The organism is Desulfurispora sp. (assembly GCF_052744395.1).
This window is the reverse complement of the sequence record NZ_JBRAJI010000005.1, coordinates 1-57,671: the sequence shown is the minus strand read 5'-3', so window position 1 is coordinate 57,671 and position 57,671 is coordinate 1. Positions and strand designations below refer to the sequence as shown.

General features: G+C 55.3%; 50 protein-coding genes (1 of these 50 running past the window's edge). 6 read left to right on the top strand and 44 right to left on the bottom strand.

Annotated elements, in window-relative coordinates:
* The 5 genes from ACUVTU_RS02365 to ACUVTU_RS02345 all read right to left on the bottom strand — a co-directional run.
* Positions 1-225, bottom strand: partial view of a 4Fe-4S dicluster domain-containing protein gene (locus tag ACUVTU_RS02365; protein WP_445888361.1) — the 5' portion only. 306 nt of this gene lie to the left of the window's left edge; 225 of the gene's 531 nt are visible here — the first part of the coding sequence; it begins with the start codon at positions 223-225; the stop codon falls past the left edge of the window.
* Positions 226-586: 361 nt separating this feature from the next.
* Complete coding sequence (gene pssA, locus ACUVTU_RS02360) at positions 587-1,108, bottom strand: CDP-diacylglycerol--serine O-phosphatidyltransferase (protein ID WP_445888360.1); 522 nt, start codon at positions 1,106-1,108, stop codon at positions 587-589.
* Positions 1,105-1,746 (bottom strand): phosphatidylserine decarboxylase family protein, encoded by a 642-nt coding sequence (locus ACUVTU_RS02355; protein ID WP_445888359.1) that lies wholly within the window; start codon positions 1,744-1,746, stop codon positions 1,105-1,107. Before ACUVTU_RS02355 ends, pssA begins: the two co-directional genes overlap by 4 nt.
* An 80-nt stretch (positions 1,747-1,826) precedes the next feature.
* A complete protein-coding gene (locus ACUVTU_RS02350) occupies positions 1,827-4,583 on the bottom strand; it encodes a helicase C-terminal domain-containing protein (protein WP_445888358.1) in 2,757 nt (918 codons plus the stop codon).
* A gap of 82 nt (positions 4,584-4,665) precedes the next feature.
* The gene (locus ACUVTU_RS02345) at positions 4,666-5,031 is read right to left on the bottom strand and encodes a hypothetical protein (RefSeq protein ID WP_445888357.1); all 366 of its coding nucleotides are present in this window, start codon (positions 5,029-5,031) and stop codon (positions 4,666-4,668) included.
* A 103-nt stretch (positions 5,032-5,134) separates the two neighbouring features.
* On the opposite strand from ACUVTU_RS02345, the gene ACUVTU_RS02340 reads away from it, so the two are divergent.
* A complete protein-coding gene (locus ACUVTU_RS02340) occupies positions 5,135-5,377 on the top strand; it encodes a hypothetical protein (RefSeq protein WP_445888356.1) in 243 nt (80 codons plus the stop codon).
* 45 nt (positions 5,378-5,422) lie between these two features.
* Here ACUVTU_RS02340 and ACUVTU_RS02335 read toward each other — a convergent pair whose 3' ends face one another.
* Both ACUVTU_RS02335 and ACUVTU_RS02330 read right to left on the bottom strand, forming a co-directional pair.
* Positions 5,423-6,031, bottom strand: a complete 609-nt coding sequence (locus ACUVTU_RS02335; protein ID WP_445888355.1) for a hypothetical protein — start codon at positions 6,029-6,031, stop codon at positions 5,423-5,425.
* Positions 6,032-6,157: 126 nt separating this feature from the next.
* Positions 6,158-6,331: a hypothetical protein gene (locus ACUVTU_RS02330; RefSeq protein WP_018085907.1), complete on the bottom strand. Its 174-nt coding sequence runs from the start codon at positions 6,329-6,331 to the stop codon at positions 6,158-6,160.
* 121 nt (positions 6,332-6,452) lie between these two features.
* Here ACUVTU_RS02330 and ACUVTU_RS02325 point away from each other — a divergent pair, with 121 nt between their 5' ends.
* Complete coding sequence (locus ACUVTU_RS02325; protein ID WP_445888354.1) at positions 6,453-7,172, top strand: hypothetical protein; 720 nt, start codon at positions 6,453-6,455, stop codon at positions 7,170-7,172.
* On the opposite strand, the gene ACUVTU_RS02320 is transcribed toward ACUVTU_RS02325, so the two are convergent.
* The 16 genes from ACUVTU_RS02320 to ACUVTU_RS02245 form a co-directional block, all read right to left on the bottom strand.
* Positions 7,169-7,423: a hypothetical protein gene (locus tag ACUVTU_RS02320; RefSeq protein ID WP_445888353.1), complete on the bottom strand. Its 255-nt coding sequence runs from the start codon at positions 7,421-7,423 to the stop codon at positions 7,169-7,171. The two genes, ACUVTU_RS02325 and ACUVTU_RS02320, sit on opposite strands and share 4 nt — an antisense overlap.
* Before the next feature lie 79 nt (positions 7,424-7,502).
* Entirely contained in the window at positions 7,503-8,189 is a 687-nt protein-coding gene (locus tag ACUVTU_RS02315; RefSeq protein ID WP_445888352.1) for a metal-dependent hydrolase, read from the bottom strand.
* Positions 8,190-8,227: 38 nt separating this feature from the next.
* The gene (meaB, locus tag ACUVTU_RS02310; RefSeq protein WP_445888351.1) at positions 8,228-9,241 is read right to left on the bottom strand and encodes a methylmalonyl Co-A mutase-associated GTPase MeaB; all 1,014 of its coding nucleotides are present in this window, start codon (positions 9,239-9,241) and stop codon (positions 8,228-8,230) included.
* A gap of 473 nt (positions 9,242-9,714) precedes the next feature.
* Entirely contained in the window at positions 9,715-10,638 is a 924-nt protein-coding gene (gene trxB, locus ACUVTU_RS02305) for a thioredoxin-disulfide reductase (RefSeq protein WP_445888350.1), read from the bottom strand.
* Between the two features lie 80 nt (positions 10,639-10,718).
* The gene (locus ACUVTU_RS02300; RefSeq protein ID WP_445888349.1) at positions 10,719-12,407 is read right to left on the bottom strand and encodes a sigma-54 interaction domain-containing protein; all 1,689 of its coding nucleotides are present in this window, start codon (positions 12,405-12,407) and stop codon (positions 10,719-10,721) included.
* Positions 12,408-12,482: 75 nt separating this feature from the next.
* Positions 12,483-13,193, bottom strand: a complete 711-nt coding sequence (locus ACUVTU_RS02295; RefSeq protein WP_445888348.1) for an ABC transporter ATP-binding protein — start codon at positions 13,191-13,193, stop codon at positions 12,483-12,485.
* The gene (locus tag ACUVTU_RS02290) at positions 13,190-13,963 is read right to left on the bottom strand and encodes an ABC transporter ATP-binding protein (RefSeq protein WP_445888347.1); all 774 of its coding nucleotides are present in this window, start codon (positions 13,961-13,963) and stop codon (positions 13,190-13,192) included. The genes ACUVTU_RS02295 and ACUVTU_RS02290 overlap by 4 nt, the downstream gene beginning before the upstream one ends.
* A gap of 26 nt (positions 13,964-13,989) precedes the next feature.
* Positions 13,990-14,895: a branched-chain amino acid ABC transporter permease gene (locus ACUVTU_RS02285; RefSeq protein WP_445888392.1), complete on the bottom strand. Its 906-nt coding sequence runs from the start codon at positions 14,893-14,895 to the stop codon at positions 13,990-13,992.
* Between the two features lie 9 nt (positions 14,896-14,904).
* Positions 14,905-15,777: a branched-chain amino acid ABC transporter permease gene (locus ACUVTU_RS02280; protein ID WP_445888346.1), complete on the bottom strand. Its 873-nt coding sequence runs from the start codon at positions 15,775-15,777 to the stop codon at positions 14,905-14,907.
* Positions 15,778-15,883: 106 nt separating this feature from the next.
* Positions 15,884-17,089: an ABC transporter substrate-binding protein gene (locus ACUVTU_RS02275; protein WP_445888345.1), complete on the bottom strand. Its 1,206-nt coding sequence runs from the start codon at positions 17,087-17,089 to the stop codon at positions 15,884-15,886.
* 333 nt (positions 17,090-17,422) lie between these two features.
* Complete coding sequence (locus tag ACUVTU_RS02270) at positions 17,423-18,136, bottom strand: ABC transporter ATP-binding protein (RefSeq protein ID WP_445888344.1); 714 nt, start codon at positions 18,134-18,136, stop codon at positions 17,423-17,425.
* Complete coding sequence (locus ACUVTU_RS02265) at positions 18,133-18,906, bottom strand: ABC transporter ATP-binding protein (protein ID WP_445888343.1); 774 nt, start codon at positions 18,904-18,906, stop codon at positions 18,133-18,135. The genes ACUVTU_RS02270 and ACUVTU_RS02265 overlap by 4 nt, the downstream gene beginning before the upstream one ends.
* The gene (locus tag ACUVTU_RS02260; RefSeq protein WP_445888342.1) at positions 18,893-19,906 is read right to left on the bottom strand and encodes a branched-chain amino acid ABC transporter permease; all 1,014 of its coding nucleotides are present in this window, start codon (positions 19,904-19,906) and stop codon (positions 18,893-18,895) included. Before ACUVTU_RS02260 ends, ACUVTU_RS02265 begins: the two co-directional genes overlap by 14 nt.
* A 15-nt stretch (positions 19,907-19,921) precedes the next feature.
* A complete protein-coding gene (locus ACUVTU_RS02255; protein WP_445888341.1) occupies positions 19,922-20,806 on the bottom strand; it encodes a branched-chain amino acid ABC transporter permease in 885 nt (294 codons plus the stop codon).
* Between the two features lie 75 nt (positions 20,807-20,881).
* Positions 20,882-22,057, bottom strand: coding sequence for an ABC transporter substrate-binding protein (locus ACUVTU_RS02250; protein WP_445888340.1), 1,176 nt, complete (start codon positions 22,055-22,057; stop codon positions 20,882-20,884).
* 290 nt (positions 22,058-22,347) lie between these two features.
* Complete coding sequence (locus ACUVTU_RS02245) at positions 22,348-22,950, bottom strand: TatD family nuclease-associated radical SAM protein (protein WP_445888339.1); 603 nt, start codon at positions 22,948-22,950, stop codon at positions 22,348-22,350.
* 128 nt (positions 22,951-23,078) lie between these two features.
* On the opposite strand from ACUVTU_RS02245, the gene ACUVTU_RS02240 reads away from it, so the two are divergent.
* Positions 23,079-23,465 carry a TIGR04086 family membrane protein gene (locus ACUVTU_RS02240; protein WP_445888338.1) on the top strand — a complete coding sequence of 129 codons (387 nt, stop codon included), beginning with the start codon at positions 23,079-23,081 and terminating at the stop codon, positions 23,463-23,465.
* Here the strand turns inward: ACUVTU_RS02240 and ACUVTU_RS02235 are convergent.
* From ACUVTU_RS02235 to nuoE, 6 genes are all read right to left on the bottom strand, one after another.
* Positions 23,462-24,613, bottom strand: coding sequence for a SpoIIE family protein phosphatase (locus ACUVTU_RS02235; protein ID WP_445888337.1), 1,152 nt, complete (start codon positions 24,611-24,613; stop codon positions 23,462-23,464). The two genes, ACUVTU_RS02240 and ACUVTU_RS02235, sit on opposite strands and share 4 nt — an antisense overlap.
* A gap of 5 nt (positions 24,614-24,618) precedes the next feature.
* A complete protein-coding gene (locus ACUVTU_RS02230) occupies positions 24,619-26,352 on the bottom strand; it encodes a [Fe-Fe] hydrogenase large subunit C-terminal domain-containing protein (RefSeq protein ID WP_445888336.1) in 1,734 nt (577 codons plus the stop codon).
* An 18-nt stretch (positions 26,353-26,370) separates the two neighbouring features.
* On the bottom strand, positions 26,371-26,625 hold the full coding sequence (locus ACUVTU_RS02225) for a (2Fe-2S) ferredoxin domain-containing protein (protein ID WP_445888335.1): 255 nt from the start codon (positions 26,623-26,625) through the stop codon (positions 26,371-26,373).
* A 174-nt stretch (positions 26,626-26,799) separates the two neighbouring features.
* Positions 26,800-28,812, bottom strand: coding sequence for an NADH-dependent [FeFe] hydrogenase, group A6 (locus tag ACUVTU_RS02220; protein WP_445888334.1), 2,013 nt, complete (start codon positions 28,810-28,812; stop codon positions 26,800-26,802).
* 29 nt (positions 28,813-28,841) lie between these two features.
* On the bottom strand, positions 28,842-30,719 hold the full coding sequence (locus ACUVTU_RS02215; protein WP_445888333.1) for an NADH-ubiquinone oxidoreductase-F iron-sulfur binding region domain-containing protein: 1,878 nt from the start codon (positions 30,717-30,719) through the stop codon (positions 28,842-28,844).
* Between the two features lie 20 nt (positions 30,720-30,739).
* Positions 30,740-31,228: an NADH-quinone oxidoreductase subunit NuoE gene (gene nuoE / locus ACUVTU_RS02210; RefSeq protein WP_445888332.1), complete on the bottom strand. Its 489-nt coding sequence runs from the start codon at positions 31,226-31,228 to the stop codon at positions 30,740-30,742.
* A gap of 835 nt (positions 31,229-32,063) precedes the next feature.
* Here nuoE and ACUVTU_RS02205 point away from each other — a divergent pair.
* Genes ACUVTU_RS02205 through ACUVTU_RS02195 form a run of 3 tightly spaced genes read left to right on the top strand, consistent with a single transcriptional unit; the run spans position 32,064 to position 36,522 of the window.
* Positions 32,064-32,582: a 4Fe-4S dicluster domain-containing protein gene (locus tag ACUVTU_RS02205; RefSeq protein WP_445888331.1), complete on the top strand. Its 519-nt coding sequence runs from the start codon at positions 32,064-32,066 to the stop codon at positions 32,580-32,582.
* Between the two features lie 23 nt (positions 32,583-32,605).
* Positions 32,606-33,457 (top strand): CoB--CoM heterodisulfide reductase iron-sulfur subunit B family protein, encoded by an 852-nt coding sequence (locus tag ACUVTU_RS02200; RefSeq protein WP_445888330.1) that lies wholly within the window; start codon positions 32,606-32,608, stop codon positions 33,455-33,457.
* Positions 33,458-33,480: 23 nt separating this feature from the next.
* The gene (locus ACUVTU_RS02195; protein ID WP_445888329.1) at positions 33,481-36,522 is read left to right on the top strand and encodes an FAD-dependent oxidoreductase; all 3,042 of its coding nucleotides are present in this window, start codon (positions 33,481-33,483) and stop codon (positions 36,520-36,522) included.
* Between the two features lie 210 nt (positions 36,523-36,732).
* Here the strand turns inward: ACUVTU_RS02195 and ACUVTU_RS02190 are convergent, their stop codons facing one another.
* The 15 genes from ACUVTU_RS02190 to acsB all read right to left on the bottom strand — a co-directional run.
* Positions 36,733-37,659, bottom strand: coding sequence for a methylenetetrahydrofolate reductase (locus tag ACUVTU_RS02190; protein ID WP_445888391.1), 927 nt, complete (start codon positions 37,657-37,659; stop codon positions 36,733-36,735).
* 5 nt (positions 37,660-37,664) lie between these two features.
* Positions 37,665-38,333, bottom strand: a complete 669-nt coding sequence (locus ACUVTU_RS02185; RefSeq protein ID WP_445888328.1) for a methylenetetrahydrofolate reductase C-terminal domain-containing protein — start codon at positions 38,331-38,333, stop codon at positions 37,665-37,667.
* On the bottom strand, positions 38,330-38,776 hold the full coding sequence (locus ACUVTU_RS02180) for a hydrogenase iron-sulfur subunit (protein ID WP_445888327.1): 447 nt from the start codon (positions 38,774-38,776) through the stop codon (positions 38,330-38,332). Before ACUVTU_RS02180 ends, ACUVTU_RS02185 begins: the two co-directional genes overlap by 4 nt.
* Before the next feature lies 1 nt (position 38,777).
* Positions 38,778-43,214, bottom strand: a complete 4,437-nt coding sequence (locus ACUVTU_RS02175; RefSeq protein ID WP_445888326.1) for an NAD(P)-binding protein — start codon at positions 43,212-43,214, stop codon at positions 38,778-38,780.
* Positions 43,215-43,365: 151 nt separating this feature from the next.
* Positions 43,366-44,583: a (Fe-S)-binding protein gene (locus tag ACUVTU_RS02170; RefSeq protein WP_445888325.1), complete on the bottom strand. Its 1,218-nt coding sequence runs from the start codon at positions 44,581-44,583 to the stop codon at positions 43,366-43,368.
* Between the two features lie 150 nt (positions 44,584-44,733).
* On the bottom strand, positions 44,734-45,576 hold the full coding sequence (locus tag ACUVTU_RS02165; RefSeq protein WP_445888324.1) for an FAD/NAD(P)-binding protein: 843 nt from the start codon (positions 45,574-45,576) through the stop codon (positions 44,734-44,736).
* The gene (locus ACUVTU_RS02160; protein WP_445888323.1) at positions 45,576-46,595 is read right to left on the bottom strand and encodes a 4Fe-4S dicluster domain-containing protein; all 1,020 of its coding nucleotides are present in this window, start codon (positions 46,593-46,595) and stop codon (positions 45,576-45,578) included. The genes ACUVTU_RS02165 and ACUVTU_RS02160 overlap by 1 nt, the downstream gene beginning before the upstream one ends.
* Positions 46,596-46,605: 10 nt before the next feature.
* Positions 46,606-47,559 (bottom strand): Coenzyme F420 hydrogenase/dehydrogenase, beta subunit C-terminal domain, encoded by a 954-nt coding sequence (locus tag ACUVTU_RS02155; RefSeq protein ID WP_445888322.1) that lies wholly within the window; start codon positions 47,557-47,559, stop codon positions 46,606-46,608.
* A complete protein-coding gene (locus ACUVTU_RS02150) occupies positions 47,547-47,987 on the bottom strand; it encodes a hydrogenase iron-sulfur subunit (RefSeq protein WP_445888321.1) in 441 nt (146 codons plus the stop codon). Before ACUVTU_RS02150 ends, ACUVTU_RS02155 begins: the two co-directional genes overlap by 13 nt.
* Before the next feature lie 21 nt (positions 47,988-48,008).
* Positions 48,009-51,005: an FAD-dependent oxidoreductase gene (locus ACUVTU_RS02145; RefSeq protein WP_445888320.1), complete on the bottom strand. Its 2,997-nt coding sequence runs from the start codon at positions 51,003-51,005 to the stop codon at positions 48,009-48,011.
* A 526-nt stretch (positions 51,006-51,531) separates the two neighbouring features.
* On the bottom strand, positions 51,532-52,326 hold the full coding sequence (locus ACUVTU_RS02140) for a methyltetrahydrofolate cobalamin methyltransferase (protein ID WP_445888319.1): 795 nt from the start codon (positions 52,324-52,326) through the stop codon (positions 51,532-51,534).
* A 104-nt stretch (positions 52,327-52,430) separates the two neighbouring features.
* Entirely contained in the window at positions 52,431-53,372 is a 942-nt protein-coding gene (locus tag ACUVTU_RS02135) for an acetyl-CoA decarbonylase/synthase complex subunit delta (protein ID WP_445888318.1), read from the bottom strand.
* Between the two features lie 33 nt (positions 53,373-53,405).
* Positions 53,406-54,164: an ATP-binding protein gene (locus ACUVTU_RS02130; RefSeq protein ID WP_445888317.1), complete on the bottom strand. Its 759-nt coding sequence runs from the start codon at positions 54,162-54,164 to the stop codon at positions 53,406-53,408.
* 80 nt (positions 54,165-54,244) lie between these two features.
* Positions 54,245-55,582: an acetyl-CoA decarbonylase/synthase complex subunit gamma gene (gene acsC, locus ACUVTU_RS02125; RefSeq protein ID WP_445888316.1), complete on the bottom strand. Its 1,338-nt coding sequence runs from the start codon at positions 55,580-55,582 to the stop codon at positions 54,245-54,247.
* A gap of 172 nt (positions 55,583-55,754) precedes the next feature.
* The coding region (gene acsB / locus ACUVTU_RS02120; protein WP_445888315.1) for an acetyl-CoA decarbonylase/synthase complex subunit alpha/beta at positions 55,755-57,671 on the bottom strand (1,917 nt) is incomplete at its 5' end.

The following is a 57,671-nucleotide window of genomic DNA, read 5'->3' as shown; positions in this document are numbered from 1 at the left end:
CACCTCAATCTGACGCGGGCAGCGCACACTGCAGGTAGAACAAAAGGCACAGAGCCAGATGGACTGGGCCCTTAAGAGTTCTTCTTCCTGCCCCAGCTGCACCAGGCGCATGACCCGGTTGGGCACAATGTCCATGAAGGGGGCAATGGGACATCCGGCCGTACACTTGCCGCACTGATAACACTTCTCCACGGCCTGCCCGCTGGCTTCCCTGAGCCGGGACACAAATCGCCGTCTCTCCGGCCAGTTCGCGGTCAAATTTTCTGCCGTTGACATCGAAAGCACACCTCGTCCTTCATTCTATTTCGCCAATAGCTAATTCATTTCTACAAGCAGAATAATTATCCTTTTTATTAGCAGAAAAAGATCTGTCCAGTATCATCGAAAAATGTAAAAAGGGAGTGCTTTAGCGCACTCCCTGCTCCGGGAATTATGCATTTTTTATTTCCACACTTTCAGGAACAATGCCCTGAGAAAAGACGGTAAACGGAAAAAGTAGACCCGCAAGTCCATTCACCCCCACACAGTGCTCTCCCCTTTATTCTATTCAGGAGGGAAACAAAGTGTGCCTGGGGCGAAGACAAATTTAAAATTTCGGTATTTTTATTTTACTCACCATCAGCCAGGAAAGCAACAGCAGAAAGGCCAGCATCATATTGAGATGCAGGGTAACATAGGGAGACAAACTGATCAGGGCCAGCAGAGCTGCCAGAGAACCGGCAATGGTAATAGGTACGCCCAGAAAATAAGTTTTAATATTTAACACATTAAACCGGGCCAGGCGCAGGGCCCCGCACAGGACAAACAGCAAGACCCCCAGGAGGCCGGGCCAGCCCAGTTCACCCAGCCCCAGCCCGTAGAACAGCATGGCCGGAGCAACTCCGAAAGAAACCAGGTCGGCCAGCGAATCCAACTCTTTGCCAAACTCCGAGGCAATGCCCAGGCGCCTGGCCACCCGGCCATCCAGCCCGTCCAGCACAGCCGCCAGCAGGATCATAAAGGCGCTCAGTTGATAGCGGGGGCTACTGCCCAGGATATTAACCAGCGCCAGCACACCGGCCAGCAGATTGGCACTGGTTATGGCGCTGGCTATAATCTTTTTGGTCATGCAGTAAACCTCCCGATCACTGTTTCGCCACCCTTGACCTTGTCCCCCGGCCGCACACACACTTCCACATGCCGGGGCACATACAGCTCGGTGCACGATCCGAACTTGATCAGACCGAACAGTTGTCCCCGTCGCAAAACATCCCCGCAGCGCACATAACATACAATCCGCCGGGCGATAAAACCGGTGACCTGGGTGACCAGAACCCGCAGGTGCGGCGCTTCTATGCCTATGAAATTTTTTTCATTAAGTTCAGAAGCATGGCTCTTAAACGCCGGCAAAAACTTGCCCGGCCGGTAGTGCAGGTATTTGACCTCACCGTCCAGAGGGGAACGGTTGACATGCACGTTGAAAATGGACAGGAAGATACTCACCCGCCGGGCCGGACCACCAATAAACATTTCTTCGGTCAGGTCATCAACGCTCAGGACCACCCCGTCGGCCGGGGAAAGGATAATCCCCTCGTCACCGGGAATACGGCGGGGCGGATTGCGGAAAAAAAAGGCACAAAAAAGAAACAGCAAACCAAAAAGAGCCGCCAGTGGTTTATACAGAAAATACGCTCCCACAGTGAACAGGCCCAGTACAGCCAGGTAGGGAACCCCGGCCAGGGCAATGGGGAATTTTTCCCCTTTCATATGCAACCTCCTGCCCTACAGTCATATCAGCATCCAATGCACAGATTATTTTAGCATGATTGCGCCCGTGTGAGAAGTGTTTATTTTTGTAGCCAGGCCTTCATGTCCCGGCACACTGCGGCAGTCGTATTGTGGTAATAATCCTGCAGCGGCAGGGATTGCAAAAAAAGGCGACCATATCTTTTTTCCACCAGGCGACCATCCAGGATCACCACCGCCCCCCGGTCCCGCGCCGTGCGAATCAGGCGACCAAAACCCTGCTTAAAACGAATGATGGCCTGCGGCAGGCTGAAATTGTAAAAACTGGATACCCCCCGCCCCTCCAGCTCCTCCATCCGGGCCTTGATAATGGGCATACCTGGCGGCCAGAAAGGCAGCTTAACAATAACCACACAGCGCAAAGTATCGCCGGGCAGATCCACCCCTTCCCAAAAGCTGGCGCTGCCCAACAGCACACTGCGGCTGTTGCGCCGGAATTCCTCCAGCAGCCTGGTTCGCCCGCCGTCGATGTTGTGACCCAGCAGGTAGATATCCTGCTCTTCCAGACGGGGCAGGAGGCGCCAGTACACCTCTTTCAGAGCGCGATGAGAGGTAAAGAGTACCAGGGTGCGACCCCGGGTGACAGCGATAATTTCCTGCAAAGAACGGGTCAGCTGATCCAGATAGCTCTCCTGTACCTGCTCGCCCTGCTGGGCCAGATCGCTGACTATGTAAATCCGCGCCTGCTCGGGATAGTGAAAAGGGGACGGAACGGTATACTGAGCAAGGCGGCCCTGCTCCACCCGGTCCAGACCCACCCGGCTCTTGAAATACTCAAACGAACCTCCCACCGTCAGAGTAGCCGACGTCAACACCACGGCCCTGCCGGCAGCAAACAGGTACTGGTGGATCTGGTGGCCCACAAAAACCGGAGCTGCCTGCAGCACACAGAACATTTTTTCTGCATCGCCGCCGCACTCCACCCAGTACACATATTCTTCCGAGGTGCAGCCGAAGATGAACTCCAGATCGGCTGACAGAGCCGATAGATCCGCCAGCAAGCGTTGCCATTCCAGATAGTGCTTTTCCCAGGCTTCATCAATTTCGCTCAATTCCAGCAAAAGCCGCTCCAGCTCCCGGCCAGCCTCCTCGATGGATCGCAAGACGAAAAGCAGGTTGCTGAAATCGGCCAGAGGCAAGCCGGGAATTTCATGCATGATCTCGGGAGTCAGGCGCAACACCAGACGACCTTCCTGTGACCGGGCGTAACGCCGGCAGCTGTGCACCAGGGCACGGAAAAAGCTCTCCCCGTACTCCCGCAGCCGGTTTCTGTTTTCGTTCAGTTTGTGGTTTAGCTGCAACCACTTTTGCTGTTCCCGGGGTGGCACCATTTTGCCGAAATGGCCGAGCAATCTGGCCAGCACCACCTGCCAGCGTCCAAAACCGCGATAGCTAATTTGCCGGGAAAGCTGTTCCGTGGCCGCATCTTCCAGGTGGTGGGCCTCGTCAATGATCAGAGGCCCGTAAGCGGGCAGGATTTTAAACTCGGCGGCCAGATCGGCAAACAACAGCGCATGGTTGGTAATGATCAACCCCGCGGCCTCCAGCGCACGCCTGGCCTGCATGACATAGCAATTTTCATTAAAATAAGCGCACCGGCTTCCGGCACAAGAATCGCTCTCGGCACAGATCTGCCCCCAGAATTCCGCCTCCTGCCAGTTCAGGTTCAGCTCGGAGCGATCTCCCGTGCGGCTTTCCAGCAGCCAGACCAGCACCCGGGCATAAAAGGCCGCCTCCTCGGGCAGCAGGTTGTTTTCCTGCAGTACCGCCCGCCAGCGACGCAAACAAACGTAGTTCTGTCTGCCCTTGGCCAGCGCCACAGGCACATCCATTTCCAGCGCCTGCAGCAGGGCGGGAACATCTTTGTCCCACAGCTGCTCCTGCAGGTTCAAAGTGCGGGTGGCTACCACCACCCGGCTGTTGTTGCGAGACAGCCAGTACAGCGCCGGCAAAAGGTAAGCCATGGATTTGCCCGTACCGGTGCCCGCCTCTTGCAACAGGATGGTTTTTTCATTAAAAGCCCGGGCCACACAGGCGGCCATGTGCTGCTGCTGGGGCCGGAATTCAAATTGGGCCACCCGGCGCGCCAGTACACCCCGGGGTGAAAAAGCAGCGGTAATTTCTACCAAATCCAGCATCTCGTCCTCGCCGGCCCTGTACGGGCGCCGGCTGACCACTTCCGGGCCGGCCAGCAAAGGGCCGTCCGCCGCCCGGGGCAGAAGAGAGAGGAGCAAAGGAGCCCAGGCCGAACCGGCCCTGTCCAGCAACCGGGCCAGCTCCTTAAGCGCCGCGCCGGGCAATTGCCCGGCCTGCCGCACCAGGTGCTCACATAAATACACCGCCGCCCGGGCATCGGCTGCCGCCCGGTGCGCACCCAACACCGGCATGTCCAGCATCTGACACAGATCCGCCAGCCGGTAACTGGTCGCCCCGGGCAGCAAAAAGCGGGCCAGTTCACAGGTATCATACAATGTATTACCCAGCGCATGGCCCAGGGCATTTTCCAGAAAACTTTTATCAAAAAGCACGCTGTGCCCCACCAGCGGCTGATTTCCTATAAAATCGGTTATTTCCGGCAAAATTTGCTCAATAAGTGGTGCGTTTTGTAACATCTCATCGCTAATACCGGTCAGGTGTTTAATTTTCAGCGGCAGGCGACAGCGGGGATTGACCAGGGACTGATAGGTAGCCACAACCTGTCCCTTTTCCACCCGCAACAGGGCAATTTCAATCAAACTGTCCGACTGGGGATTGGTTCCCGTCGTCTCCACATCCAGCGCCACATATTGCTCCAGCAAACAATCTCACTCCTACCTCCGGCATGTAGATCATAAATTCTGTCACGGATCTGTTTTTCCTCCCCCGGAGCGAGACTAAACTTTATTCTGCCCCGGATTGGTTCTTGTTTTTTGTGTCCAGGGCCATCTGGACGCTGCCGGCCACCAGGCTGATAATCTGCCCCACCAGGGCAATCTGACGTGTAATGCGGCGCAAATTTTCTTCCCAACCGGCTGGAGACAAACTGTGTTCGTTTTCCAGCAGGTTGCTCAAAGCGGCGCTGACCTGGTTCAGTTTGTCCATCAGCTCCTTTTCCTGTTCTTTTTTCCGGGCCAGCACTTCCATGTCCGCTGTAAGGCGTTCCAGAGCGGCCAGCAGTTTCTGGTTATGCTCGTGTGTTCTTTTACCTTCCTGTTGTATCTTTTCTATTTCGGCAGCCAGACGGCTGATACTTTCCTGATATTCCATTTTTATCACCCCCTAAATTTTTATTGAATTAATAAAACAAATAGTACACAAAAATACAGGTAGTGCATAATTTAAATACAAAACTGCACAGGAGGCGAATTAATTGGAAAAACTACCTATTGATGTGCATAATTTGCCACAACCCCTGCAGAGTATGGCCCAGAACTTTGATCCAGCCGTTCTCTCCGAAATGATTAAAAAATACGACCCGGCCACCTTGAGCCAGTTAATCAATACCACCTTCGCCCTGCTCAAAAACTCCCTGCCCCCCGAGCAGGTCGCCGCCCTGGAGCAGATGGTGGGCACCATCAACCAGATGCTGGCCGGTCAAATACAGCGCAGGTAAAAATGAAAATCAGGGCTTGCACTGGGCCCTGATTTTTTATGGCCATCAGGCCTCTTCACTGGTTACCGGCACGGCTTTGACCACAGGCGCCGCACTGCTCTCATCACCCTTCACTGTTCCATACGCTGTTGGCTTTTCCTCCTGGGCCGGGCCGCCCCCGGGCTGGTTGGCCGCCAGTGACTGTACCAGGCCCTGCATGGTATTGATAATACCGCCCAGGTCCAGGCTGGATTTTTTGACTTCCGCGCCCCGCACCGCCCGGTCACCCGTACCCATGCCCATGCTGGTGACAATGTTGCTCACGCTGTCAATCATATTCTGAAAGCTTCCGGCAACCGTTTCAATGATCTGCCCGGTAGCCTTAATCCCGCCAATAATTTGTTTCAGGTTTACGCTGCTTCTGGGCCGGTCGCTCCATGCTCCGGAACTTCTGGCCAGACGCTGGGCCACCTGATCCAGCTGCCGGGCCAGCATGGCTTCCTGCTTTTTCTGATTTTCCAGCTCGGCCAGCACTCCGGACATCCGCCCCAGCACCTGCACAGCCTCTCTGGTCTGCTGCAGGTTCATCTCTCTTTCCTGCCGGATTTCTTCCACCCGGCGCAGCATCCTGGCCAAAACATCGTCCAGTTGCCTGTCCGGCTGATGATTAACCATTTTCGACCACATCCTTTGCCGGCAAATTTGTCTCCAGCCCCCGGCAAATTCACCACTTACAACCAATTTGGAGTAAAGGGCTACACGAAAGGTGTAGCCCTCTCCCGGCCTCCATGAAATATTTTTTTAGCAGGCTGCACAGCAGCAAATAGCCAGACCCAGGAAAATAATGGCCCCGGCCACGCAGCCCGAAATCCACCCGCAAGCGAATAGGGCTACGGCGAAGAAGAAAAACAAGACGCAGAGCAAGAACGGCACGTGACCACAATCCTTCAATTTGGCAGCCAGGGTATCACTCACTGCTGCTTCCTCCCTTCAAAATAACAGACTTGAAACGTTTCCCGGGAACGTTCTATTTTAAAATATGAATTGCCCCGATAATTTGACACGCATGTTAGAATTAAATTAGAGGTGGGAAACGTTGCTGAAAGAGTTTTTCCGGCTCCGGTTCCAGGCCGACTTGCAGACAACCCGGAGCGCCCTGACCACTCTGGAAGAAATCATGTCTCCAACTTTTTTCCAGCAGGCCGTAGACAGGCTGAAGGAAACCAGCCTGGCCGACGCTTTCGGCCGGGACTGCCGGGACGACATAAAAAATATCCCCCTGCTGGCCTACTGGTGGTACAAGGCCCAGGAGGATACCGTTTTTGCTGATTTGAGCGGCCGTTATTACCCCGGAGAAGCCGCCGTGCTCACCAGCGAACTGGGTTTCCACATCCGGCAGCTACACCCCGCGCTGCCGCCGGTCAATGAACTGGCCGAACTGCTGAGCAGCAATCGCTCACTGTTGCTTTTGAGCCATCTGCTACCCGTAGTATCTCATCTGCAAAGCCGCGGGTTAAAACCCCGCCAACTGATTCCCGACCGGGAGGGCTTCGTTATTAGCCTGGCCGAGCCGCAGAATGATTTCCCCTACCACAGGGTATATTTTATTGCTGCGGCGGACGGCCCGACAGCCAGACTGCAGAACCTGGCTCCCGCAGAAGGCTGTGCCACCTTCCTGTACCTGAACGGGCTACCCGCCGACCCGTCCGAATTGGCCGGCATTCCCCACCCGGCTGTCTATCTTCATACGGCCTTTTTTACCCGTACACAGCGGGGACTGGTCCTGGAGCGCCGGGCTTTCGGTATGGTGGTCTAGTCATCCTCTCCGTCACACTGGCATTTATGTTCGGTCAGTACCGGGCGCAGAGCCAGAGCGGCTTGCTCGCCCAGGTTACCGGGGCCGGGGAAAAAAATACGCAGGGCGGTGGCCAGACCATACACCTGGCCGTGCAGATAGGCCCGGCAGCTGGCATCCACCAGTTTCTCATTGCCCAGCAGGTCCAGCGCGGCGTAGACCTGCTGCAGAAGTATTTCGCCCTTTTCCCGGATATCCTGTTGATCGGTCATGTTTACTCCCTCCATCCCGGCCAGCGGTCAGGCTGTCCGGAACACACCGGCCGGTTGCTACCGGCCGCTGCTGTAAAAACTAGATTTCCACGCTGGCACCGGGAGCCAGTACCTGCACAGCCACACCGGTCTGCCCGGTTACCCTGGCGGCAAAGGCATGGGCGTCCTGCTCGATAAGGGGGAAGGTGTTGTAGTGCATGGGAATAACCAGGCGCGGCCTGAGCAGTTCAACGGCCTCCAGAGCATCATCCGGGCCCATGGTGTAATTGTCCCCTATGGGTAGCAGAGCGACATCAATGCTGTGCCGGCGGCCCAGCAGGGCCATGTCGCCGAATAGTCCCGTATCGCCGGCGTGATATACAGTCTTTCCATCCATCTGCACAATAAAACCAGCCGGTGTCCCCAGATACAGGCTTGCACCGTCCTGCCCCGGCACACTGCTGCCATGCCAGGCCGGTGTGAGCTTGACCGTCACCCCATCAAACGAGCGGCTGCCACCAATGTGCATACCATGCGTTTTGAGTCCCCGTGCTCCCAGGTAGCAGGCCATTTCATACACCCCCACCACCAGTGCACCGCTGCTCTGGGCGATACTCTCGGCGTCACCCAGGTGATCGCCATGACCGTGGCTGAGCAGGATCAGATCGGGCTGCAAATCCTCCGGTTTGTGTTTGGCCAGGGGATTTCCGGTAAGGAACGGGTCGATCAGCACCTTGCTGGATCCGGTCAGATAAAACCCGGCATGACCCAGAAATGTAATTTTCATAACATCACTCCCGCCATTGGTTAATATTACCTGATATTTTAACTTAGTTCACGGTTCTTGGCAACCTGGTCCGCTCCGCAGTCTGCCCGGCCCTGCTGGCTGCTAAAAATCAGGGAAAGAATTTGGCGGGCGGCACTGTAAGGATCTTTCTGCCTGGTTTTCACCTGATCCAGCAGCCCGCTCACGCTGGCCAGACCGAGATACTGGTTTTCCACCAGCCGGTGCCAGAAGTAATCGACCAGAGCCAGGGTCTCGCGGACACTCCTCTGCTCCCGCCTGGCTGTCAGGACGCCGCTCTCCTGCATGTACGCCAGATGCTTTTCCACAGCCTGCCACAGCTGTTCCACGCCCCTTGCTTCCAGAGCGCTGACCAGAACCACAGGCGGGCGGTACGCGCTATGCTCGCATTTCATGTCCAGCATCATCTCAATCTCGCTGACCACCTTTTCCGCTCCCGGCAGATCAGCCTTGTTTACCACAAAGATATCGGCAATTTCCATAATTCCCGCCTTGATGGTCTGTATGGCATCACCGGCCCCGGGAGTAAGCACCACCAGCGTAGTATCGGCCACATGCATGATATCCAGCTCCGCCTGCCCCACTCCCACGGTTTCCACAATAATCACATCAAAACCGTAGGCATCCATAATTTTTACCACGTCCTTGGTAGCATAGGCCAGTCCGCCCAGACTGCCCCGCGTGCCCATGCTGCGGATAAAGACCCCTTTATCTGTAGCATGATCCTGCATGCGAATCCGGTCCCCCAGCAGTGCTCCACCCGAGAATGGGCTGGATGGATCCACGGCCACCACCCCCACCGTCTTACCCTGCCGCCGCAGCAAGGCCACCATCCTGTCCACCAGGGAACTCTTGCCGGCGCCGGGTGCTCCCGTTACACCCAGCACATGCGCTCTACCTCCCCGGGCGTAACAGTAGGAGATCAGACCTTCCCTGAACCAACCGTCATCTTCAATATGGGAAATGGCCCTGGCCAGCGCTCGGACCTGCCTCTTTTCCAGACCGGCCAGCAAGTTTTCCAGACTGTCCATCATGCTCCCCCTTTATCTGGCTATTTGATTGTTTAAAGCCGGGCAGTATTTCCGCCATCCCTCATAATTTTATTATAGCCCTCCCCGCCCCGGTCTGTCGTGTAAATTTATTGTTTACTTATCTAAATATTCTTTATATTAAGAATAATAAATCACCCCGATGGTTTATTTTTGACTCCGCAGTGCCTAATATGCCGGTAAATGGTTCACCGGAACACCACCCATCTACCGTTTACCGCTGACAAATGAATATTAACCACTTGCCGCCAAACACTTTTCCCTCCGGCCAGCTGCCGCTACAATAAAAGCAACAAGCTTGGCAAACAACCTAATCTCCTCTCCCTTTCTCCGCTGTATCGGCCGATACAGCTGTTTTTTTTGCCGGCCGGCGGATACAGAAAAAATACAGCCGGTCTTACCGGCCCAACCACATCTGTACCCGCCCGGCTGGTTCCACCCTTTTGTTGTCTGCCGGCTCACTGTTCCCGCCGGCTGAGGTATTTTTCCACTTCCACGGCGGCTATCGCCCCGTCGGCCACCGCCGTAACCACCTGGCGCAGGGTTTTGTGCCGCACATCACCGGCGGCATAAAGGCCCGGACAGGAGGTGCGCATCTGCTCGTCGGTGACTACATAACCCTGTTCGTCCCTTTCCACCAGGTGGGCAATCATGCCCGTGCTGGGCTCGTGTCCCACGTAAATAAAAACGCCATCTACTGGAAGCTCGCGCTGCTGGCCGGTTAAGACATCCTCCACAGTCACCGAACGTACCAGTTCATTGCCGTTTACCTGCTTGACCACACTGCTTAGGACAAACTGAATTTTGGAGTTTTCCCGGGCCTTGTTCTGCACATACCGGGTGGCCCGCAGCTGCTCGCGCCGGTGAATGACATACACCTGGCGGGCAAACTTGGTTAAAAAGAGCGCCTCTTCCACCGCAGCATCACCGCCACCCACCACTGCCACTACCTTTTCCCGGAAGAAGGCCCCGTCGCAGGTAGCACAATAGGATACGCCACGGCCGTGAAACTCCTTCTCACCCGGCACTCCCAGGTAGCGGGGTTTTGCACCAGCAGCAAAGATCACCGCTCGCGCCCTGTAGTTTTGTTCATCAGCCGAAACAATGAAATCGTCACCCTGTTTGTCCACTCCGGAAACATAGGCGTACATCATTTCCAGGCCAAAGCGGCGGGCCTGCTTTTCCATCTGCATGGCCAGCTCGGGGCCACCGATACCGTTTTCAAAACCGGGGTAATTTTCAATCATCTCGGTGCTGGCGGCCAGCCCCCCCGTCATGCCCATCTCTATGAGCACCGCATCCAGATTGGCCCGGGCGGCATAAATACCGGCACTGAGGCCGGCCGGCCCGCCGCCGATAATGATCACATCATATAGTTTCATATCTTTTCACCTTCCTTGTTTGAAAAAGTGCCAATTACCGGTAAATAATAATCAAATTTGCGCTATTCGTCAAGATCTCCTCACAGCAAATTGAGCTTTTTCATCTTGTAGTACAGGGTAGAACGGGGCACCCCCAGCACCCTGGCCGCCCGGGAGCGATTGCCGCCCGTCTGCTGCAGCACCCGGCTGATTAAATCCCTTTCGGCCTGTTCGGTAGCCAGCCACAATTTCGAGGAGCCGTCTACTGCTATTATTTCCCCGGCCGGAGAAAGGTACGCAGGCAGGTCGGAGGGCTGCAAGATTTTGTCTGTGGTCACCAGTACCATGTGTTCAGCGGCGCTACGCAATTCACGCACATTGCCCGGCCAGTCATAGTTGAGCAGGGCCGACATGACCAGAGGATACCACCCCTGAATCGCCTTGCCGTACTGCCCGGCAAAATATCGCACAAAGTATTGGAACAGCTCCGGGATGTCCTCTTTGCGCTCGCGCAAAGGGGGCATGGCCAGCACCACCACATTGAGCTGGTGGTACAGATCCTCCCGCAGCTTCCCGCGGTGGTACAGTGTGGCCAGATCCACTGCCGTGGAAAAAATATAGCGAAGATCCACCCGGTGCACTTTCTCGTCGTAAGCTGAAATATAACGGCCGTCACGCATCAGTCGCAGCAGCTGGTACTGCTGAGCGACCGGAAGTTCCTCCAGCGAACTGATTAACAACGTCCCGCCCGTCAGCTCGTCCAGCATACCGGGTGTCCTGGCCCCACCGAAAAGCATTTCCTCCCAATGCTTTCCTCCCACTCCGGCACAGTCCAGGCGGGCAAAAGGAGCCTGGCTGCGCCGGCTGGCCCGGTGGATGGTCCGGGCCAGCAGTTCCCGTCCGCTGCCCGGTTCACCCTTGATCACCACAGTGGAATCCGTAGTGGCGATTCTCCGGGCCATGGCCAGCACATCCTTCAGCCCGCCGTGACCACCCCGGATATCCTGCCAGGGCTGGTTCTGAACCGTGATTTGCGAAAGCCGCGCTTCCAGTTCCTGCAGGCGCACTGTACGCAAATTGAGTTCCTGACTGAGCTGAACGGTCTCGCTGATATCTTTTTCCACCGAAATGCCTCCCACAATTTTGGAGCCCACTTTCACCGGAGCGGCATTGATCAGCACATGCCGATCGGGGCAGGGACGGTGATAATTGGCCCGAATTATCTCATCCCGGCGCATGACCTTGCTGATCACCAGATTGGAGAAATAATCGCTGAGCTTCTGGCCGGTAATTTCCCGGGCGCTGTAGTTGTACATCTTTTCCGCGGCCTGGTTCCAGCCCGTCACCCTGCCCCCGGAATCCACTATGCAGATGGCCTCATCCAGCAGTTCCAGGAGTGTCTTCAGTACACTGCTTTGCTCCTGCATTATCTGCCAGAGAGAGTGCAGCACATGTTCGAGAAAAATCGCTCCCAGCAACTCCTCCTCCCCGCCTACCAGCAATGGCTGGCGAATCAACTCGAGCAGCCAGGCATCCAGAGGCTGTTCCAGCACTTCCGGCGATACCAGGCGATAGTCGCCACAGATCAAGCCGTCCAGGGCGGTCCCGGGCTCAACCGACAAACTGTGCAGTCGCAAAGGCGAAATCAGTCCGTGCACACGCTGTTCCTTTACTGCCAGCACCTTGCTCCGGCCGGCCAGTTGCCTGGCCTGCCTGATGTTTAGTCCCGTGGGCACAACCAGCACGGGTAATAAATAACCGGCCAGCCGGCCGGCATCACAGGACTGCATATACGTTACCACCTTCACTCTGGCCATATGATCTACCCGGCGGGGCCGCAGACAGCACCTCCCGCCGGAGCCAGACTAGTTTTCACCCAGGTAGGCCTTGCGCACAGCCGGATCGTTGACCAGCTCGGACGCAGGGCCGGTCAGAACAATTTCCCCGGTTTCCAGCACATAAGCCCGGTTGGCCACAGCTAAAGCCATACGGGCATTTTGCTCCACCAGCAGGATGGTGGTCCCTTCCCGGTTAATCTCCTGAATAATGTTAAATATTTCCCGTACCAGCATGGGAGCCAGGCCCATGGACGGTTCATCCAGCAGCAGCAGGCGGGGTCGGGACATGAGGGCCCGGCCGATGGCCAGCATCTGCTGCTCACCGCCGGACAGTGTCCCCGCCAGCTGGTGCTGGCGTTCCGCCAGGCGGGGAAAACGGGCGAAAACCCTTTCCATGTCAGCCCGCACCTCCGCCCGGCTGCGCCGGCTGTAAGCCCCCATCTCCAGATTTTCCAGCACGCTCATCCGGGCAAAGACACGGCGCCCCTCCGGGACCTGGGAAATGCCCAGCTCTACGATCTGGTGCGGCTGACAGCGACTGATGGGCCGCCCCTGCCAGGTAATGGTTCCCTGCTGGGGCCGCATTAATCCGGATATGGTACGCAGGGTGGTGCTCTTGCCGGCCCCGTTGGCCCCGATCAGCGCCACAATCTCCCCCTCCGCCACCTCACAGTTGATACCTTTGAGCGCTCGAATGGCCCCATAACTGACATGCAAATCGCTGATTGTCAGGATCAACCGTACGACACCTCCTGGCCCAGATAGGCGGCAATCACCGCCGGGTCACTCTGAATTTCCTCCGGTGTGCCGGCAGCAATCCGCCGACCGTAATCCAGCACCGTGATCCGGTCCGACAGGCTCATCACAAACTTCATATCATGTTCCACCAGGAAAATGGTGATACCCATATCCTGGATGCGGCGAATCATCTGCATCAGCACCTGCTTTTCCTGCGGATTCATGCCGGCTGCCGGCTCATCCAACAGCAACAGGCGGGGCCGGGTGGCCAGAGCCCGGGCAATCTCCAGGCGGCGCTGCTCACCGTAGGAGAGACTCCGGGCGTATTCATCCCGCTTGTCCACCAACTCCATTATTTCCAGGGCTTCCAGCGCCCGGGCGGTGATTTCTGCTTCCTCCCGCTTCACTCCGGGCCAGCGCAGGATGGCTCCCCACATGCCGCCGCGGCTGCGGCAATGACAACCTATTTTTACATTGTCCAGCACAGTCAGCCGCCCGAAAAGCCTGATGTTTTGAAACGTACGGGCTATACCCAGCGCCGTAATGGCATGGGGGCCCAGCCCCACTATGGACTGACCCTGATAGAGAATCCGGCCCGCTGTGGGTTTGTATATACCTGTAACCAGGTTGAAAACGGTGCTCTTACCCGCCCCGTTGGGACCAATCAGAGCCCGGATTTTTCCTTCTTCAATGCGCATGCTCACTTCGTCCACAGCCTGCAGGCCGCCGAAGTTGATGCTCACCCTGTCCAGTTCCAGCAAGTAGGACATTTTTTCACTCTCCATTGCTCAAAAATTCAGGATGACGACAGACCGCGGGCCGCCGCTCTTTCCAGCCGCTTGCTCCGGTAGCGTTTGATGGCCCGGTAAAGATCCACGCCGCCCAGCAGACCATTGGGCCGGAAGATCATCATCACTACCAGCAGCAGTCCGTAGATCATCATCCGGTATTCAGCAATGAAACGCAAGAACTCGGGAGCCAGGGTCAGCACAACTGTGCCCAGTATGGTACCCGGAATGCTGCCCAGTCCACCCAGCACAACAAAGTTGAGGATCTCAAAAGAACGGGCAAAACCAAAATCGTTGGGATTGAGGTACTGCAACAGATGCGCGTAAAGCCCTCCGCCCAGGCCGGCAAAAAAAGCGCCGATGGCAAAGGCCTGCACCTTGTAAATAGTTGTGTTTATGCCCATGGCTGCCGCGGCGATCTCATCCTCCCGAATGGCCAGCAGCGCCCGTCCGAAACGGGAGTACTGAATTCTGTACATACAGTATACAGTAATGCCCACCAGAAGATATACAACAAATATGTTGGTATAGCGGGGGATACCGGCCAGCCCGATGGCTCCGCCGGTGATCTGCATATTGGTGAAGACGACCAGAACAATTTCACCAAATCCCAGAGTGGCAATACCCAGATAGTCACCGGTCAGGCGCAGGGTGGGAAAACCAATCAGCACGCCCCAGAGGCAAGCCATGCCCCCCCCCGCCAGCAAAGCCAGTACAAAGGGCAGATGCAGTTTCAGAGTGAGCAAAGCCGCCGTATAGGCACCGATACTCATAAAAGCCGCATGACCGAAAGAAAGCTGTCCGGTAACCCCGGTAATCAAATTGAGTCCCAGGGCCAGGATGATATATATACCCAGGAGGTTGGCCACCTGCAGGTAATAGGGGTTGATATTCTGGGTGAGCGAATCCAGCATGTCCTTCACCTACACTTTCCGCTGCACCGGTCGTCCCAACAGCCCGGTGGGACGGAAAAGCAGCACCAGAATGAGCAGTGTAAAAGCAACGGCATCTTTATAGTCTCCATACCCGGCAGCAATGCCCAGCACTTCGGCCACACCCAGAAAAATGCCACCCAGCATGGCGCCGGGAATGCTGCCAATACCACCCAGCACAGCGGCGCAAAAGGCTTTTAAACCGGCCTGCACACCCATCAGGGGGAATACCGAGTTGAAATACATCCCCACCAGCACCCCGCCGGCTGCCGCCAGCAGAGAGCCCAGGGCAAAAGTAAAAGAGATCACCCGGTTGACATTGATCCCCATCAAGGCTGCGGTATCATAATCTTCGGATGCCGCCCGCATGGCCTTGCCAATCTTGACATATTTGACAATCAGGTGCAATCCGATCATGAGCAGGCTGGCCACCACCAGAATAATCAACTGTACCCGGGATACCTGTACCGGCCCCAGAGTATAAAGAGCATCCTGCAGCACCGCAGGAAAGGCCTGCGGCTGCGGACCGAAAATAACCGTCATCAGGGTTTGCAAAAAAATACTTACGCCGATAGCCGAAATCAGCGGAGCCAGTCTGTCGGACCGGCGCAACGGACGATAGGCAATCCGTTCGGCGGTTACGCCCAGAGCCATGCACACCAGCATGGCTAAAAACATGGCCACAAAGATATTTACTTTTAATACCGTGATGGCCAGTACTCCGATAAAGGCCCCCACCATGAAAATTTCCCCGTGGGCAAAGTTAATCAATTGAATAATTCCGTAAACCATGGTATAGCCCAGGGCAATCAGGGCGTAGGTTGCTCCCAGCGTAAGGCCGTTGATCAGCTGCTGCCAGAACATAAATTGTCACCTCATAAATTATCTGCTGCCCAAAAGTAAAAAAACAGCGGTGCGGCCATTACGGGTAGCGCAATGGCCGCAATGCTCTCCTGTTTTCAGCCTTCGCCTACTGCGCGGTGACCGGAATTACCGCCTTCACCGCCCACTTCTGATCCTTCACTTCCAGCAGGAAAACCGGACTCTTGACCGGTTCGCGGTTGGGTCCAAATGAAATAGTACCGGTTACACCCTGCCAGTTCTGGGTTTTGGCCAGTTCATTCTTGAATACAGACGGATCAGCGGAATTAGCCTTCTTGATCGCATCGGCAATCAGCATAACCGCATCGTATCCCTGAGCCGAGAACATGTCGGGCAGAGCACTATTATTCAACTTTTGATAGTCCTGGACAAAAGCCCTGGTCTTTTCGCCGGCATTGTTCAGGTCAGGATAGAATCCCGTATAAACCATGCTCCCTTCCACCGCGGTGCCGCCCAGTTCCCAGAGTTTGGGGGAAAGCAGGCCGTCGCCCCCAACCATGACTTGCTGGAGTCCCTGCTTGCGCACTTCTTTCATGAACAGGCCGCCTTCGGTGTAGTATCCGGTAAAGACGATGCCATCCACCGCTTTTTGCTTGATATTGGTAACCTGGGCGCTGAAGTTCTGGTCACCGTCTTTGATGCTCTGTTCAATAACTATTTGAGCACCATACTTGGTCAGAGCGTCCTTGAATATTTTGGTCAGCCCCACGCTGTAATCGTTATTTACCGATGTCACCAGGGCTACTTTCTTCCAGCCCAGTGTTTCCACGCAGTACTTGGTCACCGCCGGAGCCGCCAGTGCATCCAGCAGCGTGTCGCGGAAAATATAATCGCCAATCTCCACTACGCCCGGTCCCACAGCACCGGCCGACAGCAGCACCACTTTGCTCTGCTGGGCGATATTGCCGGCTACTTTGGTGATGCCGGTGGTGGGATCACCCACAATGGCCACCACTTTGTTGTTGTTGATCAGTTTTTGCGTCACCGTGGCCGCTTCGCTGGGGTTGCTGCGGTGATCGTCTTCCACAATCTCCACTTTCTTGCCCAGCAGCCCGCCGGCAGCGTTGATATCCTCTGCCGCCATCTTCAAGCCTTTCAGCGTCTCAATGCCATAACTGGCATGGTTGCCCGTCTTGGCTCCCAGAAAACCTATTTTAATTGTTTCCCCGGACGGAGCCGCGCTCTGTTCCTGCGCCGGCTTGCCCTGGTCCGCCTGTCCACCGCCACAACCGGCCACCGCCAGGGCCAGCACCAGCAGGGCGACGACCATCAGCCACCAGTACTTTCTTCTCATCTGTCTTTCTGCCTCCTTTTTCCTATTTTTCTTAATATTTGCACTTGTCTAACTATTATGTACCCCCCCTCGGTTCACCTCCCGTAGCTCGTAAAACATACGAAGTTTTAATGTTGAAAAGAATTCAACATATTTGTCTGAAAGTCCTGCTTTGTGTTTAACAATTTGTCAGCCGCAGGCATGTATACATGTCCAATTTTCCGACACCTGAAACAACATTCGCGCAATTAAATCTACTCCCGGACATTACAGCAAGCAAAAAAGCAAGAAATCTCCGGCGAGGTTTCTTGCTTTACGGTACATGACCAACAGTGCTGTACACGAAAAAGGACTCTAACCGACTTCTCCCAGATAAGCGCTGCGCACCTGCGGGTTGCTCTGCACCTCGGCGGCGTTGCCACTTAAGACAATCCGCCCGGTTTCCAGGACATAGGCCCGGTGAGCTACCTGCAGGGCCATAAAAGCGTTTTGCTCCACCAGCAGGATGGTAGTACCCTGCCGGTTGATATCCTGGATAATGGCAAATATTTCTTCTACCAACAAAGGAGAGAGGCCCATGGAAGGTTCATCCAGAATCAGCAGCTGGGGCTTGCTCATCAGCCCACGGCCCATGGCCACCATTTGCTGTTCCCCGCCGGAAAGTGTGCCGGCCAGCTGTTTCTGCCTCTCCCGTAGGCGGGGAAAACGCTCCATGACCATATCCAGACTGGCGGCAATCTCCCCTTTATCCTGGCGCGTGTAGGCACCCATGAGCAGGTTTTCATATACGGTCAGATTGGGGAAGATCATCCGCCCTTCCGGCACATGGGAAATGCCCAGGCGCACAATCCTGTGCGCCGGTACATGGTCTATTCTCTGCCCCAGGAAAACAACCTCACCGGCTTTAGGCCGAATCAAGCCGGAAATAGTGCGCATGGTCGTGGATTTGCCGGCCCCGTTGGCTCCAATCAGGGTGACTATTTCGCCTTTCTCCACCTGGAAGGAAACACCGTGCAGAGCGCGGATGGCACCATAATAAACCTCCAGGTTGTTTACCTCCAGCATCATGCCATCGCCGCCCCCTTCCCCAGATACGCTTCCAGCACCACCGGGTTATTGCGGATTTCTACCGGCAAACCCTGAGCGATGATCTGACCGAAGTCCATAACCACCAGCCGCTGGCACAGATTCATCACCATACCCATCTGGTGTTCAATTAACAAAACGGTTAAATTAAAACGTTCCTTGATATCCTTAATCAAATTCACCATATTGCTCACTTCGGCCGGGTTCATGCCGGCCGCCGGTTCATCCAGAATGAGCAATTTGGGTTCCAGAGCCAGCGCCCGGGCAATCTCCAGACGGCGCTGGGCACCATAGGGCAGGTTCGCCGCCAGATCGAGAGCCCGGTCGGACAGTCCCAGCACCTCCAGCAGTTCCATGGAACGGCTGGTAATTTCCTGTTCCCGGTGCCGGAACCTGGGCGTGCGAAATACGGCATCAAAGAGCCCGTACCCCACCCGGAAATGAAAAACCGTCCGCACATTGTCCAGCACCGTGTTACCTTTAAAAAGACGTATATTTTGAAACGTCCGGGCAATCCCCGCCTGGCACACCCGGTAAGGAGGAATACCCGACATATCCTGCCCCAGAAAATAAACCTTGCCCTCACTGGGCTGATATATGCCCGTGATCAGGTTGAACACAGTAGTTTTTCCCGCTCCGTTGGGCCCGATCAGACCCACGATCTCACCGGGTTCAATGGTCATGCTGAAATTGCTGACCGCTTTCAAGCCGCCGAAGTATTTAGAAACGCTTTTCAGCTCAAGAACTGACATGGGTGACCTCCTTGTCCTTCTGCCGCCAGGCGGTCAGCGACTGCGGCACCAGGGCGGCCAGTTCCTTGCCGCTGAATATGCCCTGCGGACGTAAAATAATGGAAACTATCAAAATCAGTGCGTAAATCACGCCCCGGAAGTCGATAAAGGATTCACCCAGCACAAAGCGCAACCCTTCCAGCAAAAACACCCAGGCCACGGCGGTAACCACCGTACCGGTCATACTGCCCAGACCACCCAGCACCACAATCAGCAGGAAATCGAAGGATTTCAAGAAATCAAAACTGCTGGGATGGAGGAATGGATAGCGGTGCGCATAAACACCCCCGGCCAGGCCGGCCAGCATACAACCGAGTACAAAAGAAAGCACTTTGATTCTGGTGGTATTAATCCCCATAACATCAGAAGCAATCTCGTCCTCCCGCACCGCAGTGCAGGCCCGGCCGTAGCTAGAAAAAACAAAGTTGCGAGTAAAAATAATAGCCAGCACTGTTAACAAGAAAATCAGATCAAATGTGGCCGACTGGGGTACACCGGACATTCCGGTCGCTCCCCCCAGGGGCGGGAATAACTTGCTGGAATTGTCCATTCCCACTTTCACAATTATTCCAAACCCCAGTGTGGCAATACCCAGATAATCCGAACGCAGGCGCAGAATGGGCAGTCCCACCAGCAGGGCCAGCAGTCCAGCCACCAGCATCCCTACCAGCAGGGATACCAGGAGAAAAGCATAATTATCCACACTGCCGTAAAGCTTGTCCAACAGACCGGCACTGTACGCTCCCAGCCCGTAAAAAGCCGCATGTCCCAGCGAGAACTGGCCGGTAAAACCATATATAATACTAAGACCCAGGGCACCAATGGTGGCAATCAGCGCCTGATCCAGCACCCTCTGCCAGTAATCGTTCATCAGGCCGGATAACTGCAAAGCTTTAATCAAGGCGTAAAAGGCGACAGTGCCCAGGAGCAGGAGCCAGGTGGACGATTTCTTTTGTGCCATTTACTTTCTCCCCCCTTACACCTTGTCCGGCTCATTTTTGCCCAGAATGCCGCTGGGCCGGATTAACAGCACCAGAATTAATATAAAGAAAGCAATCGCATCGCGCAGCTGGGAAGAAAGAAAGGCCGATGTGAGTGTTTCCACCTGTCCCATAATAATAGCGCCCAGCACGGCGCCCGGAATGATGCCAATCCCGCCCAGAACCGCCGCCGTAAATGCTTTGAGTCCGGGCATAATGCCCATAAAGGGGTGAATTTGCGGATAGGCGATGGCATAGAGCACTCCACCCACCGCTGCAAAGGCCGATCCGATAGCAAAGGTGATGGAAATGGTGTTGTCCACATTCACGCCCATCAGTCTGGCCGCGTTGTGATCTACCGACACCGTGCGCATGGCCATACCAATCCTGGTCCGGTAGACAATGAACTGCAGGGCCAGCAGCATGAGCACCACGACCACGGCGATCATCACCTGAATGTTGGTAATGGTGGCACCGAGTATCTCCCAGCGCACTTCCTCAAAAGGACGCTGCACCACCCGGAAATTGGGACCAAAAACAAACTTCAGACTACCGAAATATTCCAAAAACAGCGAGACCCCCAGCGCACTGATCAGAGCGGCAATCTTGGGCGCGTAACGCAGCGGCCGGTAGGCAATGCGTTCAATAGTCACACCTAAAATGGCACACACCACCACGGCATTTAAAATGGCCACAGGCAGTGGCAACCCCCAGTGCTGAAAGCCGAAATAGCCGATAAAGGCCCCCACCATGAACACGTCACCATGGGCAAAATTGATCAGCTTCACCACACCATAAACCATGGTATATCCCAGGGCAATCAAGGCGTACATCAAACCCAGCTGCAATCCGTTGATGATCTGGTCCAAGACGTGTTCCAAACCTGAATCTCCCCCCAGCGCTGTATAATGGGCGAGGAGGGTGCCGGGCCGCACCCTCCCCGCAGGCAAAAACCGTTACGGGGTCACAGTAGCGATGTACTTGAATGTCTTATCGGCCTGCACCTGCAGAATTACCGCCGCTTTAATCGGGTTACCATCCTTGTCTATGGTGATCTTGCCGCTCACCGCGGGGAAGTCCTTGGTGTTTTGCAGGGCTTCCTTGATCTTCTCGGGAACATTGCTGTTGGCCGTCTTGATGGCATTGAGCATCAGGTTGGTGGCGTCGTAGCCCAGAGTGGCCAGGGCATCGGGCACACTGCCGTACTTGGCCTTGTACTCTTCTACAAATTTCTTCACTTCGGGCCGCGGATCGTCAGCCGAGTAGTGGTTGGTGAAATAACCGCCGGCCATGGTGGCAAAGTCCAGATCCTTGGGCGAATCCCAACCGTCGCCGCCCAGGAAGACGGCCTTGATCCCCTTCTCGCGGGCCTGCTTGCCAATCAGGCTGACTTTCTGGTAGTAATCGGGCAGATAGAGAATGTCCGGGTTTTTGGCGGCGATCTTGGTCAGCACCGCACTGAAGTCGGTGTCATCTTTGGAATAGGCCAGAAACTCCAGTACCTGGCCGCCGCCCTTTTCAAAGTTCTCCTTGAAAACATTGGCCAGTCCGATAGTGTAGTCGTTGCCCTGGTCATACAGCACCGCAGCTGTCTTCTTTTGCAGGTTTTCCAGAGCAAACTTGGCCGCCACGGCCCCCTGGAAGGGGTCGATAAAGCAGGCCCGGAAAGCATATTCCTTGCGCTTGCCGTTATCCACAGTCACTTTGGGGTTGGTGGCCGTGTTGGTGAGCATGGGAATCTTCTGGCTGTTGCACAGCTCACTGACCGGAATGGTGGTTTTGGAGGTCAGCGGACCCACAATGCAGTTGACTTTGTCCTGGGAAATCAGTTTGGTGGCCACGTTCACAGCTTCCGTGGCGTCATTGCGGTCATCAGCAATCACATACTCAATTTTGTAGTCGCCCGCTTTCATGCCGGCCTGTTCCAGGGCCAGTTTGAAGGCGTTCTGGGTGGATTCACCAAATGTCTTGACATCGCCCGTCAGGGGGGTGATCAGACCAATTTTAACCACTTTCTCGCCGCTTTCCCCGGCGCTCTTGTTGCTGGCCGCTCCACCGCAGCCGGTTACGACCAGGGCTACCGCCAGCAATGCTACCAGCAATAAATAAACCTTTCTGTTTTTCACACACATACCTCCTGTTAAGTTTAGTTGTACCGGTCTTTCATCAAATAACTTTTCACCGCAATGTCTGGTTTTCTCACCCCCCGCCAGCGTCCCGCCTGTTGCCCCAGCCGCGAAGCCAGGATGCGGCCGGTGGCAAAAAACAGGTGCAGTATTGCATGTTACCTGATTGACAGTTGTTTATAATTCAACAAATATGACAAAATTCCTGCTACACTTAAGCCCACATTGAATATTGATTGATTAATTACCACTTGTCGTCCTTATATTACCAGAATTCTATCTAATGTTAACATTTATTAACAAATATAGTTTCTAATTTTTAGTTCCACCCCGAAGCGGTCTGCTATGCGCTGGCATTCCCCCAGATCAACACCGGGCCACTTTACTACCGACAATACTACCCTGGGCACTATTTCTGTACATTCTTCTATAAACGCTAACATAGCCGGATATGCTTTTTCTTTATAAACCGGGCGGCATATTCTGATATACTCCTCCGCACTATGAGCATTTAAACTGATATTTACACAGTCCACATGTCCCAGCAATCCGCCGGCCAGGTCACCGTTATACCACAGCCGCACCTGGCCATTGGTGTTGATTCTCACCTGGCCTCCCCTGCTCTTGAGCACTCTGGCCACCTCCCCGACCAGTTCGGGACGGAGCAGTGGCTCACCATATCCGCAGAAAACGATCTCCCCGTACCGGGTGGGATTGCCAATTTTCTGCACCAGCTCGTGCAAGCCCGGCTCACGGCTCAGCCAGAGGTTGTACCCCACCCCTTCCCGGCTCCGCCGGATGCAAAACACACACTGGTTGGTGCAGCGGTTGGTAATATTGAGATATAAGCTATTACCGATCTGGTAAACAAAATTTTCGCCGGACATCTGTTTTGGCATAACCATTTCCTTTCCTGGATGAAAATTTTTCCAGAGCGGATAAAAAATGCATATACCCTTTTCAACAATAATAATATTGTTATTGCAACCAAACCAAAAAATAATCCCCTCCGGGAGGTGCCGGGCCAATGGCCAACAAAATATGGAGCAGTTTGAGCATTGCCGCCATACTTAAGGGTATAATTTACACATTTGCGGTCATTTTACTGGGCAGCATCATCCTGGCCGTCCTTTTCTTCTTCACCAGCTGGCCGGAAAGTTTCCTTTACTATGCTGGGCTATTGATCCTAACCACCGGGTGCGCTGCCGGTGGATTCACCGCTGCCCGGCAAAGCGGCCGGCGCGGCCTGGCCCACGGCCTGACCGTAACTGTACTCAGCCTGCTGTTGATCTGGCTGCTGGCCCTTTCGCTCTGGCCCGGCGATCTCTCCTACCGGACCTGGTTGGGACGCCTGGTGGCCTGCGCCCTGGGCGGCAGCATCGGAGGTATCGCCGGGGTGGGGAAAAACTATTAATATCGCTCCACTACCACTTCCTTGCCCAAAGCGCGGAGCTGTTCAATTAAATCATCGATGATCCTGTGCTTGTAGACAAAGAGAGAAGGTATCTGCGGGGCCGTCTGGGCCGGATTAACCGCGGTTCCCACCATGAAGTGGATTCTATCCGCCCACAGTAACTGCAGCACCAACCGGGATGCGCCGTCCCGGCAGCCAGCCAGGCTTTCCCTCCCGGCGTTCTGCCGCAGGAGATCCAGAGCATGGGCCAGGGTCAATGTTCCTTCGGTGACCAGGTCCAAACCCGGCAGAAGGCCCAGCGGGGGTACCTGACCGGAGGTGGAAGAGAGATCCACCAGCACTTCCTGTCCCAGAAAGCGCCCCACCATATTTCCCGTGCTGCCCCCGCAGACTACTTTTCGCCCACTGGAGCACAAGAGCTTTTCTACAACCTCCCCATCCCGGGAACTGTCGGCCGGCGGCCCCACCAGCAGAGTAAGCAGGCGGGGGCGGCGTACCTTCACTACCACCACGGAGGCATCGTCACCGGGTTTTCCGCCATATAGACTCTGACAGAGACCGGCAATCTCCCCGGCCCAGGCTGCGGCATCCCGGTCGCTTTCGCCCAGCTGGCACAAAAAACCGCTCAATCTTTCGTGTCCCCAGCCCATATTGTATACGCCACCAATGCCGGCATGCAGGATGCCGTCACTGACCAGCACAATCCAGTCCCCGTCCTGCAGCGTGAAGTAAGCTTCCGCCACCTTTTTGTCGCTAATCATCCGCTCCTGCCGCTCAACAGGGCGCAAACATCCCCCCCGACCCACTATGGCCTGGGGTGTATCATACTCGGCCAGGTATACCTCCCCGTTTTCCCGGATGCTCAGAATAGCCAGAGTGCTGTAGGCCAGATGGCGTACCTGACAGATGGGCAGGGTGTAGAGCAAGGTCTCTATAACCTCGTCCACTTTTCCTCCCATTTTCAACATGGTGGAAGCGGTCTTGACGGTCAAACAGGACAGAATATTGGCCTTCACCCCGCTGCCCAATCCGTCGGAAAGGACCACTATGCGGCCATCCCCGGTAGGGACAACTTCCACGCTGTCACCGCACAGCTCTTCTCCCGCTTTGGTCAGTTGCCGCCAGGCCACATCCAGAAAATAGCGCATAACTCTCACTGTTCCTTCATCAAGTTGATTAATTTGCTGAGCAACATCTTGGTTTCGGCCGTAGTTTCACCCAGCAGTCCGGCAATCTCCTGCGCCACCTTCATCTGTTTTTCTATGACCGCCTGGGCGCGTTCAATAGTCTGGCTGCGCACCTGAGCCAGCTGCTCCTTATGTTTTTCCTCATCGGTTATATCCACTATAATACAGACCATGATCTTCTCCCTTTCTACGGGAAAAACCACCTGCCGGGTAACCATACCCTGCGGCAAACGGCAGTGCATGTGCAGCAGGGTTCTGCTTTCCAGCACCTGTTCAAAATGCTGCGGGTCCAGAATGCAGGAAACGTGCTTGCCGGCCACATCCTGGTTGGTGCAGCGAAACATTCTTTCCGCCGCCGGATTGATCTCCAGCAGGCGCAGCTTGTAATCCACTATCACCACACCGTTGGGCATGGAGCTCAAAACCAGGTTGGAGAGCGATTCGGCTCTCTTGCGCATGTAGGGCATGCACATCTGGACTTCCGCCATACCGTGATAAACCGCCACAGCTTTGTCGCGGCAGCTGTTGTAACCGCAGGCACCGCAATTGAGTTCATCGGCGGCGGTATACTTGCCCGTCTGGGCCAGAATATCCCTGATTTCCTGTTCGGAGGGATTGGGTAAGGACAATTTTTTGTTAGTGAAACTCCGCCTCAATAAATCTGCCGGCAGTTCGGGTCGGGACAGGCAGGCAAAACTGCAGGTTTCATCAGTCGAAAGCAGGCAACTGCGGTAGTAAGCCTGGATTTTCTGTCGCTTGACATAAATATCGTCACCGGTCACCGACAACGGACCGCTAATACACCCTCCATTGCAGGCCAACAGTTCCATCAAGTATGGCGGGTGATCGATGAATCCGCCCTGCAAGTGTTGTAAAAATTCCCAGCAATTCTTGAGCCCGGTAACAGTAATCACCTTGCTCTCCAGTATATCGGTGCTGGGCGCAATGGTGCGCAACATCCCGCCATCAACCGGGTAAAGGCGGGCCAGAGCCGGTTGTGGACCGTCAAAACCGGTCTCCTCACAATCCTCTTCGCACAAGCATTCCGTCGTCAGCCACTCCCAAAGCTCCTGGAATCCCATCACCTCATCAACTGCGCCGGCCAGTTCCGGACAGGTAATTTCTGCTTTTTTGGCAATGCAGGGACCGATAAACACCACTTTATGATCGGGCAGAAGCCGTTTCAAATAGCGACCGTGCGCAATCATGGGCGAAACCAGCGGTGCCAGATAAGGAATTAAATCGGGAAAATGTTTTTCAATCAGGTTCACCACCACCGGACAGGCGCTGGATATATAAGGTTGTTTAAAACCCAGCTCCTTGTGCGCCGCAGAAACCATTTCCGCCCCCAGTGATGTCTCGGAAACATAAGCAAAACCCAGTTTTTTCAACATGCTCACCAGAGTGCGGGGACGACTGAGCGGCAAAGCCGCCGCAAAAGAAGGCGCCAGGCTGACCGCCACTTTTTCACCCGCCTTAAGCATTGCTCTAACCCGGTCCTGCGCGGGAGAGACTTTTTTGGCCTGTTGGGGGCATACCTGTACACACCGCCCATCCAGCACACAGATATCTTCAATGATCTGGGCGTAAAACTCCCCATTACCATTTTTGGATCTGATACTAATTGCCTTTACCGGACAGGAACGGACACAGCGATAGCAATCGCGACAGCTGGCCTGATTGGTGATAATGGGAAACACGCTGTCACCCCCTCCGGTTTATTCCCCTCGCCTTACGCGGAGTAATATTTCCTCCTGGAAGAGCTGGCCCAGGTTTTCTTTATTCACTCCCGTATACACACAGTCGTCAATAGCCACTGTCACACCGTGACTGCAATGCTCCATACAAAAACTGCCGGTAATTTTCACCTGCGCCTCCAACCGGTTCAGGGCAAGCAGTCGCTCCAACTCCTTCACCACGTCATAAGCGCCGCGAATAAAACATGAACTGCCCACACAAACCTTAATGATCAATTAACCCAACCTCCCGGCACAGGAGAATAAAAAATGCACTGCACAAACCGATCTGACGGGATAAACAGCATTTCGACAGTCGAGCTGCATTATCCTTCCCGCCCATCCGGCCAGGCAGTGCCAATAACAGGGAGGTTAAAGGTTTATGTTAACAGGAGAGTTGGCTTAATATGCTCACGGTTCCACCTGCAGGGCAACACGGGTTTTGAAGATCTGCTCCGCGTTGTCCGGTGTTACCCCGGTAATAATTTCATCTCCCACTTTGACGCTCACACCTTCATCACAGTGCTCCAGACAGAAGGTACCGCTGAGTTTGACCTGTTTGGTCAGGTTGAGATGTCTTTGTAATTCGGTAAATTTGTTCAACACATCATAGGCGCCTTTCAAATAGCAGCCCGTTCCCACACAAACCGACACATGCAGGGGCTCCTGCGCATCGGATTTGACCACGTCAATCACCTGTCCGGTGATACGGCGGCGCGGAGTGTAATGGGTATGCAGGGCGTGGTGGGTATTGTGGTTGGCCGGTCCGCCAAACCACTCCTGGAGCATTTGAGTTACAAAAACGTTGTCCTGAGCCTTGTGCACCTGTTCCACCCGGTCCAGGTCATAAATTTCTTTCATCCGGCGCACCCGGGAAATCATGTCGTTGACGTCGGGCTGACCGCCACCACCCACACAGCCACCCGGGCAGCACATTACTTCCACGGCATGATAGGTGACCTCGCCGTTCTTAATCCGCCGGAGCAGCTTTTCGGTATTGGCCAGGCCGTGCACCACAGCCAGACGCAGGGTCTGGCCGGCCACCTGCAGCTCGGCCTCTTTAATACCTTCCACACCCCGTACCTGCTGAAAGTCCACACGGCCCACTTCCTTGCCGCCCACATGACCGGCCACGAAGCGCACCACCGACTCCATCACGCCGCCCGTAGTGCCAAAGATGAGCGCCGATCCGGAACCCATGCCCAGCGGATTGTCGAACGCTCCCGGCTCCAGTTCATCAAAGACAATGCCCGCCTCTTTGATCATCCGGGCCAGTTCTACGGTGGTCAGCACCACATCCACGTCGTACAAGCCATCGGTCCTGAATTCAGGCCTCCTGGCTTCGAATTTCTTGGCCGTACAGGGCATAATGGAAACACAGATTACATCCTGAGGATCTCGGCCGATGGACCGGGCATAGTGCTTCTTCACCAGCGATCCAAACATCTGCTGAGGCGACCGGCAGCTGGAAAGGTTGTCCAGTAAATCGGCATGGAACTGCTCGGCGTATTTGACCCAGCCCGGGCAGCAGGAGGTGAACAGGGGCAGCTTACCCCCGTTTTGCAGGCGATCCAGAAATTCCAGCGACTCCTCGATGGTGGTCAGGTCCGCGGTAAAAAGGGTATCAAACACCTTGTCAAAGCCCAGTTTGCGCAAAGCGGTTACCATCTTGCCCGTAGCCATATCGTGCGTTTTTACGCCAAATTCCTCACCTATGGCCACCCGCACCGCTGGCGCCACCTGCACCACGACCACTTTGGCGGGATCATGCAGGTAGGACCAAACCCGATCTATTTCTGATTTGACCGTCAGCGCCCCGGTGGGACAAACCGCCACGCACTGGCCACAGTTGACGCAGGACACCTCGGCCACCGGCTTGTCAAATGCCGTAGTTACTACGGTTTTGCTGCCCCGGTGGGCGAAATCCCAAACGCCGATACCCTGTACCTCTTTGCACATGCGCACGCAGTCGCCACACAGGATGCACTTGTTGGGATCCTTGACAATAGATGTGCTGCTTTCATCCAGCGGCAGTTTCTGATCACGGTGACCAAAGCGCACTTTTTTCACACCAAACTTGTGGGCCAGTTCCTGCAGCTTGCAGCGCCCGCTCTTTTCACAGGTGGTGCACTCCCGGTCGTGGTTGGCCAGGAGCAGTTCAATCACCATGCGGCGCAGCCGGCGGGTGCGTTCGGTATTGGTATGAATAACCATACCATCAGCCGGCGGTGTGGAACAGGAGGCCACCAGCCCCATTCTATCCACTTCCACCAGGCAGAGACGGCAGGCACCATAAACGCTTAGTTCCGAGTGATAACAAAAAGTGGGAAGTTCTATGCCGGCCCGGCGCACCAGTTCCAGAATGTTTTTCGCACCATCAATGGGCATCTCCCGGCCGTCGATGATCACTTTACCAGTACTCATTCCGGTTTCACTCCTTCCGTCTTATACCCCTACCGGATGGCAATGGCGCCGAATTTGCACTTCTCTATACAGGTACCGCACTTGAGGCATTTGTCCAGATCAATGCTGTGCGGCTGCTTTTTCTCGCCACTGATGGCGCTGGCCGGACAAACCCTGGCACACAGCCCGCAGCCTTTGCATTTTTCCGCTTCAATGTAATATTCGGCCAAAGCCTTGCACACACCGGCCGGACATTTTCTGTCGTAAACGTGGGCTTCATACTCATGCCGGAAATAGCGCAGGGTAGTCAATACCGGGTTGGGAGCCGTCTTACCCAGTCCGCACAGCGAGCCGTCCTTGACAATCAGAGCCAGCTCTTCCAGCAGGGCCAGGTCTTCCGGAGTACCCTTACCCTCGGTAATTTTGGTCAAAAGCTCGAGCATGCGCCTGGTGCCCTCCCGGCAGGGTACACATTTGCCACAGGACTCGTTTTGCACAAAACCCATGAAAAACTTGGCCACTTCCACCATGCAGGTATCATGCCCCATGACCACCAGGCCACCGGAACCCACCATGGCTCCTACTTTGATCAGTTCGTCGTAGTCCAGCGGTAGATCCAGATGCTCCTCGGTCAGGCAACCGCCGGAAGGTCCACCAATCTGCACCGCTTTATACTTCTTGCCGTCCCGCAGGCCGCCACCGATCTTGAACACTACATCCCGCAGCGTCATGCCCATGGGCACTTCCACCAGACCGGTATGGGATACCTGTCCGGCCAGCGCAAAGGTTTTGGTTCCCGGACTGGTCTCGGTCCCGTAGCTCTTGAACCAGGCTCCACCGTTTAAAATTATCGGGGCCAGATTGGCCAGAGTTTCTACGTTATTAATGATGGTCGGGCAACCCCACAAACCGCTGACAGCCGGAAATGGCGGTCTGGGACGGGGCATGCCCCGCTGCCCCTCAATACTGGCAATCAAAGCGGTTTCCTCACCGCATACGAAGGCCCCCGCACCTTCCTTGATATGGATGCGGAAATTGAATCCGGAGCCCAGAATATTCTCACCCAGCAACCCCAGCTTCTCCGCATCGGCAATGGCCTTGCGCAACCGCTTTACCGCCAGGGGGTATTCCGCCCGCACATAAATATATCCCTCATCGGCACCGATGGCATAACCGGCAATCATCATGCCCTCCAGCACCCGGTGCGGGTCACCCTCCATCACGCTGCGGTCCATGAAGGCACCCGGATCGCCTTCATCACCGTTGCAGATGATATACTTCTTGCTCCCGGCAGCATTTTTGGCAAACAGCCACTTGCGCCCGGTGGGAAAACCACCACCGCCCCGGCCGCGCAAACCCGAAGCTATCACCTCGTTAATCACGCTGTCGGGATCCATTTCAAACAGCACTTTGGCCAGGGCCTGATAACCGCCATGAGCAATGCAGTCGTTGATATCATCCGGGTTAATCCGGCCGCAATTGACCAGGGCCACCCGGGTTTGCTCTTTGTAAAAGGGAATTTCGTCCTGGGTGGTGAAGGTTTCTCCCGTAGCCGGGTTGTGATAAAGCAACCGGTCAACTATCTGCTTGTTGACGATGTGTTTTTCCACAATCTCGGCCACATCGGCTTCCTTCACCTTGCAATAGAGCACTCCGCTGGGATCAAAACGCACCAGTGGCCCCATCTGGCAAAAACCGTGGCAACCGCTTACATTTACCGCTACCGGGTGCGGCACATCATCAACCAGTTCCACTTTCACATTCAGGCCCTGCTGTTTGATTTGCTCCTTCAAGGCCTCGTAGATTTTCAAAGATCCGTTGGCCACGCAGCCGGTACCGGCACAGACCAGAATGCGCAGTTCCTCTCCGGCTATGTAAGAACGGGCTTTTTCATACAACAGGTTTAAATCTTCCCTGCTTCTCAGCATCTGCTCTCTCCCCCCGAAAATCAAGCTTGAACGGTTCCTTTAAGCCTGGCCAGTACCTCCAGCACGCCCTCCGGAGTCATCTGCCCGTAGACCTCTTCACCATTTACCGTCATGACTGGTGCCAGACCACAGGCCCCCAGACAGGAGACCGTCTCCACAGTAAACTGCAAATCATCTGTGGTCTGTTGGCCCGGTGCCAGCGAAAGCTCCTGGCGCAGGGCGAAGTGAATGGGCTCGGAACCCCGCACGTGGCAGGCTGTACCATCGCAGACCCTGATCACATATTTGCCCTTGGGCAACAGGGAAAACTGGGCATAAAAGGTGGCCACGCCATAAACCGTTGCCGGAGATATGTTTAAGGCAGTGGCGATGTAGGTCATGACTTCCTGCGGCAAATAACGGTACTCTTCCTGCACTTCCTGCAATATGGCAATCAGGTGCGAAACTTTCGCCTCATGCCGGGAGATGATTTCCTGCAGCTTCTGAAACTTTCTGTCAGCGCACTCCATGACAAACAAACCCCCTTTGTATACTGACCTGTTGACGGCAGACCATGTTTTTGTTTTATGTTCCAACTGGCCAGAGCGCCGACTTTTCAGCCAGTTGATAAACCAAAAGATTGGCACAGGATAACCAATTGTCAATATTCTGTTAAATTGTGCCAGAAAGAAAGCTGGCTCATCAGTAAGCCAGTTGAACAAAAAGCATGATACCAGCGAGTGCTGTGAACTGGTATCGCCATGCTGGATGAACAATTCAATAAATACAGCCTTTGTATACAATATAAACTTATGCTTTACATCTGTCAAGTGGAACTTTTATATTGGTTTTGAAAATTTATATAAACAAAAGGCCCGGCCGTCACACCCATTAAAATTGGGCAAAATTACTGAATAATATGAATATTTGTTTAATATCTCAAACCTTATGGTAGATAATTAAAATTTGCTATTTAATTCTTACTTTTTTGCTTGACAATCATTATTTCAAAATCTACAATAAATTTTAAGTAATTTGCGATGATTTCCACAATGATTTTGCAATACTGAAGCTATTATCTGGTTTTTCAACTATTTCGCCACAACTTTACAGGGCAGATGCGGATATCAGTTTTTCATTGGTATATGCAACCAACTTTTTAATTTCAACATTTAGTAAAAGCGTAATTTTCCCAAATTATGAACATAATCTTTTATTTCGCCATTTATAATTATCCGCGAAGTACCAGCAAATCATTTACACAAAAAAGAGGTTTTATCATAGATATAGCGAATTTGTTTTATAGCCCTATGAAATATTTAATTGATATATTGCGCAAAGCATACTGCAAAGGGGGTTATACCTGTGGGATTTCTGGAGGATGTCAGAACGCGCAGCAAACAACCGGTGGAGCTTTGCTTTCAATGCCAGAAATGCGCATCCGGTTGCTCCATTGCTGAACATGCCGATCTCTATCCCAACCAGGTCTTGCGCCTGATCCAGCTGGAAGACCAGGACAGAGTGTTTAACAGTTCCATGATCTGGATGTGCACCGGATGTGAAACGTGCGGTGCCCGCTGTCCCAACGGGATCAAAATCAGCGAAATTATGGACGCGTTAAAGGAAATGGCCATCGAGCGTGGCACCATCAAGGAAAAGAAAATCCACCTTTTCAATGATATTTTCCTGCACACCGTAAAAAATCACGGACGCATTCATGAAGCTGTAATGATGGCCAATTACAAGATAAAAAGCGGCGACCTGTTTTCCGATATGGATCTGGGCTGGAAAATGTTCTTGAAGGGTAAATTGCCTGTTTTTTGCCGTGGTGTGAGAGCCAAAGACGAGGTAAAACATATTTTTGACAGGTGCAACGCCGGCTAAATGAAGAGAAAGGAGCTAATGTCTTGGAACTGGCATATTATCCTGGTTGCTCACTGGAAGCGAGTGCCAAAGAATACAATCTTTCCGCTCTGGCGGTGAGCATGGCGCTGGGCCTGCGCCTGAAAGAACTGGATGACTGGGCCTGCTGTGGAGCCACCTCCGCCCACAGCACCAACCACATGCTTTCCCTGGCTCTACCCGCTCGCAATCTGGCCATCGCCCAGGAGGGCGGGCTGGACATTACCATACCCTGTGCGGCCTGCTACAGCCGCCACAAAAAAGCCGACTACGTGCTGCGCCACGATCAGCAAAAACGCAGCGAACTGGAGGATATTGTTAATTTTAAATACCAGGGAAATATTAAAGTACTTTCCCTGTTGGAAACTTATTACGACAAAGTGGGGCTTAAAGCCATTGCCGGGAAAGTGGTAAAACCATTAACCGGTCTGAAGCTGGCCTGCTACTATGGCTGTCTGCTGGTTCGCCCCCCCGAAATCACCGGATTTGACAACCCGGAAAATCCGGTCTCGCTGGATCAAATTATGAGTGCCATCGGTGCCCAACCAGTTAAATGGTCTTACAAGACTGACTGCTGCGGCGCCAATCTGAGCGCCACCAGCAGTTCCACGGTGACACCTCTGGTCACCCGGATTATCAATATGGCCGTAGAGGCTGGAGCCCAGGCCATTGTTACCGCCTGCCCGCTGTGCCAGCTGAATCTGGAGGTGAGGCGGGACAACTGTGCCGACATCCCGGTGTTCTATTTTACTGAACTGCTGGGCCTGGCCATGGAGCTGCCGGGCAGCGACAAATGGCTGATCAAGCACTTTATCGATCCCATGCCTCTACTGCGCTCTCTCAAACTGATGGCCTGATTTTTACAATGGGGGTTTAACAAGTGAATCACAATCTTGAACAGGACAGACAGATTACCGGTGCTGTTTTGATCATCGGTGCGGGCATCAGTGGGATGCAGTCCGCCCTGGACCTGGCCGAAATGGGTTACAAAGTGCATCTGGTGGAGAAATCGCCGGCCATAGGCGGTCGCATGCCCATGCTGGACAAAACCTTTCCCACCAATGACTGCTCCATGTGCATACTCTCTCCCAAGCTGGTGGAGTGCGGCCGGCATCGCAACATCGAAGTGCACACTCTGGCCGAGATCACCGCACTTTCCGGCGAACCGGGCAATTTCACCGTCACGGTTAAAAAGCATCCCCGTTATGTGGACCCGCAAAAATGCCTGGGCTGTGGAGCCTGCGCCACCGAATGTCCCCAGGAGGTGCCCGACGAGTTCAACCAGGAGATGGGCCTGCGCAAGGCCATCTACAAACTCTACCCGCAGGCATTCCCCAATGCTTACGTCATTGATAAGGAAAACTGCCTGGAGTGCGGCGCCTGTGAAGAGGTCTGCCCGGCCGGTGCCATTGATCACAGCATGGAGGAAGAAGAAATTACCCTGCAGGTGGGTGCTATTATCCTCTGCCCCGGTTTTGAGTTGTTCAATGCACGACTGCGGGGTGAATTTGGCTATGGCGTTTATGATAACGTCATCACCAGCCTGCAGTTTGAACGCATGCTCAGCGCCTCGGGACCCTATCGCGGCCATGTCCAGCGCCCTTCCGACGGCCGGGAGCCGCAAAAAATAGCCTTTATCCAGTGTGTGGGTTCGCGGGATATCATCAACGACTGCGGATACTGCTCGGCGGTGTGCTGCATGTATGCCACCAAAGAGGCCATTATCGCCCGCGAACACGTACCGGGACTTTCCAGCACTATCTTTTGCATGGATGTACGGGCTTACGGCAAGGACTTCGAGAAATATTACCAGCGGGCCCAGGAGCAGTACGGTGTGCGCTATGTGCGCTGTATGATTTCCACAGTGAAGGAACTGCAGCAGAGCAAAGACCTGCGCCTGCGCTACCGGACAGCGGACGGTCAAATGATCGAGGAAGACTTCGACCTGGTGGTACTTTCAGTCGGATTGCAGCCCACCGCCGATGCGATCGAGATGGCCAGTATCCTGGGACTGGAGCTGAACCAGTTCAATTTTTGCCAGACCAGAGAGCTCACCGGTGTAGCCAGCAGCCGGCCCGGAATTTATGTAGCCGGCGCTTTTTCCGGCCCCCGGGATATTCCGGAAACCGTCATGCAGGCCAGTGCGGCTGCCGGAGATGCTGCCGCCTTTTTGGCCCCGGCCAGAGGCGCTCTGGTGAGTGCCAAAACCTTTCCGCCCGAGCGCGATGTCACCGGCGAAGAACCGCGTATCGGTGTCTTCGTTTGCCACTGCGGTATCAATATCGGCTCGGTGGTTAATGTACCGGAAGTGGTGGAGTTTGCCGCCCGGCTGCCTCACGTTGTGCATGCCCAGGAAGGGCTGTATGTTTGCTCTCAGGACAGTCAGGCCCAGATGAAACAGATCATTGATGAAAAAAAGCTCAACCGGGTGGTGGTGGCCTCCTGCAGCCCGCGTACCCACAAGCCCCTGTTTCAGGAAACCATGCGGGATGCCGGCCTGAACAAACAGCTCTTTGAGATGGCCAATATCCGCGACCAGTGCTCCTGGGTGCACCAGAACCAACCTGACCGGGCCACCGCCAAGGCCAAGGATCTGGTCAAGATGGCCGTGGCCAAGGCAGCAACTCTGCAGCCGGTAAAACCGGTCACGGTAGGCGTTGTGCCGGCGGCCCTGGTAATCGGCGGCGGTGTGGCCGGTATGACGGCCGCGCTCGGCCTGGCCGAGCAGGGGTACGATGTGCACCTGGTAGAAAAAGAGGACCGGCTGGGCGGTGTGGCCCGGCGCATCCGTCAGGGCTTCCGGGGAGAGAACATTCCCGCCTATCTGGAGGACCTGGTATCTCAGATTGACCGCAATGGGCGGATCAATGTATATACCGGCAGCCAGGTCGTTGAAGTATCCGGCTACATGGGCAATTTTACCAGCAAGCTATCCGACGGCAGGCAAATCCAGCATGGCGTAACCATAATTGCTACCGGCGGAGAGGAACTGAGGCCCCGGGAGTACCTGTACGGTCAGAACCCGCGGGTGCTCACCCAGCTGGAAGCCGAAGCCGATCTGGCCGCTTCCGACTCCCGCCTGCGCAGTGCCGGCACGGTTGCCTTCATTCAGTGCGTCGGATCCCGGGAACCGGAGCGGCCGTACTGCAGCCGGGTTTGCTGCAGCAAAACCATGCAACTGGCCATAGAGATTAAAAAGCATAATCCGCGGAGCCGGGTGATTGTTTTCTACCGCGACATTCGCACCTACGGTTTCCTGGAAGAACTGTACCGTCAGGCCAGAGAATGCGGTGTCATCTTTATTCGCTACGATCTGGAACATAAACCGCTAGTTAATGAGCAAAACGGACGGCTGAGCATTCGCGCCTTTGATCCCATCCTGGGGCAGGATCTGACTTTCTCCCCGGACATGCTGGTACTGGCCACAGCCATCGTGCCGGCGGAAAGCAACGGCCGCCTTTCCCAGTTGTTCAAGGTGCCGCTCAACGCGGATCGCTTTTTCCTGGAGGCCCACATGAAATTGCGCCCGGTAGATTTTGCCTCGGAAGGCGTTTATATGTGCGGCCTGGCTCACGCCCCCAAAAATATCGAAGAAAGCATTGCCCAGGGCAAGGCGGCAGCCGGCCGGGCGGCAACCATACTGGCCCGCGACTATTTGGAAGCCAAAGGGGTCACTGCCCGGGTGCAACAGGATAAATGTGCCGCCTGTTTGACCTGCGTGCGCCTTTGCCCCTTCAACGCCCCGCGCCTGGGACCCAACCACAAGGCGGAGATCGAAGCTGTGATCTGCCAGGGCTGCGGTACCTGCGCCGGGGAATGTCCCAACAAGGCCATTGCTCTGGAAGGGTACCGGGACACCCAGTTCATGCAAATGGTGGATCAGCTTTACTCACCTACAGTGGCGGAGTCTGCGGCCAGGTAATACTCGCGGCCAGATCGACGCAATAATGCATCACTTTCACCCTGACGGCATAAACTAAATCGATCTTTTTTAATGTGCCCCGGTAGCTTTCCGGGGCACATTAATATTTAACCAAAATCCACCTCCCAAAACAAAGGCCCGGCTATGCGCATCAGAACGCATACCGGGCCTACCTTTACTATGATCTATTCAGTAGCTCAAACGGGCGCGTTACTCCACTGCTGGCCGCGGGTACAGGCCGCAGCGCTGCACAATCTCGGGTACGATTTCCTCCCAGGCGATGGCCATGATGTGCACACCGTGCACGCCCTTGATGTTCTCCTTGATATACTTGATCTGCTCCACGCAGATGTCCACGCCCTCTTTTTTGGGATCTTCCGCGTTTTTCAAACGTTGCACCAGTTCTTCCGGCACAATCATGCCGGAAACACTGGTCTGCATATACTTGGCCGCCCGCCAGCTCTTGAGCGGCGTAACTCCGGCCAGGATGTGCGCCCGTTCGTGCAGTCCCCGCTCGCGCACCATTTCCATAAAGCGTTCAAAGCGCTCCATGTCAAAAATGCACTGGGTCTGAATGAACTGGGCCCCCGCCTCGATTTTCTTCTCCAGCCGGGCCACCCGGAATTCAAAAGGATCGGCGAACGGGTTGGCCACAGCACCGATAAAGAAACGGGGCTCGTGTTCCTTGATGGGCTCGCCGCAGAAAAAGACCTTTTCATCGCGCATTTTGCGCACAGCATTAATCAACTGAATCGAGTCAATATCATAGACGTTTTTGGCTGTGGGATGGTTGCCAAACTTCTGGTGGTCGCCGGACAGGCAGAGCAGGTTGCGCAACCCCAGGCTGTAGGCACCCAGCAGGTCAGCCTGAATGGCTATGCGGTTTCTGTCCCGACAGGTCATTTGCACTATGGGCTCAATGCCGCAGTCCCGCACATGCACAGCCGTGGCAATGCTGGAAATCCGCACAATGGCGGTCTGGCAATCGGTAATATTGGTCGCGTCCACATAGTCACGCATCATTTCGGCATGATGGCGTACACCGTGGGCCGAGGCATGCTTCGGGGGACCGATTTCCGCTGTTACCACGAAATGTCCGCTGTCCAGCAGTTTTTGCAGTTTGCTTTCGGTCTGCACGGTACTCACTCGATGATCACATCCTCCCTGGTTGCCCGGCGCGGCCCGCCGTCCCGGGACTTGGACCAGTCTTTAAAAGGCTCTATGGCCAGAAGTTTATCCAGTTTACCCAGCTTTTTCATTCGATCATAGATGAGCTGCCAGGCACAATCCACATCCTTGCTCACTTCGCACTTGCCGTACTGGGAACCTCCGCAGGGACCGTTTAAGATGCTCTTGGAGCAGCGAATGATGGGACAAATGCCGCCGGTTTTGTGCAGCACACAGTCACCGCACAGGCCGCATTTTTCCTCCCACCGGCCATGTACCACCGAACCACCGATAAACTTGGTGTCCAGGGCCGGTACCACCCATTTGTCAAAGCGCTCGGCCAGATACTGCACGCCCACGCCACAGGCCAGCGACACTATGGCGTCCACATCCTTGACCACTTCATCCAGGGCCGCCACATATTCCGGATCGCACTGCCGGGTGGCCAGGTAGGTTACTGTCTGCAGCGGATTACCCTGCAGGCGGCGCATGATCCGCAAAGCCGAAGCCAGTATTTCAGTTTCTTTTTCTCCACCGGCCAGACAAACCGCCACACAACCGGCACAACCAATGAAGGCGACCTTCTGGCAATCGGCAATCATGGCCGCGATATCCTGCACAGGCTTTTGCTGGGCAATAATCACTTCTCCGCACCTTCTTTCCCGGAGCAGTCGCCAGCATGACGATTCAAGGGGCTGGGGCCCAGCTGGCGGATGCGTTCAGTCATTTCATTGGCTATCTCGGCGAAACGCGGGCCCATGGCCGCAGACAGGTTATAAAACTCCAGACGCTCACTGCCAAAACCAATCTCATCCAGCAGTTTTTTCACCGCCTGCACCCGCTTTTTAGCCCGGAAGTTGCCTTTTAAGAAGTGGCAGTCACCTTCCAAACAACCGGCCACATACACTCCGTCCGCACCCTGCTCAAAGGCGTTTAATAGAACACGGTGGTCGATATTTCCCGAGCAGGTCATTTCCACCACCCGAATGTTGGGCGAATACTGCAGGCGCATGGAGCCGGCCAGGTCGGCTGCGGAATAAGCGCAGTAGTGGCAGCAAAAGGCGACAATTTTCGGTTCAAAACTCAATTTAACAACCCTCCCCCTGATACAGGCCGCGCACCATGCTCATGTAGATGGCATCATTGTAGCTCTGCAGGGTAATGGCTTTGTTCGGGCATTCACCGGCACAGGTACCGCAGCCCTGGCAGAGCACGGCCTCGATTTCGGCAGCATAATTGTTAATCTTGGGCGCATTGAAGGGGCAGAGGCGGACACAGGTCAGGCAGGCCGCACATTTGTCTTGCTGCACCTGGGCCACCACACCGTGTGACTGCAGCTGATCCTTGGCCAGTATTGTGCAGGCCCGGCTGACCGCCGCTCTGGCCTGGGCAATGTTCTCGTCAATGGTTTTGGGCCCGTGGGCCAGTCCGGCCATATAAATGCCCTCGGAGGCAAAGTCCACGGGACGCAATTTCATGTGGGCCTCCAGGAAGAAACCGTCCTCGTTCAGCGGCACCTTGAAGATATTGTTCATCTTCTTGTTGTCCTCAGCCGGCAAAATAGCGGCCGCCAGGCACAGCAGATCGGCATCGATAACCACCGGCACACCCAGCACATGGTCGGTTACTGTAACCTGTACCTGATCGCCGCTGGGCACAACCTGCGGTTTGTTGTCCACGTTGTAACGAATGAAGATGATGCCCTTCTGTCTGGCTTTGGTATACAGTTCTTCATAGAAGCCATAGGCCCTGATGTCCCGATAGAGCACAAACACACGGGTTTGCGGCTCTTTTTCCTTCAGTTCCAGAGCCAGTTTGAGCGTTTTGGCACAGCATACCCGGCTGCAGTAACGGCGCTGTGGCTCCCGGGAGCCCACACACTGGATGAACACGGCCGTCTGCACCTGGTTGAGGCGCTCATCGCCGGCTGCCATTGCCTCGGCCAGTTCCAGCTGGGTCAGCACAGCCCTGTGCTGGCCGTAGAGATATTCAGTGGGTTTGTACTCAGCACCGCCGATAGCGATGATCACCACACCGTGCTTGACCTGCCGGCCATCAGACAGCGTGGTAGTGAAATTACCCAGGAAACCCTTCACTTCCTGAACTTCCACGCCTGTGTATACACTGATCAGGGGATTGGTCGTAACCTTTTCCACCAGTCCTTGCAGATATGAGGCGATATCCTCACCGCTTAAGCCGCTGCGCATCCGGCGAGCCAGCCCGCCCAGCTGGTCTGCTTTCTCCACCAGGTGCACCTGGTAACCCTGCTCGGCCATGGCCAGAGCGCTGTTCAGACCGGACACGCCGCCCCCGATCACCAGAGCCGCCTTGGTAATACCCACCGGTTGCTGGTGAATGGGCCTCAGCAACGCCGCCTTGGCCACCACCATTTTTACCAGATCCTTGGCTTTTGCGGTGGCCTTGTCCGGCTCATGCATATGCACCCAGGAGCACTGATCGCGAATGTTGGCCATTTCAAACAGATAGCGGTTCAGCCCGGCTTCCATCAGGGTCTCCTGGAAGAGCACCTTGTGCGTACGCGGGCTGCAGGAGGCCACCACCACCCGGTTCAGCCTGTGCTCCTCGATAGCCTGGCGGATGGCGGCCTGGCTGTCCTGGGAGCAAACATAGAGGTACTCACCGGCATAAACTACGTTCGGCAGCGTTTTGGCCATTTCCACCACTTCGGGTACTCGTACCACGCCACCAATGTTGATCCCGCAGTTGCACACAAACACGCCGATGCGCGGTTCTTCACCGGAAACATCACGCTCGGGCGGGTAGTACTTTTCTTTGATCAACGTGCCGCGCACAGCGGAAAGCATGCTGCCGGCCGCTCCCGCCGCCGCGCTGGCCTGCATGACGGTTTCCGGAATATCCTTGGGACCGGCAAAGGCCCCGGCGATGTATATCCCCGGTTTGTTGGTGTCCACACCGGTGAGCGGTGCCGGCTGGGCAAAACCGTACTTGTTCATGTCCAGGCCCAGCTTTTGACCCAGCTCAATTACGGACGGTGATGGCTGCAGGCCTACCGAAAGAACCACCAGATCGTATTCTTCCTGATGCAGTTGCCCGTTCTCATCGGCGTAACGGATAATCAGATTTCTGCTCGGGTCGTTTTTCTCATCTATTGCAAATATTCTTGATCTTACAAACCTGACCCCGCTTTCTTCCCGGGCCCGGTCGTAATATTTTTCAAAGCCTTTGCCAAAGGTGCGCATGTCCATGTAGAAGATGGTGGTTTCCAGCGGTTCGGCACTGTGCTCCTTGGCAATCACCGCTTCTTTGATGGCATACATGCAGCACACCGATGAGCAATAACCATGTTCTTCGCGAATGTTGCGCGATCCCACACATTGAATCCAGGCTATGCGGCGTGGCTCCTTATGATCATAGGGTCGTACCAGATGACCCTGGAAGGGACCCGATGCGCTCAGCACCCGCTCAAATTCCAGACTGGTCAGTACATTGGGGTATTTACCGTAGCCGTAGTAGGCCAGCCGGGAGGCATCATATTTTTCGAAGCCCGGGCAGAGCACAATGGCTCCCACCTGAATCTCCAGCTCTTCTTCCTGCTGATCGTGACGGATGGCACTGGCCAGACAGGCTTTCTCGCACTCCAGGCATTCGGAGCAAACTCCGCAGTTCAGGCAGCGCTCCGCTTCCTGCCGGGCCTGCTCCACCGCCATGGCCTGAGCCACCTCGACAAAGGATTTGCTGCGCTGGGCGGGTTCGCTGTGGGAGGCTTTTTGCTGCTCCTGAACCGGAATCTCTTCCTTCTCAAAACGGAAGGGAGCAATTTCCTCCTCCGCCACCGCAAACTGGCGCCCCTCTTTCAGGTCCATACCCTGCAGATAGCGGTCAATGGACTCGGCTGCCGTCTTACCGGCCGCTATAGCCTCAATTACCGTTTTGGGACCGGTTACGGCATCGCCACCGGCAAATACGCCGGGTATGCCGGTAGCCAGGGTCTGCGGATCGGCTACGATAGTGTTACCGCGCCCCAACTCCAGGCTGGCGCCTTCCAGGCAGGCGACATCGGGCTGCTGGCCCACGGCCAGAATTACCGTATCCACTTCAATCTGATATTCGCTGCCCGGTACGGGCACCGGACTGCGCCGCCCGCTGGCATCGGGCTCCCCAAGCTGGTTTTTAATCAGCTCAATGGCGGAGAGTTTCCCACCATTGCCGACAAAGGCTTTGGGGCTGTGCAACATGGTGAACACAATGCCCTCTTCCTTGGCCTCGGCAATCTCTTCCGGCAGAGCGGTTATTTCAGCTTCGGTACGGCGGTAGATGATCTGCACCGACTCGGCACCCAGGCGCAGGGCGGTTCGTGCACAGTCCATGGCTGTATTGCCGCCACCGATCACCGCCACACGCCGGCCGATCTGCACCGGCTCACCCAGAGCCACCTTGCGCAGGAAAGGTACGCCGTGGACAACACCCTCCAGGTCCTCGCCGGGAACATTGAGACTCTGACCCCGGTGGGCGCCAATGCCCAGGAACACAGCTTCATAACCTTGCTGGCGCAGTCCGTCCAGCGTGATGTCCCGACCCAGGGCGGTGTTGTATTTAATTTCCACGCCCAGTTTGGTGATCAGGTCAATCTCCAGATCCACCCATTTCTTGGGCAACCGGTATTCGGGAATACCCACCCGCATCATGCCGCCGCCAACCGGCAAAGCTTCAAATACTGTCACTTGATAGCCGCGTTTGGCCAGTTGATAGGCGCAGGACAGGCCGGCCGGACCGGCACCAATTATTGCGACTTTTTTGCCTTTTGCTTCCATAACTGCTGGCAGCGGCAGTTCGCTTAAATTGCTGTAAGCGTAATCAGCGGCAACACGTTTTAGCTGCACGATGTTTACCGGCTCATCCACCCGGCCCCGATAGCACTTGCTCTGACAGGGATGGGTGCACACCCGGCCACAGGCCGCCGGGAAGGGGTTATCGCGATAAACCATCTGCCATGCTTCCAGCAGTTTACCCTTCTTGATCAGTTGGACATAGCCCTGAGCATTCACTCCAGCCGGACAGGCCGCCCGGCAGGGAGGAGTGCCGGCCTTGTCAATTACAAAGGCATTGGGGAAGGCCTGGGCATAATGCTTGTAAACAGCCTTGCGCTGGCCCAGTCCCTGGTTGAATTCACTCTGCACTTCTACCGGACAGGCGCTGGCGCATTCGCCGCAAGCCTTGCATTTGTCCAGATCAATATAGCGGGGCGACTGGCGCACCCTGACCTTGAAATTGCCCGGCTCGCCGCTTACTTCCTCAACCCTGGCACAGGTTAATGTTTTTACATTCAGGTGTCGCCCGCACTCCACCAGCTTGGGCGACAGGATGCACATAGAACAATCGTTGGTGGGAAAAGTTTTATCCAGCATGGGCATAGTCCCACCAATGGCCGGGGAATTTTCCACCAGGTAGACATAATAGCCGGCTTCCGCCAGATCCAGGGAAGCCTGGATACCGGCAATGCCCGCTCCCACTACCATGACTGCCCCGACTTTCTCAGCACTCATTGGCATCACATCCGTCCTGTGAATTTTATTAAGTGTGCAAACGGGCACACCCGGCACGCTAAAGACGTTGGGCGCGCCCGTTTTTCACACATATCACCCTAATTGTCTGCGGATGTATTTTGGATGTCTTGTGCTCTGATCATTGCCCGATTTATTTGTTTTTCTTTTCCAGAATCAGTGCCCGTTCCATCAGCGAGCACATGTGCACGTTCTTGGACTTGGCTTTTTCCGGATACCACTTGTTCAGGTCATTGAACTGGTCGATGCAGTTGTGGCAGGGCACAATCACAATTTCCGCACCGGTGGCCACTACCTGATCCACTTTGCGCTTACCTTTGGCTTTGCGATATTCGTTAAATTCCGGCATGGCCATGCCCCCACCACCGGCACCACAGCAGTAGTTCATCTTGCCGTTGGGGTTCATATCCACAAAGTTTTTGATGAAGCTGCGGATTAACTCGCGCGGCTCTTCCCACACGCCTTCTTTGCGGGCCGTGTTGCAGGGATCGTGGTAAGTGACCACTTCAGTGATAGCATCGGGATCCAGTTTAAGGCGTCCCTCTTTCACCAGATCGTTGAGCAGTTGCAGGATGTGCCGGATCTTGAACTCCTTGCCCTTCCAGTAGGTGCGGTAGCCCCAGCGCATGGAGCGGAAGGCGTGACCACACTCGGTGACAATCAGTTCCTCGCAGCCCAGGCGCACAACTTCCTCCCACAGCGGCATGGAAATGGCCAGAAAATCGTCGGTCTTGCCCGTAAACAGGGCAATATTGGTGGCGTCCCAGCGCACTGTGCTGATGGTGTAATCCAGATCAGCCGCATAGAAGAGCTTCAATGTCGCCTGCAGTTCCTGCGGATAATACTTGATATCCCGGGCGTTGAAGCCGTAAAAATACTTGGCCCCCTGCTTGTTGAGCGGAATGCGGTAGTCGGGATCATCCAGCTCGGCCTGCAGTTCCTCTTCAATCCAGGCCAGGGTTTCTTCATAATCTTCCTGCGATACATTCATCTGGTTGCCGGACTGTTTGTGCTCTTCGGCAATGGTCTGCAGGTAACCCTTGGGCTCCATTTGCCCGCGCATGGAACGAACAATGGAGGGAATGTTCACACCCATGGGGCACTCAATGGTGCAGCGCTCGCACATGGTGCAGTACCAGATATAGGGATCGTTCCAGGCTTCTTCCTTGAGACCCAGAGCAATCTTGCGCAGGAATTTGCGCGGATCCTGGTCCTCATGAATGTCGGAGTAGGGGCAGCCGGCCGTACACATTCCACAGGCCAGGCACTGGGTAAAATCATAATTTTTTACCAGGTCGGCAATTTCATCCCGGAACCTGGGATCCATTTTAGAAGCTTGAATAACTTCCATAATAAAATCGCTCCTTCCCCGGTCAGGGTATCCTCAGGAAATAACAACACACATCAATAAATGACATAAATTACACAACATTCAGCCAACCAGAGTAACATTGCCGCCCGCCGGGTTTAACCCGGCAGGCGGTAAAAATATGCCAGTTAATCAATATTCGTTGGGCAACTGGTTCAGTTCGGCCTTGGTAAACACCGGGCCGTCCTTGCAGACATACTTGTTGCCCACGTTGCAGCGACCGCACATACCAATGCCGCACTTCATACGGTTTTCCAGCGACATGATGATCTGTTCGGGCTTAAAGCCGCATTCCTCCAGAACAGGCAGTGTGAACTTGATCATCACGGGCGGGCCGCAAACAATAGCTACGGCATTTTCCGAACTGGGCGACACCTCTTTGGTCACGGCCGGAATGAAGCCGGTCCGCCCGTTCCAGCCCTCTACCGGGCGGTCGATGGTGCACACCAGGTCGATGTCGGAGCGTTTTTCCCATTCGGCCAGCTCGTCCTTGTACAGGAGCAGGCCCGGGTTACGGGCACCGTAAATCACCATCAGGTTGCCATAATCGCCCCGGTGCCGGGGATCCAGAATGTAGGTAGCCAGAGCGCGCAGCGTAGTGAAGGCGAAGCCACCGCCGATAATCACGATATTTTTGCCCTTCATTTCCTCCACCGGGTAGTAATTGCCCAGCGGACCGCGCACGCCAACAATGGTCCCCTCTTCCATCAAGTGCAGGGCTGTGGAAACCACCCCCACCTTGGCCACGGAAAACTTCAGAAAACCGGGCTCGGTAGGCGAGGAAGCGATGCCGAAGGGAGCCTCCCCTTTGCCAAACACACATACCTCGGCAAACTGGCCGGGCATGTAGGGGAAGGATTTCTCATCTTCTTCGCTCAAAAATTGCAAAGTAAAGGTGTGAATAAGCTTATCCGACGTTTCGGTGAAGTTTTTCACCAATTTCATGGGTAGCGGCAGATAAGGATTTCTCTGCATTACTTATCCAACCTCGCTTCCGACCCCAGGATATCCGCCAGCACTTCCCGGATGTCCAGATTGACGGGGCAGTTTTTAATACATCTGCCGCAGCCAACGCAAGCCGTGGCATGGAAGTTGTCCACAAAATACTTGAACTTGTGCATGACCCGCTGGCGCCAGCGCTCCTTGCCCGAGGGACGCGGGTTGTGGCCCGAACCGTGCAGGGTAAAGAGCGGGAACATACAGGCATCCCAGTTACGTACCCGGCAACCGTTGCAGTCCACAGCATCATCAACGATATCAAAGCAGTGGCAGGTAGGGCAAACATAGGTACAGGCCGCGCAACCCAGGCATTTTTCATGGATGCGGTCCCATACCGGGGCGTCAAAACCGGCGTCCAGTTTGGCCTTGAGCCCTTCGGTATTGACCTGGCAACTCACTACAGCAGCGGCCTTGACATCCTCGGCCGCCTTCTGGTCATCAGCAGAGGCCTCGGGCAGGCCAAGTCCTGCCAGCAACTCCTTGCCCTTATCGGTCAGGGCCTGAGCAACATAACCTTCACCAATGTCCACCAGCATCACGTCCATGCCCTCGCTGGCAAAAGGCCCGCTCTGCATGGAGGTGCAGAAACAGGTGGGGGCAGGCTGATTGCAACCCAGGCCAACCAGCACGGTATTATTGCGCCGGGTCATATAGTACGGATCGGTGTATTTATCATTATTGAAGACAAAGTCCAGCAGGGTAATACTTCTGGCGTCACAGGGACGAATACCAAAAATAACCTTTTTGCTATCATCAATATGCTCTTCTACCCGGGCCCCTTCGGCAGTCACACTGTAGCTGTACAGCTTTTCGGACTGAGGGAAAAGGACACCCTTGGGCGGAATCTTGCTATTGCTGTAATCCAGATAAGCCTGGCCACCGCTGGCTATTTGCTTAAAAACGGCGTAACTGCCCTGCTTGACCGGGGCATAAACCTGATAACTGGCCAGCAGTTTATCCAGTACAGCACTCAGTTCGCTCTTTTTGATGAACATCCTTTTCACCTCACTCCTTCACCAAAAATGGCTGGGGATCGTCAAAGGCAAACTCGGAGAGGGCCGGTTTGGCTTCCAGATTGACCCCGGCTTCATAACCGAACAGCTCTTTGACATCCATCACCAGTTTTCTGGTCATTGTGCGCAGGTTGAGCCCCATCGGGCAGGCCCGGTCACAGGCCCCGCAGTCGGCGCAGCGGCCGGCCAGGTGGAACACCCGCACCGCCTGGAACATCAGATTATCGGCCGGGTCGACCGACTTCCTGATCCAGGCCGGCGTAGAGCAGTCCACAAAACATTCACTGCAGTAGCACATCGGACAGGCATTGCGGCAGGCATAGCAGCGAATGCACTTGCTGAACTCCTCAGTCAATCTGGCCTTGCGCTCGGCGGGAGAAAGAGCCTCAAAGGCTTTAACATCTTCAAAGTTATCCGCCTGCCGGGGCTGAACCGGCTCGCCCAGCAGCACGTCATAGATCACCGGAGTAGCGTACTGGCAGGTTTTGCAGGTGTCGTGCAACACATCGGTCAGAGCCACCTGTTTCTCGCCCGCCGCTGTTTTCAGGACCACATTTTCGCCCTGCACCTGTCCGGCCAGCAAATCCTGACCATCCAGCAGAGCATCGATTTTTACCCGGTCCACCATACCCTGACAGGGCACGCCGATGATATACAGGTTATCTCGTTTGATCTGGTTTTCCTGCAGCAGCACCACAATGGCGCGCGTATCACAGCCCTTGGCCACCACGGCCACCTTTTCATTCCGCTGGCGCAGGTAGTTGGCCAGGTTGTTCTCACATCCGGCATCAAAAGTCAGTTTTGCTGCATCTTCCGGCTTGCGGACAAAGCATGGTGTGCTGCGCAGCGGCAGGCTACCGGCAGCAAAACCGATCACCAGGTCCACCGTCTTTTCTTCCAGCAGCTTCCTGGCTGTCTCCTGGATGGCAGCTGCTAGCTCTTGCATCCACAACACCCCGTTTCTGTCGCCGCCAGGCCCTGATTGGGGCCCAGTTCTTTAACTTTTTCGGTTACAGCCTTGACCACTTCGGCAAAGCGTCCGCCTTCCGCAGCGGACACCCACGAGAAGTTTACCCGTCCTTCTTCCACACCCATGTACTCCATGAGGTTTTTCAGCAGGGCAAACTTGCGGCGGGCTACCAGATTGCCACTAACATAGTGGCAGTCGCCGGGGTGTCACCCGGAGGTCAGCACGCCATCGGCACCGTTCTTGATGGCAGACATTATGAACAACGGGTTGATCCGTCCCGAGCAGGGTACCCGGACTACCCGGATGTTGGGCGGATATTGAATCCGGCTGACACCGGCCAGGTCAGCACCGGCATAGCTGCACCAGTTGCACAGAAAAGCGATGATTTTTGGTTCCCAGGCCATACACTTCTCCCTCCCCTGTCACTACAGTGCATTGATCACAGCCATAATTTGTTCGTTGGTGCATCCTTTTACGTTGAGCGCCCCGCAACGGCAGGAGGAGGCACAGACACCGCAGCCCTTGCACAGCGCTTCATTCACCACGGCCACCCTTTCCTGTAAGTCGATAGTAATAGCTTTGGCCGGGCAGACCGATTCACAGGTACCGCAGGCGGTACACTTCTTCTTGTTGACAAAAGCGCTCTTTCCTTCTACCTCGATGGATTCCTTGGCCAGCACGGTGCAGGCCCGGGCCACGGCTGCTTTGGCCTGGGAAATGTTTTCCTCCAGGTTTTTGGGACCATGAGCCAGGCCGCACATAAACACGCCGTCGGTACCGAAATCCACCGGTCTCAGCTTCATGTGTGCTTCCAGGAAGAAACCATCAGAGTTAAGCGGCACCTTGAAGAACTTGGACAACTTTTTATTATCGTTGGCCACTACGGCAGCGGCCAGACCCACCACATCGGCTTCAATCACCACGGGCAGACCCAGTACATGGTCGGTTACCGTAACATTGACCCGGTCACCGGCCGCTTCCACCACCGGTTTATTGTCCACCGCATAACGGATGAACACAACGCCCTTGCGGCGGGCTTCCGTGTACATTTCTTCGTAGAAGCCGTAGGTTCTGATATCGCGATACAGGATAAATACGTTGGCGTTGGGATTGGCTTCCTTGATCTTCAACGCCTGTTTGATGGACTTGGTGCAGCAGATCCGGCTGCAATACGGCCGCTCGGCATCGCGGGAACCCACGCACTGGATGAAAACAAAGTTCTGCTTGCCGGCCAGCTGGCCTTCCGCCAGATCGGCCTCCAGTTCCAGCAGGGTCTTGACTGCCGGGTGTCGTCCGTACAGATATTCATTGGGTTTGTATTCCGCACCGCCGGTGGCAATAATAGCCACTCCGTGCTGGATCTCTTCCCCATTGGACAGGGTGGTGACAAAGTTGCCCACAAAGCCGTGCACATCAGCAATTTCCACGCCGGTGTAGACCTTAATCATGGGATGACCGGTCACCTGATTAATTAGATCGGCCAGATAGGCCTGGATGTCTTCGCCCTTCATGCCCAGGCGAATCCTTCTGGCAATGCCACCCAGTTCGCTCTCTTTTTCCACCAGATAGACTTTGTAGCCCTGCCGGGCCATGTTCAGAGCAGCATTGAGCCCCGAAACTCCGCCGCCAATGACCAGCGCATCATGGTTCATACCCAGGCTGACACTCTGCACGGGCTCCAGGAGAGAAGCTTTGTAGACAGCCATTTTTACCAGATCCTTGGCCTTCTCGGTAGCCTTCTCGGGCTCGGACTGGTGTACCCAGGAACACTGGTCACGAATGTTGGCCATTTCAAACAGGTGCGGGTTGAGACCGGCCTCCCGCATGGTCTCCTGGAACAGCGGCTCGTGTGTGCGCGGGCTGCAGGAAGCCACTACAATGCGGTTCAAGTTATAGGTCTCAATGGCCTCTTTGATCTGCCCGGCTGTATCCTGCGAGCAAGCATACAGTTTTTCCGTGGCATAGACAACCCCGGGCAGTTTTTGGGCATATTCCACTACTTCGGGTACTTTGACCACACTGCCGATGTTAATGCCGCAATGGCACACAAAAACACCGATGCGTACCACTTCACCCTGTACGTCGCGTTCCGCCGGGTACTCTTTCTTCTGCACCAGTGTACCCCGGGCTTCGGACAGTATCACCGCCGAATCGGCTGCCGCCGCACTGGCCTGCATCACGGTTTCCGGGATGTCCCGCGGACCGCTGAAGGCACCTGCCACATACACGCCCGGTTTGTTGGTGCCCACGCCGGTCAAAGACGGAGGCTCGGCAAAATTAAACTTGTTCAGGCTGATGCCCAAACGCCCGGCCAGTTCCACCATATCCCGGGAAGGTTCCAGTCCGATGGAGAGAACCACCAGATCAAACTCTTCCCGGTGCAGGTTGCCGTTTTCGTCAGCATAGCGGATAATCAGGTTGCCGCTGCCATCGGTGGCCTCGGTAACCTCATAAATCCGGGAACGGACAAAACGCACCCCGTGCTCGTTTTTGGCCCGGTCGTAGTATTTTTCAAAATCCTTGCCATAGGTGCGCATGTCCATATAGAAGATGGCGGTGTCCAGTTCATAGGGGGTATGCTCTTTGGCAATAACCGCTTCCTTGATGGCATACATGCAGCACACCGAGGAGCAGTAGCCGTGATCCAGGCGGCAGTTGCGCGAGCCGACACACTGGATCCAGGCGATTTTCTTGGGTTCTTTGTGATCGGATGGACGCACCAGGTGACCGCCAAAAGGTCCGGATGCGCTCAGTACCCGTTCGAACTCCAGACTGGTCAGCACGTTGGGATATTTTCCATATCCATAGTAGGAGAGGTTGCCGGCCTCAAAGGCATCAAATCCAGGGGCCAGAATTACCGAACCCACTTCTACCTCTACTACTTCATCTTCCATCTCATGATCAATAGCCCCGGACTGACAGGCGTCCACGCAGGCCATACACTCAATACATTCATCCTTGTCAATGGCATAGGCATTGGGGTAAGCCTGAGCGTACAGTTTGTAAATGGCTTTGCGCTCGCTGAGGCCCTGGTTGAATAAGTCCTTGACATCAATGGGGCATTCCTCGGCGCAGCTGCCGCAACCGGTACATTTCTCCGGATCCACATAGCGGGCCCGTTTCTTGATGGTTACCTTGAACCGCCCGGGCTCGCCCTGAATGTCCTGCACTTCCGAATTGGTCATACTCTCAATGTTGAGGTGACGGCCACACTCAACCAGCTTGGGTGAGAGGATGCACATGGAACAGTCGTTGGTGGGGAAGGTCTTGTCCAGCATGGGCATAGTTCCACCAATGGCCGGTTTCTTCTCCACCAGGTAAACATAGTAGCCCGATTCCGCCAGGTCCAAAGAGGCCTGGATACCGGCAATACCGGAACCCACCACCAGCACGGCTCCGACCTTATCGGTCTTGGTCGTCATCTTTGCATCACATCCGTCCTCCTAGTTTAAACATTCACAATCAACACAACCAGCAGACGCCTCGTAAAAACGGCCCCCTGGTAAAAAAGTGAAACCAATCTCCCTCTCTTTCCCCAAACATCACTGACTAACTGATGTCATAGAGTCTGGGTTTTAGACCATCTCCGCCTTAACAATGCAGTACTTCCAATTGCTGCGCTCCAGACCAGCCATGCGGCTGGCACAATCGCTTATGCCAGGTCGGCGCCCGCACCGGCCGCCTGTCCGCAGCCCGTTCATTTTTTGCCGCACACCGGAGCGGTCTTTTTCGGGCCAATGGCCGGGGGCTCAGGCCATTGCACACCTTGTCCCTAGTATAATATTTCTCTCTGCACACTGTCAATTCCTTTACATTTTTGCGTAAAAGCAAGCAAATGGAGCAAAATTTTTAATCAGGACTTGCTACGGGATCGGGGCAGTAGAAAGCGGCAGTCACCAACTGCCGCTTACATTATATAGCTCTATGCCCCCTGTTTTGGAAGGCAATTTATCTCTGCCGGAATGTTTTCAGGAAGGAATCGCAGTAAATTTCCTTGTTCAGGAAGAGGTTGGCCGCTGCTACCGCATTGACCAGTTCGGGATCATCCACGTCGGCAATGGCCGAATCCAGCCCGCAGGCCATGGCCATGATCAGGAAAGTGCGGTTGAGCAGATGGCGGTTGGTGCAGCGCTGGGAGGAGTTGGACAGTCCCAGCGTTGTCCGCACACCCGGTGCCAGTGCCTTGATCTGGCGGATGGCTTCCAGCACTTCCAAACCGTGCTCCTGGGCCACGTTGACCGGCAGCATCAGCGGGTCGATGTAGAGATCTTCCATGGGCAGGCCGTGCGCGTCGGCATTGACCACAATTTCCATGGCCAGAGCTGCCCGGTCGGCCGCGCTCTTGGGCACGCCCTTCTCATTCATGGCCAGACCGATCAAGGCCGCATTATATTTGACCGCCATGGGAATGTAGATATCCATCTTCCACTGGTCGGCGTGGGTGGAGTTGATCATGACTTTGCCGTGCTTGTTGGCGGCGCAACCCGCTTCAATAGCCTCCGGATTGGTGGAGTCAATGCAGCAGGGCAGCGGCACCGTCTCATTGCAGATGTTAACCAGCCACTCCATGACTTGGGGCTGATCCTTGGCCTCTACGGTGGGCCCGGTGTTGACATCCAGATAGTGGGCACCCGCTTCATACTGCCGTTTGGCCCAGTGCTTGACCGGTTCCGGGTCTTTATTCAAAATGGCTTCCCGAATATCCTTGAACATACCGTTAATCCGCTCGCCGATCAGGATCATTACCCTTAACCTCCTCAACATATTTATCAATTATAAAATTCACGGGCATGGCATACGGCTAAATGCCGCACACCATGTCCGCTATGCTCCCCGGCTGCTCCAAACTATTTTTGCATCATTTTATTGATATGCGCCAGCACCTGCTTGACCGACTCGGGGTGACGCAGTACCAGAATACTGCCGCCAGCCTGCACAAAAGTGGTGGCGGTCATGGTTTCCCAAAGAATGGCCCGGCGAGAAAGGTCGCCCCATTCGGGTGTTTCGTCAGCCGTGGTTTTGGCCTCCTTGCTCTTCCAGGCCTCCTGACCGACAAAGCAAATCACCGGCATGGCCAGCATTTTATCACCGGTAAGGGCCCCGATGCGCGCCCGTTCCATGATGGAGTAGGCATATTCAATACCATAACCCAATGCTCCCACCAGCGGGTCAATGGCAATGCGGTTGGCCGCCAGACCCATCTCGGTAATCAGGATGTTGAGCTGCTTGGCCAGGTTGATGTCCAGCGGGCTGGAAGCAATAATGCTGTGCCCGTTAACCATGCAGGCAGCCGTAATGGTCTTGTAGTTGTTGGGAGTGGCGCAACCCAGCAGGGCTACCTTGCCGGCCAGGGCTTCGCCCACCGCGGTCATGATCTCGGCATCCTTTTCTTCCACACCGCAGCCAATCACGATCAGCGGCACATTGACCGCATCGGCCACCGCCCGGGCTACTTTGGCGCAGTCGGCCGGCGAAGCGTTCTGGTTGTCCGGATGGGCGCTGACCAGACGCAGGCAAACCAGATCCGCCCCGTACTCCACGCATTTTTGGGCCCAGGCGGCCGGGTCGGAGAGTACGCCGGCAAAAGCCGCTGTGAGCACATCGGGCCAATCGGTGGGCTCCATATCCCACACTTCCAGCGCCATCACCGGGCGATTGGGCATATCGCCTTCAAAGAACAGGAAAGGCAGGGTGCTTTCACCGCCCACTTTGACCACGTTGGGTTCGGCACCCAGCACCATTTCATTCACTTTACTGGTCCATTTCTCTTTCGCAATAGCAACGGCCATGACTTCCGCTCCTTTCTGTTAATTACAGCAGGACTATATAATCCCCAGCTTGCGCATTATCCCATCAACGGCCTGCACCACAGGAGAATCATCAGGCAGAGAAACCAGCGGCCGGGAATGCAGATCATACTCCCGCACCTGGTCATCCAGGGGAATGGTACCGGCCAGCTCCAGCCCGGTTCGGGCTATTTCCTCCTGCAGCGCCTCCACAGTACCTTCCGTAACCTTGCTCACCACCAGGTACATGCGGCGAATATCCAGGCGCAACGACTCCACCAGTTCTTTGATTCTGCCTGCCGAACGAATACCCCGGGCACTGGCGTCGCTGCTGACCAGCAATATATCCACGTTCTGGGTGGTACGCCGGCTCAAGTGCTCCAGGCCTGCTTCATTATCCATGACCACGTAGGGATAATTGTTGCTCAATTCCTGCATAAAACCCCGCACCAGGTTGTTCGCGTAGCAGTAACACCCGGCACCCTCCGGACCGCCCATGACCAGCAGGTCCACGTCGTCGCCTTCGGCCAGCGAGTGGTGCACTTTATAGGCCACATACTGGTCTTTGGTCATGCCCGCCGGCAGTGGTTCCAGATTGTTGTTAATCCGGTTCAATAGTTCGGCAATGGTATCTTCCACAGGAATGCCCAGGGCCTCGTTTAGATTGGCGTTGGCATCAGCATCCACGGCCAGCACCGGCCCTTTACCCGCCCGGACAATCTGCCGGATCAAAAGGGACGCCAGGGTGGTTTTCCCTGTTCCTCCCTTTCCCGCAATAGCAATTGTAAAAGCCACTGCTTTCACTCCTCACTACAGATATTTTTACTTCCCTTGCAACCACGGGAAAGGCCTGTCCCGATACCGGTTACCGGAATCTAAGCATTCCAGCGCTGCTTCAAGAATGTAGGTATTCCCGCCGACTCACGCGGTCCCACCAGCACCTCCCAGCCGGACAGTTCCTGCAGTTTGCCGCTCAATACGGCCACGCCGCCGGGGATAATCAGCTTGCGGTGGGATACCTTGTCGGCCAGGCCCAGATTGTTGATGGTTTCGGTAATTTTCTCCGGTGTGAATTTGCCGGCGGCCCAGCCCGTCATTACAGAGATGCCGTCGGTATCCACCGGGATGATATAGCCCGGCACGCGCGAGGCCTCCACATCACCGGCCACACAGAAGTAAGTGAGAGAGAAGTTGGTAGTAATAAATACCGGCGATTCGGGGGTAACATTGCCGATTTCATAAATCTTGCTTTCCACTGCAATCGGTTTTTGCGGGTCGGTGTAGATGTTCAGGCGCAGGGTAATCAAGGGCAGCACATCGGCCGGATCGGCACTGTCAATGACTACCACGGCAGCATACTTGGCAATATACACACCGGCGTCCACAACCGCCTGCACCGGATCTTCATTCTGGGCGAAAGCGATGGTGGGATACCCGAAGGCCCGGAAACGCTTCAGGGCCTGGCGGCGCATCTGGGTCTGGTCGAACAGCACTTTGGCCACATCACGGGCCCCGGAATCCAGAATGAGCTGTTTGTGGCCCAGAGCTACCACTTTCTCCACCAGGTCGGCCAGTTCGTCCAGGTTAGCCCCTTTGACCACCATGGGCACATCGAATTTCTTGGCCAGATTGGTCATGGCCTCGTAGTTGGCGGCTGTAGCACCGCAAACCAGCGGTTTTTGATCTCCCACCAGTTCCAGAGCCTTTTCCACCGCGACCGGATTGTCACTCATCAGCACCAGCGGAAATTGAGTATTTTCCGCTACCAGCTTAACGGCGGCGGCAAACTTGTCCGCATCGCCCGAGCAGTTACCCACGGCCACCAGATTGACCTTGTGCACCTGACCGACGCGATCAAAGACCAGCTTGTTGATCTGAGCCACTTTGGCGGTCAGTTCGTCTGCACTCATGGTATCGCAAACCGATATAGCAATGGCCGTGGGATGTTCGAAACGCTTGTCATGGCGGAAGAGTACCGTTTCATTGCCCAGTTCCACTGCGTTTTCACCCGCACCGATTTTCACCAGCGCAATGGGCGGAGCGGAAGCGGAATCCAGCGCCTCCTTGGCGGCAGCGCTGACATGCGGGCATTTGTCCAGGCTTTCCTTGCCGCTGGCCAGAGCCATGGCAAAAGCCAGGCAGGTGGGGTGCCCGCAGTCCTTGCAGTTGGTCTTCGGCAATTGCTTAAAAATCTCCAATCCTGTTAAACCCATCCTTCTTACTCCTTTCTCTCCTGTTAGTCTTTACAGCTGAAAATTTACTGTATTTCTAAGCATTTCTAAACAATAGACTTTTTCACCAAACCCTGTTTCAGGCAGGCGGCCGATTGAGCCGCCTGCCTGAAACAATCCAGATCCAGTATAGTATATCACGCAGCCGTGCCCATTACAGCAGCGGCGGCAGAGTGAGCGCCGGGTGCCCCTTCTCTTCCAGGAAGGGCAGGATCTCGTCGCCGCTCACGCCCACGGTTTCGTCGGCAATCTTGTCCACAAAGTCGCGGCCCAGGCCGGCTTCTTCCGCAGCTTCTTCCAGCTGCGGGCGCAGTTCCTCTTTCAGCGCTTTGGGCATCCAGATCAGGCGGGCCAGACCGCCGTCGGCCGGCACGAATTTGCGCGAGCTGAGGTAGGACTTGCCACAGCCCATGAAGCCGGGCATCTGGGCACCGGCGCCGATGGTGCCGGCCAGGGTGGAGAAGCTCATGCCCGAAGGCGTCATGCCACTGTGCTCGCGGTTGACCACCATGAAGCCGTTGCACTCGGGCACCATGGCCAGGATGCATTCGAAGCAGCCGCAGGAGGTCATGGGGTATTCCATAATGGTGTAGAAGTTGACGTTGCTGATGGTGCGCTGCGAGTTGTTGAAGACGAATTCGTTGAAGGACTCCCACTGCCCCTTGACTTCGTCAATGACACCCTGTTTGGGGATGGGCTGGTTGGAGCCGTGCGGGTTGATTTCATAGGCCGCTTTGGCGTCCAGCCAGCTCACGGCACCGCACAGTCCCACGCGCTCGGGGGCGATGACACAGACGTGGGTGGGGGCGAAGGACTGGCACAGGGTGCAGGAGTAGAAGGTGTCCACGGTTTCGTCCCGCAGCTGCTTTAAGCGGTCGTCCCGCTTTTTGTAGTACTGGCGGGCCAGTTCGCGCATTTCCAGCACTTTGGCTTCATCGGTGTAGATGGTGACCTGGACCCGGTCCAGGATGGAGGCAAATTCGCTCTTGAATTTGGCGTAGAGGATGCGCCCGATGTGCTCCAGTCTAAAGCCCTTGGCAAAGGCGTCTTTGGAGATGCGCACCCACATGATGTCCCGCTGGGCCACGTGCCACAGTCCTTCGCCGTAGTTGGTGAAGTAGTGGATGCGCCGCTCCAGCACGGGTTCGAAGTCTTCCTGCATCTTGCGGCCGTAGACGTCCACCACGATGCCCAGGGGCATGCGGCCGCCCGGCTCCACGGTGTCGATGTCGGGACCGATGACCGTGATCTTGCCGTCTTCGATTTGGTCTTCGCCCACCATGCGCACCAGCTCGAAGCCCGGGGTCTTGGTACCGCCGAATTCGACGTACATGTCTTTTTTGCGGATGGACTCGCCTTCAAAGGCGGGACCGATGGTGATGGGCACGTCGATTTCAATGGCGGTGATTTTGATGCCCCGCACTTCCAGACAGGTCTGGACGAGCTTGTCGTAGTCGGGCTGGGAGACAAACCAGTCTTTGATCTGTTTGTCTGCGGGCAGTTCCTGGTCGGTGATCACCGGGAAGCCCACGTTGATGGCGCCCAGGCAGGCGGCGTCTTTGACCATGTCGTGCTCGCCCAGGTAGAGGATGAAGGCCAGGACGCGGCGGTGCTGGTAGTCACGCTGGGCGTGGTAGTCGCCGGGGGCGACGCCGCCGAACATCATGCCGGCCCGCAGGGCGAAGTTGGCCGCGTGCACGACCTGGGTGAAGTTGCCCAGGGGGAAGGCGATGTAGTCGATGCCCAGCTTGACGTTTTCTTCCATGAGCTGCTCGATGATCTCGTCGCACAGGAAGAGCATCAGGCCCTTGGCCATGAAGCTGTCCACAATTTTCTTGGCCGCTTTGCTGTCCCTGGCCCGGCCCACGATGACGGCTTCGCCGGGGATGGTCCAGTCCACCAGCTTGGTGCCGTACATGCGCACCACCGGGTCGCCCAAAAAGCCGGTCCAGGGGGTGGGGAAGAGCGGCTGGTCCGGCCTGTATTTGAGGTAGCGCACGGCCTCGATGATCTCAGCGGCATACCAGGTGGCTTCGCCGGCCTTGCGGGCGTTGGCGAAATCGCGGTAGTC

Bases quoted from the DNA above. Each gene is read 5' to 3' on its own strand.
- pssA (WP_445888360.1), bottom strand. From the start codon at position 1,108: ATGACCAAAAAGATTATAGCCAGCGCCATAACCAGTGCCAATCTGCTG.
- ACUVTU_RS02355 (WP_445888359.1), bottom strand. From the start codon at position 1,746: ATGAAAGGGGAAAAATTCCCCATTGCCCTGGCCGGGGTTCCCTACCTG.
- ACUVTU_RS02345 (WP_445888357.1), bottom strand. From the start codon at position 5,031: ATGGAATATCAGGAAAGTATCAGCCGTCTGGCTGCCGAAATAGAAAAG.
- ACUVTU_RS02335 (WP_445888355.1), bottom strand. From the start codon at position 6,031: ATGGTTAATCATCAGCCGGACAGGCAACTGGACGATGTTTTGGCCAGG.
- ACUVTU_RS02320 (WP_445888353.1), bottom strand. From the start codon at position 7,423: ATGACCGATCAACAGGATATCCGGGAAAAGGGCGAAATACTTCTGCAG.
- ACUVTU_RS02315 (WP_445888352.1), bottom strand. From the start codon at position 8,189: ATGAAAATTACATTTCTGGGTCATGCCGGGTTTTATCTGACCGGATCC.
- meaB (WP_445888351.1), bottom strand. From the start codon at position 9,241: ATGATGGACAGTCTGGAAAACTTGCTGGCCGGTCTGGAAAAGAGGCAG.
- trxB (WP_445888350.1), bottom strand. From the start codon at position 10,638: ATGAAACTATATGATGTGATCATTATCGGCGGCGGGCCGGCCGGCCTC.
- ACUVTU_RS02300 (WP_445888349.1), bottom strand. From the start codon at position 12,407: ATGCAGTCCTGTGATGCCGGCCGGCTGGCCGGTTATTTATTACCCGTG.
- ACUVTU_RS02290 (WP_445888347.1), bottom strand. From the start codon at position 13,963: ATGTCCTACTTGCTGGAACTGGACAGGGTGAGCATCAACTTCGGCGGC.
- ACUVTU_RS02285 (WP_445888392.1), bottom strand. From the start codon at position 14,895: ATGCTGGATTCGCTCACCCAGAATATCAACCCCTATTACCTGCAGGTG.
- ACUVTU_RS02280 (WP_445888346.1), bottom strand. From the start codon at position 15,777: ATGTTCTGGCAGCAGCTGATCAACGGCCTTACGCTGGGAGCAACCTAC.
- ACUVTU_RS02275 (WP_445888345.1), bottom strand. From the start codon at position 17,089: ATGAGAAGAAAGTACTGGTGGCTGATGGTCGTCGCCCTGCTGGTGCTG.
- ACUVTU_RS02270 (WP_445888344.1), bottom strand. From the start codon at position 18,136: ATGATGCTGGAGGTAAACAACCTGGAGGTTTATTATGGTGCCATCCGC.
- ACUVTU_RS02265 (WP_445888343.1), bottom strand. From the start codon at position 18,906: ATGTCAGTTCTTGAGCTGAAAAGCGTTTCTAAATACTTCGGCGGCTTG.
- ACUVTU_RS02260 (WP_445888342.1), bottom strand. From the start codon at position 19,906: ATGGCACAAAAGAAATCGTCCACCTGGCTCCTGCTCCTGGGCACTGTC.
- ACUVTU_RS02250 (WP_445888340.1), bottom strand. From the start codon at position 22,057: ATGTGTGTGAAAAACAGAAAGGTTTATTTATTGCTGGTAGCATTGCTG.
- ACUVTU_RS02245 (WP_445888339.1), bottom strand. From the start codon at position 22,950: ATGCCAAAACAGATGTCCGGCGAAAATTTTGTTTACCAGATCGGTAAT.
- ACUVTU_RS02240 (WP_445888338.1), top strand. From the start codon at position 23,079: ATGGCCAACAAAATATGGAGCAGTTTGAGCATTGCCGCCATACTTAAG.
- ACUVTU_RS02235 (WP_445888337.1), bottom strand. From the start codon at position 24,613: ATGCGCTATTTTCTGGATGTGGCCTGGCGGCAACTGACCAAAGCGGGA.
- ACUVTU_RS02220 (WP_445888334.1), bottom strand. From the start codon at position 28,812: ATGAGTACTGGTAAAGTGATCATCGACGGCCGGGAGATGCCCATTGAT.
- ACUVTU_RS02215 (WP_445888333.1), bottom strand. From the start codon at position 30,719: ATGCTGAGAAGCAGGGAAGATTTAAACCTGTTGTATGAAAAAGCCCGT.
- nuoE (WP_445888332.1), bottom strand. From the start codon at position 31,228: ATGGAGTGCGCTGACAGAAAGTTTCAGAAGCTGCAGGAAATCATCTCC.
- ACUVTU_RS02175 (WP_445888326.1), bottom strand. From the start codon at position 43,214: ATGAGTGCTGAGAAAGTCGGGGCAGTCATGGTAGTGGGAGCGGGCATT.
- ACUVTU_RS02170 (WP_445888325.1), bottom strand. From the start codon at position 44,583: ATGGAAGTTATTCAAGCTTCTAAAATGGATCCCAGGTTCCGGGATGAA.
- ACUVTU_RS02165 (WP_445888324.1), bottom strand. From the start codon at position 45,576: ATGCAGAGAAATCCTTATCTGCCGCTACCCATGAAATTGGTGAAAAAC.
- ACUVTU_RS02160 (WP_445888323.1), bottom strand. From the start codon at position 46,595: ATGTTCATCAAAAAGAGCGAACTGAGTGCTGTACTGGATAAACTGCTG.
- ACUVTU_RS02155 (WP_445888322.1), bottom strand. From the start codon at position 47,559: ATGCAAGAGCTAGCAGCTGCCATCCAGGAGACAGCCAGGAAGCTGCTG.
- ACUVTU_RS02145 (WP_445888320.1), bottom strand. From the start codon at position 51,005: ATGACGACCAAGACCGATAAGGTCGGAGCCGTGCTGGTGGTGGGTTCC.
- ACUVTU_RS02140 (WP_445888319.1), bottom strand. From the start codon at position 52,326: ATGATCCTGATCGGCGAGCGGATTAACGGTATGTTCAAGGATATTCGG.
- ACUVTU_RS02135 (WP_445888318.1), bottom strand. From the start codon at position 53,372: ATGGCCGTTGCTATTGCGAAAGAGAAATGGACCAGTAAAGTGAATGAA.
- acsC (WP_445888316.1), bottom strand. From the start codon at position 55,582: ATGGGTTTAACAGGATTGGAGATTTTTAAGCAATTGCCGAAGACCAAC.